Here is a 57,671-nt window from a genome sequence, read left to right on the forward strand (position 1 = left end):
TTTCTTTCTATTTCTAAATCGAAGTGCTTTTAATATGGTTTCTTTCACGATTTCATCTCGATCGCTCTTTTGTTTCCGTTGTTCTTGAGATGAAATTGAAAAGTAATTATAGTATCCCGAACGGGATACACCAGCTACTTTACACAAATGACTGACCATATTCCTTAAGTTGTATTTTATGATGACAGAACGAATCAAGATGAATTTCTGACTAGGTGATAACGTTATCCCCTCCTCATCCTCCCTTCCATAAGTTTGATTTTTTTTAACAATTCATTTTCCGCCTTTAGTAAGTTTCGTTCGGCTTCTAAACGGGCATACTTCTCTTCTAACGTAAGCTCTCTCTCAAGAGTTCTTCCAGCGTTTTCGATGCGTGTATCCCGCAAACCAAATACACCATTTTTTCTATAAGCAGCACGCCATCTACTTCCTGATGACATAACTCTTTTCATTCCAATCATATCTATATCAAAGCCACATTCTTCAAAAATATTTCGAGGTAGCTTTCCTTTTTCATTTTCCTCAATAAAAATATGCTTAAATTCCTCGGTATAAGTGATACCTTTCTGACTTACAGATTTTACGTATGGGTTACTCGATAAAATTTGAATTTCTCTTTCTGTAAATAGCTTTTTTGTCATTTTGAATATTCTCCGATCCCAATTTCCCTCTTATTATACAAGAAATACCCTATAGAATAGACTTTTTTCAAGTGTCTACTCTATAGGGTACATTTTAAAGTTCTATAACTTTTTTATTTAACCTATTTTCTTATCCGCTCTAGTTGCTGGTTGAACTTGGTTTTTCACTTTTAAAACACTAATACCATATCCAATAAATCCACCGATAATTGCTGGGAAGATCCAGCCTAATCCTACTTCCTGCATCGGAAGGAATTTAGTGAACACTTTGCTTACTACTTCAATGTTAACTCCAGCTGCACTTAATCCATCAAATAAGCTGATGATAAATGTTACGATTAAACTCACTTGATAAACTTCAGCTCTTCCTTTAAATAGTGAATGGAAGAATGTTAAGAAAATCAATACAATTGCTAGTGGATAAATTGCTGTTAATACTGGAACAGAAACTGCGATTAATTGTGTTAACCCTACGTTTGCAACAATTGCACTAAATACACATAGCGTGATTGCGATTGCTTTGTAAGGAACATTTGGGAATAACTTATGGAAGAATGAAGAACATGCTGATACAAGTCCCACACTTGTTGTTAAACAAGCAACTGTAATCATTAACCCTAATAATACTCCACCATATGATCCGAAATAGTAGTTAGAAACTTTCGCTAATACTTCTCCGCCGTTCTCTAAATGTCCAAGCTTTGCAACACTTGAAGCTCCCATATAAGAAAGAGCTGTATAAATAATTGCTAAAATAGAAGCCGCAATGATTGTCGCTTTTGCACAAACGGCCATAATTTGTGTTTTCGTTTTTGCACCTTTTTCTTTAATTGCATTAATGATGATGATTCCGAATACGAATGATGCAAGCGTGTCCATTGTTAAGTATCCTTCTTGGAATCCTTTAAAGAATGCATGTGATGTATACCCTTCAACTGGTGCTTGCATATCTCCAATCGGATGAATAAAAGCAACGATTACTAAAATACCGATGAATGTCAATTTAATTGGCGTTAATATTTTCCCAACAATATCGACAATTTTCGCAGGATTTAGCGAAAAAAAACAAGTAATGCTAAAGAATATAATTGTAAAAAGAATTAACGGTGTAGAACCTAATCCCTCTGGCATAAACGGCTTAAGACCAATTTCATAAGAAACATTCCCCGTTCTTGGTATTGCAAATAACGGACCGATCGCTAAGTATAAAACTGTTGTAAACACAATCCCGAATACTGGGTGAGCACGACTTGCTAATGACTGTAAATCGTCTTTACCTGAAAAACCAAATGCCAATACGCCTAGTAATGGTAAACCTACTCCTGTTACTAAAAATCCAGCGTTAGCAATCCATACATTCTCTCCTGCCGATTGACCAAGCATCGCTGGGAATATTAAATTTCCTGCTCCAAAAAATAGTGCAAATAACATTAAACCAATAACTACTATGAACGAAAACGGTACTTTATTCGTCATAATATAACCTCCATTCACAATTCCTTATCTCATTTCCATTTTTCACTAATTGAATTTTCTGAATATTTAATTTGAATATCAACTATTCTTGAACTCATTATAGTTTGATATATAATATTTTGCAATACTATTTTCAAACTTTTCTTTTATTTTATAAATATACATTTTTTAACATAGAAAATAGACTAAAAAACCAACATGGTCATCCATGTTGGTTTTTCTATTTACTATCAGTAATTAAAATTTCACAGCTACTTTTTTAACGTTTTCTAAACCTTCTTCTACAATTTGTTGTGAGCGATCTGGGTATTGATTGTGTCCTTCAATTACAACTGTCTCTGGATTTGTAATTCCCCAGAATCCAAGTACGTTTGTTACATAATTGACTGCCATTTCCATAGGAGCCATTTGTTCTGAAGAGTAATCTGAACCACGAGCACCTAATACAACTACTTTCTTATCACCAGCTAAACCTTCTGGACCGTTTGCTGTATATTTAAACGTTTTTCCCGCTTGAGAAAGGTATGAAATATACGTGATTAACGGTGCTGGCACTGTAAAGTTCCATAATGGGAATGCAAATACAACCTTATCTGCTTCTAAAAATTGATTTAAATATTGATCTACTGTTGCTACAGCCTTCTCTTCTTCAGCTGTTAACTCCATGCCTTGGCTACGTTTGTATCCACCTGAAATAGCAATATTTCCGTAATAAGGAAGATTTAATGCAAATAAATCTAATTCCGTCACTTCTGTATTTGGATTTGCTTCTTTATAAGTACTTACAAATGTTTCATACATTTTTGAACTAATTGCTTGCTCCGCTGGACGATCGTTCGCTTTTACAAATAATACTTTTGACATAGTTTTATTCTCCTCTACTTTTGTATTTTCTTCTTTTTTACCAAATAATGAGCTAAATAATCCCATTCTCTTCACCTAAACTTTCTTATCATATTCATTATTCATCATCATAAAAATTCTTATTCTAAGAAAAAGTTCCAATCGATACCTTATTAAGTTGAACCACCAAAACTTTTTGTTATTTAATTACCTTATGTAAGTGAGTATATTATAACCACTTACTTTAGTCAAGTAACTTTTTAAAAAGAAAAAAATCTCGAATTAAAAATAAACAAGAAATATATTCCCCCAGTCAAAATGATAAATTCGAAAACACATACGTGAAATACCTTGTATAATACAACTAGAGAGGGAAATTCACCAATAGAGAGGATTTATTAATGAGTACTTTAGAAAAGATTCAAACCTTTATCATTCTTGCAGCTGTTATATTCGGAGTTACATTAGGACAATTTAATATGGTACATATGTATTCAGAGAGATTTATTGTCCCCTTCTTATTTTTCATGCTATATGGACTATTTCTCAGCATCCCATTAAAGGATATAAAAAACGGATTTCGCAATTTAAAATTTGCTGGAACAAGCCTTACCATTAACTTTTTATGGACACCTTTCCTCGCTTGGGGATTAGGCGCACTATTTCTTTCAGATCATCCAGCACTTTGGGTTGGATTTATTATGCTAATGGTTACTCCATGTACAGATTGGTACTTAATATTTACTGAAATAGCGAAAGGAAATGTAGCACTTTCCACAGCGATTTTACCTGTGAATTTAATTTTACAAGTATTATTGCTACCCGTTTATTTATTTTTATTTGCAGGTGTAATGAAGACTGTAGCGGTTTCTGTTTTAGTAGAAAGTATTGTTATCATAATCGTCTTACCATTTTTACTAGCGCACGCTACAAAATTTATTATGCATAAAATGAAAAAAGCTGAAACACTTGAGAATAAACTCATTCCATTTTTCGGCTCTGCACAAATTGTATTTTTAAGTTTAGCCATTGTAGCGATGTTTGCATCACAAGGTAAATATTTACTTCAAAATATGAATGTTGTGTTATTATTACTGATTCCCGTTCTATTGTTTTTCGTAATTAATTTTTTACTAGGACAATTCATAGGACGCATTATGCGTTTATCATATAAAGATACAGTAAGTCTAAACTTAACAACATTAGCGAGAAACTCGCCTGTTGCACTTGCTATAGCTGTGACAGCTTTTCCAGACGAACCTCTTATTGCACTTGCACTCGTTATTGGGCCGTTAATTGAGCTGCCAGTTCTTGCTTGTGTTTCACAAGTTTTGTTGCTAATTAAGAAAAAACAGCAAATTGTACAAGAATAAAATTACAGCGATTCTATACAATAAGTTATTTACATAGAAAAGAGCATGACAATGAATTGTCATGCTCTTTTTCTTCATTATTGAAAGATATATTAAGGAACTGTTGAGTGATATCACAGTTGTTCCGTTAAAGAGCACTATTATTGAACAACATAAGTAACAAAGGATCAATCTTTTTTCAAAGTGGATGCTTTATATTTGTTGTGAAATGCTGGATTGTGGGGCGTTTTTGATTAACCTTTATTTCAAAGCTACAATAAAACAAACACGGAAAGAGAGTCCCTTTTCCCAAAAGGCACTCTCTTTTTCAATTAGATAGTTTCTCCATGCTCTAAATAAAGTAGATTAGCTTTAGCTGATTTTTCTATCTCGATTGAACCAGTTTTACTATCAAGACCTAATGATTTGGCAGACTTAATTGCATAAGCATCAATAGCTGCGTATACATCAGGTAAACCTTTTTTCACCAATGCTTAGATAGCAATGGGATATGGAGTTCTAACATGAAATAATCATTTAAAGATTTTTATACATCTATTTTGTCGCTTTTCGTCCTACTAATACCCAGTACATAGATAAACTAAACAGGGTAATTAGTGCGAGAATGAATAGGATGTTACTAAACATAGAAGCATCTGGATTGCTTATAAGCCCTAGTAAATTTGTTCTCATTGCAGAATGATCCATCATTGCGGCTGTATAGGCAATTCCGATTGACATAGCGACATTAAGTGTTAAATTATAAAATCCGATTGCTGTTCCTGTTTTTTCTTTTTCAATCGTACAAATGCAAGAATCAAGTAATGGTGCATACATGAATGCAAATGAACTAGAGAATAGAACCATAGATATTACGAATACAACAACAGAAGTTTTTATAAAGAATCCGCCTAATAGTAAGCTGACCATAATGCTAGACATAGCGATTGTAATACTTTGCTTGCTTCCCAAAACCTTCGCAAATTTTCCAGAAAGAGCCCCGACTATCGCAGCTGCTATATAGCCTGGAATCAATAATAGTGAAATGGTATCTAGCTTCAAACCATAAATTTTTTCAAGCAAAAATGGAAATAAGAAAATATATGCTAACTGTACAGAGTAAATTATAAAAGCAACTCCAAGCAATGAGATAAACTGTTTATTTTGGAAGAATGATATTCCGATAAAAGCTTTTGAGTTCTTGCTGATATAAGTAAGGAACAAGATAGCTGCAACAATAAACAAGAGAAGGTAAATCCAATTGAAATCGGTAATATATAGTAGTAAGGATGCTGAAATGGCTCCAACTAAAAATAGTCCTATTACATCTACATTACTGTTTTTCGCTTCATCCTTAGGAAGATGCTTTAAAATAAAAGGAAGAGTGAAAAGTGTTACAAAAGAAAGTAAAAACAGAGTTGTCCAATGGAAATATGTTGAAATATAACCTCCAGTTACTGCACCTATAAGCTGTGAAAGAGCAAAACTGCTTGTACTTAATCCTAAAAATTTCTTTTGTTCATTTGCAGGTAAATGTTTTGTTACAAATATCACGTATAAGGTTTCAGCTGATGCTAGACCGGCAGTTTGGATAATTCGTGAGATAACAACTAGTAAAAACGAGTGTTGAAAAATATATCCCATGGCTGAACCGGCACATATTAAAATAATACCAATGCTAAAAAGTTTTCTAATACTAACGGAGTCCGCTAAAGTTGCATAAACCACTGCCCCAATTCCAATTACAAGACCAGCTAGTGTTGCTTGCCAGCTAACTGTTGTCACTGAAATGTGAAAATCCTTTGCCATGTCAACAGAAATAATCTTAAACGAATTGTCAATTACCAAACATAATAGAAATAACAGTAAGATTACGGGTACTGCTTTCTTAGCACTATATTCCTGAGTTTTCTTCATGCTCACATCTTCATTAATGATAGACATAGCTATATTCCTCTTTTCTTGTTGTTCAGGAAATTGTCTCCCTGAATCATGATTGCCTGGCCTTTAACTACCAATTAATCCTTTTGTAAAAGAATCGTTTCAGTAATTTCTACACCTGTTGTTTCATTAGTGAGGCTTCCTTGTGCACAGCTATACCGATTTTTGTTCGTTTCTTCTTATGGTGTTCAAAAGGAAACGCTTTCACAAATAACAAAAAATCGCCACCCATTCTAAGGGTTCGCCATATCACTATTAAGCTAAGGTTTTCATATATCCCCTAAATGAAAATTTTCTTTCTCTACAGAAAGTTACTCTGAGAATTCAGCTCATTTTTGCATTTTTGGTGCATTTATTTTTCTTAAGTTGATGGATATGGAGACACTTCAAAATATTAGCTTGATAGGCATATGGCGGTACTCAAAAAAACTCCTATTTTCGAAAATAGAAATGTCAACACATGCTCTTACATGTATTTACATTTCATATTTCTACACTTTACAAACAAGCCTCTAATGCAATTTTCATCATTTTATCGAATGATGTTTGTCTTGCTTCAGCACTAATTTGCTCATGGGTTACTAAAGAATCTGAGATAGTTAGTATACATGCCGCTTGTTTTCCTAATATTCTTGCAGTATGGAATAATGCATAGCTTTCCATTTCTGTACAAATACAATTATGTTCATTATAAAAATCAACATGATTTGGAACATTAGTTTCATGATAAAATACATCACTTGAATGAATTCTACCTCTAACAATAGGAGAATGAATGCTATTTGCAGTATCTTCAATTTTCTGCGTTAATAACTCACTAGGAAGCTGAATATCACCATTTACTCCTGCTTGAGCCTTTGCAAATGTTGATTCACTCCATGCACTATCTACAAGCACAATATCATGTATGTTTAGTTCTTCTGTATAAGCTCCTGCACTACCAACACGGATAATATTTTCCACATCATAAAATTTATATAATTCGTATGAGTATATTCCAATACTTGCCATCCCCATACCTGATCCCATTACAGATATTTGTTTTCCTTTATAAGTTCCTGTATAACCAAACATATTACGTACACTATTAAACTGCACTGGATTTTCTAGATATGTTTCCGCAATATATTTCGCACGTAACGGATCTCCTGGCATTAATACTGTTTTTGCAATCTCTCCAACTTTCGCGGTATTATGAGCTGTTGTCATATTATAATCTCTCCATTTCTATTTTTTAATTTAGTTAACCATCAAGAACTAAAATTCTTACTCATTTCACATATCGAGTAATCTGTACAATTTATTTCTTCATTAAAATGTATTCGTTTTCACAATTAGGAAAAAAAACTGGTTTTCCCCAATTTCTTTCTAGCTTTTATTGATTAATAATTATCTGAAACGCCATTTTTGTCATCTAATACGATTGCAACACTTGCACTTGCGCCAATTCTAGAAGCTCCAGCTTCAATCATTTTTTCTGCATCTTCACGTGTACGAACACCACCTGATGCTTTTACACCAACGTTTGGTCCTACTGTTTTACGCATTAATACGATATCTTCAGCAGTTGCTCCGCCAGTTGAGAATCCAGTTGAAGTTTTTACGAAATCAGCGCCAGCTTTTACTGATAATTCACAAGCACGAACTTTTTCTTCATCTGTTAGAAGGCAAGTTTCAATGATTACTTTTACAAGAGCTTTTCCTTTTGCTGCTTGTACTACTTCATAAATGTCTTTTTCAACGAATTCGCTGTCGCCATCTTTTAAAGCACCCACATTGATTACCATATCAACTTCAGTTGCACCTTTTGCGATAGCATCTTTTGTTTCGAATGCTTTTGTTTCAGTCGTGCTTGCTCCTAATGGGAAACCGATTACAGTACAAACGTCTACATCATGTCCAGCTAATTCTTCAGCAGCTAGCTTTACCCATGTAGGATTAATACAAACTGAAGCAAATTTATATTCTTTTGCCTCTTCGATTACTTTCATAACATCTTCTTTTGTAGAATTTGCTTTTAAAATTGTATGATCAATTAACTTTGCAATGTTCATTTTCTTCACTCCCCATATCTTTTAACAACTTCATTCTAACCCTGGCTTGAACAATTGTAAATACACTTATGAAATTTTGTTCAAAATTATTTAAGAGAGTGAAATACGTTTTTAAAATTGACACAAAAAAAGGATACCCTTTTAACAGCTCCCTCATAAAACACAGTATTTATTCATTTATAAAATGAAACTTTAATTAGTAAAGGGGAGCCCTCCATCGCCATCAAGCTAAGAAAAAAAATACCCCAAAACAAAATTTTTTCTCTATGTTTATTTGTAAACGTCAAAGGTCAATGGATGTACCTGTATCGTGCCGTGGATTCTGAAGGAAATACCATCGATTTTTATCTGAGGAAGAATGAAAAAGAAGCAATTAACAAAAAGAAAAAAGTGCTATCATTTCTGCGAAAAATGATAACACTCGTTTACTAACTGATGAGTAAAAAATAACATATGTTATTTTTTGAAACGGCATAATATCAATCGAAATAACAGAACAAGATGCGCACTTTCTAATAAAACAACTTGCTCATTAAGTTGAAAATTAAAACTCACCTACATTTTTCAGACGATGTCTATATTACTTGATTGAAGGCTATCTTTGCTTTGTTCACATCCTCTAATCAACCATTCCCCAAAATTGAGATGCTACTTTGGGAATTCGTTGGTCTTTTAATTTTACTATTACAGGCTCTAGATGAAAATCAAATTGTTTCAATTCAAAAAGCGTTGTATGTTCTAAAAATGGTGATGTGTAATCCATACTTGGAATAACGGATAATCCTAGTCCTCTACTAACAAGTGCTACAACCATCCTTATATCTTTACACTCGATAATGATATTTGGCTTGACTTGATGTTCATCAAATACTTTGAAGAGGTCTTCATTGAAGGAGAGTCCGTCCATTGCTCCGAGCATAATGAATGGGAACTTGGCAATCTGTTCAATCGTCACATGCTGTGATGAAAACGATGTTGCCCAACTTGTTGGAATAATCACAGCGGTTGGTTGTTTTTTTAATATTTTCATCTCATATTGTTCACTATTGCCCAATCGTAAAAGTAAGGCAACATCAATTTCTCTTTGTTCTAGTCTTTTTAATAATTCTTCTGAATTTCCAGTTACTATATTTATTTTAACATTAGGGTATTGTGTTCTAAACGTACTAACATAGTCAATGAGCATATTCGAACATGTAGACGATACACCGATACTTACTGTTCCTCCTATACCTTGTTCAATTTCTTGAATTTGCTGCTTTACATCTTGAATTTGCATTAGCATTTGATTGGCATATTGGTATAGTATTTCACCTGTTTCTGTAAGCTCCCATTTTTGACGATATCGATGAATTAAAGTTGTGCCAAGATCAGTTTCAAGCTTTTTTAATAATTGACTAAGTGGTGGCTGCGCGATATGGAGCACTTCTGCTGCTTTAGAAATGCTTCCTTGTTTCACAATTTCTTTAAAGTAATATAATTGTCGAAAATCCATTGTATCTCTCCGTCATATGTTTTTTGATATGATTAGTTTATCATATATATATTTTTCATATGTCGAATTTGGCGTTATATTTAATTCTATAGCTATAGTCTTTATATTGATAATATTAACTAGAAAGTGAGAGATACTATGAATCATCGGAACAGAACCTTGAAGCGCATCATCTTATACGTTCTCGGGTTATTTTTTATGTCGATTGGCATTAGCATGTCGATTCAAGCAGGATTTGGTGTATCGCCTGTGTCATCATTAGCATATGCAAGTACGCTAACGATTGGTTTATCGGTTGGTGTGACAATGGCGCTTGCAAATGTTTTATACATTATTATTCAAGTTATATTAAGTAAACGAATGGAGTTCAATGAATTTGTGTGTCAATTCATTATTTCGTTTTTATTTGGGTTTTTCATGGATGCAACGCTCTTCCTTGTACAACTTTTCCCTACACCTGAAACTATCTTTGCTCGAAGTGTATATTTGATTATAAGTTTATTTGTTATAGCGGTCGGTTTAATGGGCTATACAACAGCGAAACTGCCATTAATGCCGTATGATGCGTTAACTTATGCAATTAGTGAAAAATTTAATTTGAAATTCGGTAAAGCAAAAATTTTGAGCGATTTAATAAACATTTGTGTGGCTGGTGCAATCTGTATAGTTTTCATTCAATCATTAGGCTCAATCGGAATCGGTACACTAATTGCCGCCTATTTTATCGGCAAAATTTTAGGGTGGATGATACCGTATTATCAACCAACTCTTCAACAATGGGTATTTAAAACAGAGAAGGCTGCCTAAGGAATCATAATAAAGTACAGGAAAAATAGATAAATCAAATTCCTCAGCCGAAATCAAATAATAAATTTTGCACCTTACAAAGTGCCAGTCCACATTAGGAATGGCACTTCTTTATTACTGCCTTTTCTTCGACCTCCTACCACTTTAGTTAAATGATAAAACAAACATCGTATTAAATCTAACCTGCCGTTTAGTTAAAGAAGGATTTTTAAACAACTTTTTTATTTTTTAAAGGACTTTATTGCTACTTAACACTATTCATACCATCTTTTCAAACAATTATTTTAAATAATTGTTAATATTAGTACACAAAAATCTGTAATTATAAAATAAAAAAGCATGACATAAAATTGTCATACTTCTTCTTTTCTATCAATATTTTTTCAAATCTAACCTGTTACAGAACCTTTTACTCGGGAAAGGACTTTTTTATTCAGTAAAGAACTTTTTTATTTGTTGACACAATTAATTCTCAAACACAAAATTAATTTTATTATCTTTCCACTCTAACTTCGCATCAAAGGTTTTCTCGCCTTTTTTAAACCCTTTAATTAAATCGGTCTTCTCACCTTTTAAGAGCTTTGTCATATTCTTTTGCGAAATTGTTTTACTTAATATCTTCTTCGAGATGGTAAAGTCACATTGTGTCGTATTATAGTTAGAACAACCGTAAAATGTGGACTTATCAATCACATCACCATCACATTTTTTACAGCTACCAACCTTTTTACCTGTCGTAAATTTCGATCCTTTTCGTTCAATCGATTCCACATGTAATCCAGTGAAATCCCATTTCTCAGACATTTCCACCGCGTCTTCAATAATTTTCGCTGATAGCTTTTTCGTTTGTTCCATAAATGTAGCTGGTGAAGCTGTACCTTCACCAATTTCCGCGAGGCGCTGCTCCCATTTTGCTGTCATTTCTGGTGAAGCTAAAATTTTGTCACCGATTGCGGTAATTAATACTTTCCCTTTATCTGTTGCGTACACTTGGTTTTTCTGCACATCTATATATTTACGATCCTTCAGCATCGTAATAATTCCAGCGCGAGTCGCTTCTGTACCTAGACCTTCTGTTTTCTTCAATACTTTCTCGAGCTCTTCATTCTCTAAATACTTACCGGCAGTTTTCATTAACGTAATAAGTTGTCCTTCAGTATAACGCTTTGGCGGCTGTGTTTTTCCTTCTTTCACTTTCACCTTTACAACTTTTCCTTGTTCGCCTTCAGCTACAATTGGAAGAATCGTTTCGTCATCTTTATCATCTTGGAAAATAACTTTACGCCAACCTTCTTGAATTTGCTGTTTTCCTTTCGAAATGAACTCAGCACGTTCGTCTACAAGAGTTGTAATCGTTGTATAGTCAAAGATTGCTACTTCATAGTGAGCTGCAATGAGTCTTCTTACGATCATATCGTAAATTTTCTTTTCATCACCTGATAACTTGCTTGGATTTATAACTTGCTCTGTCGGTATAATTGCGTAGTGATCTGTCACTTTCTTTTCATTCACATAACGCTTGTTATTCATAATCGATTCAATTGGTGCTGGCAATAAGCCTTTATATTCATCAAACTGACTTAACTTCTGTAAAATATCAGGGAATGTCGCTGCTTCTCCTTGTGTAACATAGTTAGAATCCGAACGAGGATAAGAGACTATCCCTTTTTGATATAGCGCTTGTGTTATATCAAGCGTCTTTTTCGGTGAAAATTTAAAAGCTTTATTCGCTGTCGCTTGCAGTGCTGATAAATTAAATAAAAACGGTGGTTGAAACTCTTTACGCTCGGTTTTCATTTCCTTCACTACTGCCGGTTTTCCTTGGCAAAATGCCGCAATTTTATTTGCCAGATCAGGGTCTTTCAAACGAGATTCACTATCTTTCTCCCATTTCCCCTCATACTTCTTTCCTTCTATATTAAAGGTTGCGAACACTTCCCAAAACGGCTCTGATTTAAAGTTCTCTATTTCTTTTTCACGCTTTACGATCAATGCTAATGTTGGTGTTTGTACACGACCAGCGGAAAATACATCGTTCATTCCTTTTTTCTTTAGCAAAATACTAAAAACACGCGATGCATTCATACCAACAACCCAGTCCGCACATGACCGAGTATACGCCTCATAGTACGTATTAATCGTATCTGATTCATCGAGTAAATTTTTAAAACCCTGATAAATAGCTTGCTTCGTTAAAGATGAAATCCAAAGACGTTTCATCGGTTTTTGTACGTTACAAAGATTAATAATATTTCGTACGATCAGTTCCCCTTCACGCCCAGCATCGCCTGCATGAATAATTTCTGTTACCTGCGGATTATGTAACAGCTGTTTCACTACATTAAATTGTTTATACTTCGATTTTGTTACTTCAAATTGAAAACGTTCAGGAATCATAGGTAACGTATTAAGTGACCATTTTTTCCACTCTGCGTGATAATGTTCTGGATTACATAACTGCGCTAAATGACCAATTGCCCATGTACAGTACGCTCCATTTGGAAATAACTCATTTGCTTCTACTTCTAAATATCCATCTTTCCGGCGATATTTAAACTGTGAAACAAGAGCCAAACCTTGATCTGGTTTCTCGGCAATAATTAATTTCATCTTCTAACTCCCTATCTGTATTCCAGTGTTACTTTCATTGTATATATGTTTAGAAGCGATGATAAAACAACAATCTTATTTATCATTCGCGGGTTACTCCGAGTAATGGGATAACTATAATATTATACGCTTATTCTTTATGGCTTCACAATAGAAACTCATTATATAACATTTTCTTTCACATGCTTACAAACAAAAAAAACGCCCCGAAACATTAAGCGCCTACTTGCTTACATTCATGAAATTGTGCAGATAATATGCAGATTTAAATAAGCATAAGTACTCTCCATCTGAACATATGATGAAGTGAATGATGGGACAGGGAGGTATCATGATGTTTGCTTATACGTTAACTGCCTTAACACTTTGTTGTATCTCGATTATTATTACATCATACACTTCTAAACGTAAGGGTACCCTAATGGAGTATATGGTATTTATTATGTCTTTTAGTATGAGTATCGGTTTAAGTATAGGGTTTTATTTTGGTATTCTCTTTAAGGGAGAATTACTATATTCTACTTTGCTTGCTACTTTAATTAGTGGCTTTATCTGTTTTTTAGTCGGTCTACGTTTTCACCTGTATACTGCATTAGAAGGATTGTTCTCTGCATTAATGGCAAGTATGATGGGAGCAATGATTACAGAAATGCTAAATGCTCAACAAGCTCATAGCATATTGTTCATCAGCCTTTTACTTACTATAACGATAACTATGTCATGTATGATTCAGCTTTTATCTGAAACCCTTTCTACTTTTATCCACCGGCGTTTTTTATTATTACTTTCAATTAGTGTTGTAATCATTGTTTCTGTATTCGTAACATTCCCAGATCATACTCCTCCTCCATCCGAGCATGATCAACATATGCATTAACAATTGCGACCAAAATTAATAACGCAGCTATCCAATAAGATAACTGCTTTATATCACAATAAACTCCATGAACAGTTGTCATCAAAATAAAAACAAAGTCGTTCCCGTTATACGAATAGGATGGGAATGACTTTGTTTTTTACTTAATTATTTAATCTTAGCAAGAGAAACCTCAGCATTCCCAGCCATCTTTTTAAATAATTTCAATACATATTCTTGCTCTTCAGCAGATAAATCTTCGACTAAAATATTTTTCCAGCCCAATAAAATTTCAGTTAGTTTTGCTTCAAATGTATATGCTTTATCCGTCAAATATAATTTTTTTATACGTTTATCAACGGTAAATACTTTTCTCTCTACATAGCCTTCTTTTTCTAATTTAGCTATTGCTCTTGCAGCTGTTCCTTTATCAACCTTTAGTATGGAAGCTATGTCATCTTGAGACGCACCTTCATTTTCGTATAAGACTGCCAAAAATTGATATTGTCCGGCTCCAATATTAAACTCTTTTAATTGTTCATTTATATACACATTTCCATATCTATGTAGTAATGAAATCCAACGTCCAACTGACTCTTTATCGTTTATATTCATTTGTAAGTCCCCTTCCTGAGATTACATTGCTGATACAGTTATTATACATATTTGAATTGTAACATTCATGTAAAGTATTGGAGCATTCCCTCTAAAAACATAATACTTGATTCATTTGTAATTTTACCGTAATATTAGTTGCATTAACAACTAATATACTTATTTTTTAAATTAACTTCTTTAATATAAAGGTACAATAGTTGCGTCGACAACTATTGTACCTTTATTCATTCTCGAATATTAGAAACTAAAACTATATTTCGGAGGGATCTTATATGTAAAAGATTACGGGGATTTTTATTTTACACACTAGAAATGGAGATGATTATCATAGAAACGACTCAACATAAGTTCAACTCATTAAACATGAGCAGTAAAGCAAGGTTATTAGTACTATCTATTTTTGTTCTCGGATCATTTATGACTCTTTTAAACCAAACACTATTAAATGTCGCAATTCCTGAATTAAGTAAAGTATTTCAATTAGATGTAAATACCGTTCAATGGTTGAGTACTGGATTTATTATGGTGAATGGAATCGTAATTCCCATTACCGCGTACCTTATCGGAAAATTTTCTACAAGACAGTTATTTATAAGTTCTGTTGCACTTTTTTCAATTGGTACAATTGTAAGTGCCATCGCACCTAACTTTTCAATTTTATTAGTAGGACGATTACTTCAAGCAACAGGTGCTGGTGTAATAATGCCACTTGTACAAACTGTTATTTTTAGTTTGTATCCACCTGAAAAACGAGGCAAAGCAATGGGGATGATTGGTATCGCTATGACATTTGCACCAGCTATCGGCCCAACATTATCAGGATGGATTCTACAGCACTATTCTTGGAGAGTTCTATTCTATATCATTATCCCTATTGGCATAATTGATTTAATTCTAGCTTTCTTCTTTTTACGTAACGTTACAGAAAAAAGCAATCCTAAATTTGATTTGTTAGGTGTAATTACATCAACAATTGGCTTAGGCTCGTTATTATATGGATTTTCTATGGCTGGAAGTCTTGGATGGAGTGCGAATGAAGTAATCGTTACTATCATCATTGGAGTCATCTTTATTAGTCTATTTATTTGGAAAGAATTAGTCGCTGAACAACCTATGCTTAACCTATCTGTGTTTAAAAACAATCAATTTTCACTAACAATTGGAATTGGCGCTTTTATTGCGCTTGCGATGTATAGTGTAGAACTTTTAACACCTGTTTATATTCAAAATATTTTAGGGCACTCCACACTTCAAACTGGGTTAATTCTATTGCCTGGTGCAATTGTGATGGGAATTATGTCTCCTATTACTGGTATTATTTTGGATCGTTACGGTATACGACCATTAACTTATGTCGGTATGCTTACGATTATAGTCACTTCATGGTTCTATACAAATTTAAGTTTAGATTCAAGTTTATTATACGTAACTGTCCTTTACTCTACTTTTATGTTTGGGATTTCATGTATTATGATGACAGTGATGACATTTGGACTAAATCAGCTTCCTCCTTCTATGAGTCGTCATGGTGCAGCATCGGCGAACACTGCTCGTATGGTTTCAGGAGCAATTGGCACAGCGCTATTAACGACTGTCATGTCTACACAAACAAAAAATTATTTACCTGACTTAATGGAAAAATTACCAAAAGTAGAGGCATTACAAGAGGCGAGTATTTTAGGTATGCAAGATGCTTTCCTTGTAACTACTGTATTAGCAGTTCTTGTATTTATTATGACGTTATTTCTTAAGAAAAAATAACTAAAATGCTCTTCACAAAAAAACGTAAATTTGTGTATAATGAGAACCAATGTTCTTAATAAAAAGACACTAGACCTGAATTACACAAATATATCAAAAAGAAGAGGATTGATATACTATGAAAATTGATAGACCAAAAATTCCACCAGAGTTATCTTCAAGGAATTTTCAAGATATTTTTTATGAAGAAGATCCAACACTAGAAATGTGTGAAATTATAGACTCCACTTTCGAAAATGAATCTGTAGATAGAGTACGATTATATGATGCAGTGATAAAGAATTGTAAGTTCACTAATACAGACTTTAGCAATATCGATATTACAGATGTTTGTTTTGAAAACTGCGATTTATCAAATGTTAATTTAAGAAATTCTTCTGTTCACAGAGTTGAATTTAAAAATAGTAAATTAATTGGAGTTAATTTTACAGAATCTAGCTTAGGAAATGTTAAATTTGAGAATTCAATTTTGAATTTAGCGGCATTTGGAAATTCCAAGTTAGAAAAAATTATATTTAATGAAACTTCATTAAATAATGCAGATTTTTTTGATTGTAAACTAAAAAAAGTCGAATTCCAATTATGTAGCCTTGACGAAGCTAATTTTGATCAAACATCACTGAAGGGGATAGATATTAGTTCTTCTAATTTTGATACACTTACAGTTTCAGTGAACGATTTAAGAGGATGTAAAGTATCAACATATCAAGCTGTTCAGTTTGCAACTTTATTGGGATTAATAATTAAAGATTAGTATTTCGAAGGTAAACAGAACCCTATCCCGAATCATGGACTTTTTAATGTCCACGATTCGAGGTAAAGTTCAAATAAATTAGTGGTTACCTTTTTTTATTATTTAACTACAGCTTGATTTCTTTTTATATCTTCATTATTTTCACTCATAAATTCTTCAATCTCTTCAACTTCTCTAATGATATCTTTTGATAAGTTTTCATACCCATCTTTCGTTACAAGAATATCATCTTCAATTCGAATACCGATTGATTCTTCTTCAATATATAAACCTGGTTCAATCGTAATAACCATACCTTCTTCTAACACTCTATCTTTGTATGTTCCTACATCATGCGTATCTAAACCAAGGAAATGGCTTACTCCATGATAATAGTATTTAGATAATTCTTCGTCTTCTTGAATTAAGCCAATTGCTTTACACTCTTCTGCCAGTACTTTTTTTGTATGCTCATTTAATGCAGCAAACTTTACTCCTGGCTTAATAAGTTCAGTTGTTTCTTTCAATGCTTTTAACACGATATTATATATTTGCTTTTGGCGACTAGAAAATGTTCCGCTTGCTGGGAATGTGTAACTAATATCAGCGTTATAGTAGTTTTTTTGAGCACCTAAATCAAGCAGTACTAAATCACCATTTTTAATTTGTGCATCATTATCTTCATAATGAAGGACTGTAGCATTTTTACCACTCGCCAAAATTGTATGAAATGCATGGTGTTTAATACCAGATGATTTCAACGTAAAATCAAAATAAGCTTCTAATTCATATTCCATCACGTCTGCTTTTGCATGCTTTAGCACATTATAAATACCATCTTTAGTTACAGCAATTGCTTCTTTAATGATTTCAATTTCTTCCTCTGTTTTAAACACTCGTAATTCACAAATGCTCGGATATACATTACCAATTGTAATGTGTGGATATTGTTCTCTTACATGTTTAGCATACGCTAACGTTTTTGTCTCCGTACCATTCCACTCACGACGCTCTAGATCTAAATACACATGTTTCACATTTTCTGCGAAAAGTATATTTGCAATTGTCTTTTCAAAGCTTTCTATATATACAACTTTTTTTATACCTGAAATTTCTTCTGAATCTTCTTTAGAAACTGTTTTTCCTACCCATTTTTCCATTACTGGATCTGACTTTTCAATGAAAAGTGTTTCTTCCACACTATTTCCAAACTTCTTCAACATGAAAATAACATTTGGCTCATCGATTCCTGTTACATAGTAAAAATTTCGGTTCGGCACAAATTTATAGTGGGCATCAGCTGACATATGAGGTGCCTGTCCCGCAAATAAAATAGTAATAGATTCATCTGGTAATGTCTTCGTTAGTCGCTCTCTATTTTGAGCAAAAAATGTTGATTTCATAATAATCCCCCTAGTGTTCTATATATGCTTGTGAAACTAATTATCCAATATAATTCATTCTATTATTGTTATAATTTTCCGTCAATTATTAACCTTTTTAGATGGTGTTGACATAATAAAAATTACGCGTTAAAATAACTATAAATTAGTAAGTAACTAATTTAATTAAATCTAACTAGAGGTGAAAACACATGCAAAACATTTTATTCCGTATTAACGAATTAGCAAAAAAAGAAAGAACATCTGGATTAACAATTGATGAAAAACAAGAGCAACAAATGTTGCGTCAAAATTATACAAAAACATTTCGCGGAAGCCTAGATTCCATTTTATTAAACACAAAAATTGTTGATCCAAATGATATCAATGTTACACCAGTTGCATTACAAGATGCTAAAGATCGTTTGAAATTTAGTAAATGAGTTCCGCGCATAAGACCACATTTCAAAAAACATAAAAAGAGCTGGATTTCCTATATAGAAATTCCAGCTCTTTTTATTGTCTTTTCTAATTTAGCATACGAGCGATACATCGCAATTCTCCACGATACAATCATCGCAAATGCGAGTAAGAAAAACATTCCACTTAACTGCGCTAAATCAATCGATTGACTTAAATATGATTTTAATGCTACTCGTACAGCTAATAACCCAACTAAAATAAATATAAATGCTTTAGAAGGTTTCATATATATTTGTTCGTCTCTTATTTCGAACTTAGTTGTTTTAATAAGAAATATAGAGAAAATAAGCCCTATGATAATTGCCTCTCCTATTTCTAAAGATGTTAACCTGAATTCTGGTAAGAAGTACATCATTGCACCAGTACTCATAAAAATTGGCGGCAATATAATTTTCTTTTTCGTTACCGGTTTTTTTGCTGACTTAAAGCGAAGAAACATTACTCCAACAGCCATACAAATTGCTACGATACTTGATAAAAGTGCTACATTCATATTCATATTCCCCACTCCTATCTATTTAAAAGACTTTTTAAGCAAAATCATAAACCAAACGAGCCCGATACTTATAATAACATGAGCTAATCCAGTCATATGGCTTAAACCGTTAAAGTCAGTTCCGTTTACTTGTAGAAGACCTCTAAATACCATTGTAGCAATAGTAAAAATTAGTCCTATATTATAAACAACAAACCATGCACGAAAACTTTTTGTTTCTTGCATTTGAAATACTTTAAATAAAGCGAAAGCGACCAAAAAGAATATGAATCCTAATACTAATACGTGCGTATGCACTAATTGCAACATAGTAGATCCTTTAATTCCTTGTGCTTTCGTATACTCTCTTGCAAATATTCCTGATAATAAACCGATTATTAAGTAAATGAATGCTGCATTATATAATTTCTTCATTATACTCCTCCTGCTGTAAAACGACAATTAAAATCGTCACTTTCCTCATTCGCTGCAGTCATTCTACGAAAAGTTTATGAACGGAATATGAACAGAGTATTACATTACTCATTTTCTACTTTAATTTCGAAAATAAAAAAGTCATTCCACAATTATTAATTGCGAAATGACTTTTCATCTTATTTTAAATCTTCAATTGAGAAAGCTCCTGGAAGTAACTGTTCAACAGTCACTTCTTTTTCATCACCTTTTACATTCGTTAGTAATACAGGCATTTTCGGATCACAGAACTCAGCAATTACTTGTCTACAAGCACCACATGGTGAAATTGGTCCGTCAGTTTCGCCTGTAATGACTAAGTAACTAAAATCGCGCTCGCCTTCTGATACGGCTTTAAAGATTGCCGTTCTTTCTGCACAGTTACATAAACCGTAAGAAGCATTTTCTATATTACAACCAGTATAGATTTTACCTTCTTTCGTAACTAAAGCTGCACCAACAGGAAATTTTGAATACGGAATATACGCTTTTGATAACATCTTATTTGCTTCTTCAATATATTTTTTCTTATCCATATTATTTCCCCCTCAAAGTAAATGTAATTATGATTAGTCAGTAATAACTGTATGAACTAATTTAGGAGCAACTGCTGTCTCAGCGATAGAAATATTTTCGTAAATTTTAGCTTTTACATCTTCTACATTTTCACGATTTGCATAAATTGTTACGAACGGCTCGCCTTCTTTTACTTCATCGCCAACTTTTTTACGTAACATTAAACCTACAGCTAAATCGATTTCATCTTCTTTTGTCGCACGGCCAGCACCAAGTAGCATAGCTGCGATACCGATTTCATCTGCAACAATGTTAGAAATAACACCCGAAGTTTTAGCAGGTACATCAATTACATATTTCGCTTGTGGCATTTTTTCTGGATGATCTACAATCGAGCTATCTCCGCCTTGATTGCTTAAGAACTCTTTAAACTTCTCAGTTGCTTTTCCGTTTTTCATAACTTCAATTAACATTTCACGTGCTTCTTCTAATGTATTTGCTTTTTTCGCCAGTACAACCATTTGGCTACCTAATACAAGCACTAATTCTGTTAAGTCTTCTGGCCCTTCGCCTTTTAATGTATCAATTGCTTCTTTCACTTCAAGAGCATTACCAATCGCAAAACCAAGAGGTTGTGACATATCTGAAATAACAGCCATCGTTTGACGTCCAACATTATTTCCGATACGTACCATTGCATGTGCTAATTCTTTTGCATCTTCTTCTGTCTTCATAAATGCGCCGGCACCTGTTTTTACATCAAGTACGATTGCATCAGCACCCGCTGCAATTTTTTTACTCATAATTGAACTTGCAATTAGAGGAATTGAGTTTACTGTTCCTGTTACATCACGTAATGCATAAATCTTTTTATCAGCTGGTGTTAAGTTTCCAGTTTGTCCGATAACAGCAACTTTATCACGGTTTACAATATCGATGAACTGCTCGTTCGTAATTTCAACGTGGAATCCTTCTACTGCTTCTAATTTGTCAATTGTTCCACCTGTATGTCCTAAACCACGTCCAGACATTTTCGCAACAGGTACATCTAAAGCAGCAACTAACGGTCCTAATACTAATGTTGTTGTATCACCAACACCGCCAGTTGAATGTTTGTCTACTTTAATTCCTTCAATTGCTGATAAATCGATTGTTTCTCCAGATTCAACCATTGCCATCGTTAAGTCTGCACGTTCACGATCTGTCATATCTTTAAAGAAAATTGTCATTGCAAGTGCACTTACTTGATAATCCGGAATACTTCCATCTGTATATCCATTAATAAAGAATTTAATTTCTTCAGTTGTTAATTCTTTTCCGTCACGTTTTTTCGCAATAATATCTACCATTCTCATTATAATCACCATTCCTTTTCATATTATATGAATCTATTAAAATAGTAAGCCAACAATCGTTGCTGATAAGAAACTAACTAATGTTGCACCGAAAAGTAATTTCAAACCAAATCTTGCGACTACATTTCCTTGTTTTTCATTTAAGCTTTTCACCGCTCCTGCAATAATTCCAATTGAAGAGAAGTTTGCAAATGAAACTAAGAATACTGATATAATCGCCGTCGTTCTATCTGAGAAGTTGAAGTTCCCTTGTGCTAAATCTGTCATAGCGACAAATTCATTCGATACAAGTTTTGTTGCCATAATATTACCGGCGTTAATTGCTTCATGCCATGGAACACCCATAATAAATGCAAATGGTGCAAATACGTAACCAAGAATTTCTTGGAATGAGACACCGATTACACCTTTAAATACTGCATTAATGAATGCGATAAGAGCAACGAAACCAACTAACATAGCTGCTACTGTAATCGCAACTTTAAATCCATCTATAATGTATTCCCCTAATACTTCAAAGAAGGTCTTTTTCTCTTCTTCTTGTACTTCTAACATATCTTCTTCTTCAGTAACTTCGTACGGGTTAATGATAGAAGCAATAATGAAACCACCAAATAAGTTAAGCACTAAAGCGGTTACAACATATTGCGGTTTTAATAACACCATGTACGATCCAACGATAGACATAGATACTGTTGACATCGCAGATGCGCATAAAGTGTACATTCTTTTCTCTGGCAATAATCCTAGTTGTTTCTTAACGGAAATAAACACTTCCGATTGTCCTAAAATCGCAGAAGCTACCGCATTATACGATTCTAGTTTCCCCATCCCATTTACTTTACTTAATGCTACACCGATAAATTTCACAATAATAGGTAACACTTTAATATGTTGCAAAATACCGATTAAAGCTGATATAAACACGATTGGCATTAATACACTTAAAAAGAATGAAAACTCTTTTTGATTTACTAATCCACCAAATACGAAATTCACACCATCAGCGGCATATTTTAATAATTCTCCAAAACCATCTGCTATTCCGCTAATTAATATATTCCCAGCGCTTGTATTTAATAATAAAAACCCAAGAATGAATTGTAATATAACCATCGTTATAATTGGACGATATTTGACTTTCTTTCTATCATTACTAGCAAGCCAAGCGATACCTAAAATCAATACGAGGCCTAAAATACCGATTAAGTATTTCATACGTCGTTCCCTCCTTTTTGTACTCGCTTACATTTTTTTCAATTATTAAAGCACTAGATACACTTTACTTGAAACGTGTATCTAGTGCTCTTTAATTCATTAGTAATTAGTAGTTATCTGTAGCACCTTTTGTATCATTTAATACGATTGCAACACTAGCGCTAGCTCCAACGCGAGAAGCTCCAGCAGCTACCATTTTATCTGCATCTTCACGTGTACGAACGCCGCCAGATGCTTTTACACCAACGTTTGGTCCCACTGTTTTACGCATTAGTGCGATATCTTCAGCAGTTGCTCCGCCAGTTGAGAATCCAGTTGAAGTTTTTACGAAATCAGCACCAGCTTTTACTGATAATTCACAAGCGCGTACTTTTTCTTCATCTGTTAATAGACAAGTTTCAATGATTACTTTTACAAGAGCTTTTCCTTTTGCTGCTTGTACTACTTCATAAATGTCTTTTTCAACAAGTTCGTTGTCGCCATCTTTTAAAGCGCCTACGTTGATTACCATATCAACTTCAGTTGCACCTTTTGCGATAGCATCTTTTGTTTCAAATGCTTTTGTTTCAGTAGTGCTTGCTCCTAATGGGAAACCGATTACAGTACAAACGTCTACATCATGTCCAGCTAATTCGTCAGCCGCTAATTTTACCCATGTAGGATTAATACAAACAGAAGCGAATTTATATTCCTTTGCTTCTTCGATTACTTTCATAACGTCTTCTTTAGTTGAATTTGGTTTTAAAATTGTATGGTCAATTAACTTTGCAATGTTCATTATCTTCACTCCTCGTATCTTTTAACAACTTCATTCTAACCCTTAGTTGAACAAATGTAAATACACTTTTGAAATTTTGTTCATTCTTTTCCAAAAGGGAATTTCTCGCAGTATATTAAACGTAGTCTAACTGGGAAACAACCGATATAAATCACAAGGCGAAAGCGCAACTTTTATGTTAACAATGGTAGTATGTATCTCAATATCCATAATTATTTTTAAAAAGAAAATTTGTGTTCCAAGAAGGACTCCTATCATTCATACATAACAAAATAAAAGGCTTTCTCAAAATTAATATTTTGAGAAAGCCTTTTATTTCTAATCTTTTTGATAATGTAACAATTCTTTTGCTGTATGCTGATCGATAATTAATACATTTGCATACCCACCACGTAACGCACCATCAATTGCTTTTATTTTTCTATTACCACCAGCAACTAAAATAGAACGTTTTTTCAATTTAAGTTCTTCTAACTCAATTCCAATTGTACGCTTATTGATTTCTTCACTACTAATATTTCCATCTCCATCAAAGAAACGTGAACAAATGTCACCAACCGCTTGTTTTTTTAGTAAGCTCGTTTCATCCTTATCTAAATATCCTAATCGGAATAGTAACGCTTCATCACGCACTGTTCCAACAGTGAAAATTGCAATATTTGCTTGTTTCCCCATTTCAATAATATGATGAATATGTCGATCCTGCTCCACTAATTCTTTTGTCACCGCATTATCAAATATAACTGGGAGCGGTAAATTTCGTGGCGTCGTTTGAAAAGCCTCTGCAAATAAAGCAATCGTCTCATTTGCATATGTATTTACACTCGAATGACTAATACCACCTTTTAACTGGACAACTTCTACACCTTTTACATGTTGCGGTACGATTTTTCTAGCGATTTCATACATCGTCATTCCCCAGCTTACACCAACGATATCACCGTTGTTAACCGTCTTTTCCATGTACTCAGCTGCATATTTACTAATATACTCTGTAATCGTTGCATATTCTGGCACTGGAGAAAACACAACATGTGCTTCTAACAAGTTATACTTTTCCTTAAGTAAATTTCCGACATTATCTAAATCAGCAAATGGATCAGCTATACTAATTTGAACAAATCCTTTTTCTTTCGCGTACTTTAATAATCTAGAGATCGTCGGCCTTGAAATATTTAATTTATTAGCAATTTCTTGCTGACTATAATCTGATTGATAATATAACCTTGCAACTTCAACGCTTAATTGTTGTTTATCTTTATCCATAGTAACTCAATACATATCCTTTCCTGTATTTCCTTTTCGTTACAAGCATTATACAGCTTTATGCAAAAAAATTCGACTACCGAATTTTATCTAACTGAACTTCTACTTCACTTAATATATACAATGAAACCTTATTATGTAGATTTACAAACTCAATATAGATACGCGTGAAACATGTAAATCAATTAATATTTAATTCACGATTTTTCTGCAGTAACGATAACAAGCCCGTTCAAAATGTACGGTAGAATCAAGTTATTTAACATAGAAAAGTTGTATATGAGGCCTAGGATATCAAAGACTGTTTTTTCTCATACCTATGGGATTTCCGTCCGTTTTTCTGTAAGAGATTGAACTGATGAAGCAATAATTTTATTATCTAAAATACAAAAGCTTTACTGAACAAAGAATATAGATTATGTATCCATGGAGATGCAATCCCAATCTTCATTTTTATAATTGATTAGCCAAAACAAACCTCTTCGTCTTTCAATAACAATACTTTCCTGCATACCTGCAGTTGCTTCTCTCGCATTAATTCTATCATGTACACAAGCCCAATGAAGTCGATAAACGAGGTCGGCCTCGTCCAAAATCTCTTCTGCACTTCGCAATTTTGTTTTTTGATAAAATTCATTAAAAGAACTACAATCAGAAACAAGTTTAATTGCATAATGACAGTCACAGATTTCTTTTGGAAATTTCAGTGTATTCACGAGACCTATTGACCAAAGTAAAACCCATTGGGCTTCATACTGCCATGCAATCTGTATCGCTTCTTTCTCGTCAGGTTGCTCTGAATTTAGGAAATTTCTTTCCTGCTTCGTTAATGATTCAACCACATCGAATTTGTTCAGCAGCTCCATGACGAACTCTTTAGAAGTTTTCAAATCTTCTTCTTGGGCAACATCACAAGCATATTGTATGACAATCAGCAAAGCCACTGCTCTCTTCGTAATTTCTTCTCGACTTCTTAACTGAATACTTGTCAAAGGAGGCAATTGAGGCAATCCTTCGATATATGGAATCCCTTTATCTTGCAGGTAACTTATCGATTTTTGTCTTCTTTTCTCCCCATCGGTAGAAGTACTATTCTGTCCCATTATTTTGTTCGTACATGCTTGAGGAGTAAATTCTGAAGGACCAGAGGATCCATCCGGAAATACGATTACTTTTCCATCCTTCCCGATGAGAGTTCGATCAGGGATAAAACCAATACCGTTTACCTGATTAAGTAATTTAAGAAACAGCTCCACGTATTCATCACTATAATCCTTCTTCGTCTCTATAGCGATTATGGTATCAATTACAGAAATCTGTGCCAAAACCATCCTCTTAAGATGTTCTTCTTGAAATTCAATTTGATCGTACATGTGCATCATTCCAGGAATATTATTGGAAAAATAATCAGGAGATGATTCTTCAGAATCCACCCGAATAATAATTTTATTTTTGCCAAATAGTCTCTTCGATTGAATAGTATATTCGTTTTTATTGCGTTCAACCTTGAATCCATTTTGGAAAACTTGATTAATGAAACTTTCTATATCATTTGTATCGTTCCTTGATGCGAATATTGTGAAAAATCTCATTTTTTCCCCTCCTCTAATTCCTATTTTCTTCTTAGCTAGTAAATTCATAAAAACAAAAGAACATAAATTGTTTAATATATTATACATGATTAATATATTAAACAGCCTTTTTATTATGGCTTGTTCTTCAACTAAAGTCCGTTTGATTGTCTTAGTTGTTAATATAAATAATTATACTATCCAGTTAGGAGCGCCGCCATATGCCCATCAATTTAACGGTTTTATAACACCCAAAAACGAAAAAATGTTTTTTATTACAACTATTATGATTATGAAGAAGCGCACTTAAAGTTACGAGGGCGTCAATGAAATAACAGATAACAAAACAATCAAACTTTTTTATAAAATCTTTACACCACTTTTCAAAATGGAGTCTTTGTGTTTGTCATAAAATCAAGGCACATACAATATTTCGAATCAAAATTTAAATCAAACAGATAACTTTTTTCCTCCATAACATTATCTCTATTCACTATTTTCAAGTAGAAATGCGATACTGTTGTAATGTAGTATGGATAGATCCAAAGAAACGGGATACCAAATGTGAAAAATCCGATGATAACCCCTAAAATAAACCATCCGATAAAACTTAACGATAGTAGGAATAAATCTAATTTATGTCCTTTCATCAGTTCTTGACTCTTTTTAATTGCTTCACTCGCCGTATATTCTGGATGATCTAACAAAATATAGTAAACCATAGAATAAGAGATAAATTTTATAATACCTGGTACAATTAATAATACACTCCATAAAAGTGTGTATACAGTCATTAAAGTAGTCACCTTTATAGATTTAAACACATTACTTTTTCGAAATCCTTCAAATAACTCACCAATTGTAGTAGATTCTTTTTTCGCTAAACGCAATGTAACCTTAAGATACCCATAATTCATAATGCCTTGTGCACCTACTAAACAAATAAATAGAACAACGAAAACAAGTAAATAAGAAAAAGCACCTGCTGCATTTAACTTTTCGTCTCCTGTAATGGAATAAATAGAATTCATTATTTCACTTAATAAGATACCCAGAAACAACAGTGGAAATCCTATAATCAGCATACAAATCCTAGAAATAATATGATAAAGAAACGATGACAATACCGCCAATCCCCATTTGTCTTTTAATGAAGATAAGGCCGCTTTTTTTAAGCCACTAATCATTTTGATCCTACCTTTCAATTTTTTCCTCTTATATGAATTACTTTTACACAAGGAATAATAACGTATTTTAACAATATTTACATTATATATAATTCCGTTAATATCTAAATGAATGGTGAAACTGTTCCAAAAGTGTTATTTTTAAGTAAATATCAAATTCAGTATTTCTAATGATTTTTTATAAAACTACTTGACTAATCTCAGTATGTTTATTTTAAATCTATTAATCATGTAATTTATTTAAAAACTCAGTGAATATACTTACTGCATAAAATCCATTACCAAACTGAAATCATTCTATAATAGCTTTAATTAAGTTCGATACGATCCAAAACACTCTGAATTAGCCATTTCAGTTTTTCTTCATGCATCTTTCTCTTACCATATTTTTTAATGAGTCCGTGAACCATACCACAATCTTCTATGTGCAAAATTAGCTTTAAGTCTGCAAGAAGTTTTTTACGATATTCCATATTTTACAATGAGTTAAAATCGTGAATAATTTTATCCAATTCATCATAATCCGCACTTACGTTAATAATGTGTTAAACTAGCTAACATATATATAATTTTATACAGAAAACCCCAACAAAAATGTATCCATTCTTACATAAAAAGTTTTTTAGTTTTTATTCTTGTTCAATATGGTATAGAAAAAGATTGATTATTTATAAGACAAGAAGCTAGGAGATGTTACATATGAAATATTTTGTAATAGAAGATGATGAATTATCAAGCTGTGGTGAAGAGACAATATATGTTTTTGAACATAGCAAAGGAAAAAGCAGTTACGACACGATTAAAACCTTGGAAGATTTTGCAGCAACATGCCAATTCATTGAACGAAGAAATACGCATTGGTTTTGGTATAAAGGAAAACACGTTGAAGATATGCCTATTTGGGAATTCGAAAAAAAATTTAGAGCTGAACAAGAAGAACTGAAAACAATATCCCAAGAAGAATTCACAGAATTGAGAAACAGATATGCCCCACTTATTAAACCTATCGAGTTCCCTATTGAAGGAATCCGAATTGCTTATGCTTATGAACCAGAATGGAATGATGAATTTTTTGTTATGGAAACGGAAGAAAGTTATTTTTCTGTTTATTGGTTTACAACGGCTTAATAATCGTTTTTATAACAAATCAACAGATTTCTTATCCGAAAGGACTTTCGATAAATACTGATTAGGCGTTTAGAAAGTTTCTTCAAAGTTAGGGTGTCTAGGCTTGGGTATTCCGATTACTTGTTCTCCACTGCTAATATGATGAATAAAGCGAAACTGTAATGAGTGGGGGATTCTTCATTCCCCACTCATTATTAGTTGAAACATTCGGGCTTTTACGGACAGTTCCTCTCCTACCTATCTTCCTTGCGCTTCTCTAAATCTTGAGGTGGGAATTTTATTGCCCGTTAATACGGGATAAATTAAATTCCTATTCAATCACATCTTTATAAATGTAGCATTTCAGCCTTTACAACTTGAATATATTCCTGCAACTTGCAAAACGCTTCCGTCAATTTCCCTGTTTCTTCTTTATGAAGAAAGCGGGCCTTGTTTCGTTCTTCCTCTATGACAAGTAGTTGCGCGGCTGCATAAGAAAGACCATACTTTTCGCATTTTCGTTTTATATCTTGAAAAAAAGAAGGAGGTACCGTCCCTGCTCCTGAGACAAGCATCTCATCTAGAGCTTGTTCCAATTCATCGATTATGTGCACTAACTCTATCATAAAATGTTTCCCCTTCATTAAGTGTAATATTTATAATTTCTCCTACTTCTGTATATAAAATAACAGGTGTAACTACGAGCTTTGTTCCTTCCTGATAAGGATGAACTAGCATTCTCTTTACATGTAATGAGTCCAAATATATTTTTACAAGTCGAATCGTCCGCTCATTGTCTGGTTGTTTCATCATTTGCATTTGTAATACTTTCCCCTTTTTATCAATAAGAGGTATAATCCATTTTTGCTCTTGCTTCTGAAACTCCCATTCTTCCATCTCAGCAAATTCGATACAAAAGACTCCTTGTTTACTTGCCTCTAACCTGTTCGCTTTTACTTTTTTTAGTAGTTCTTCCCATGAGGTTATAAAGAGCGATTGCCACTCTGTTACATTTGTTTTTCCGTCTACTTCCCCTACTGTCTGTGAGCTAGATGACAATTGGAAATCGGCGTTAAGCTTTGCATGTTTCAACCCTAAAGATGAACGAGACAGTTCGTATCCCTTCCCTGCAATTCCCCATGGAACTTGCTTTTCATGGAGGTCTTCAGAAGTTGTGTTGCTCCCTTCATAAAACATGGGACGTGACTGTGTGTATGTGATCCACTTTTCCTGTTCTCGATTATAGAAATAATATGTCACACCAACATAACCGGACTTCGTTTGCCAGCCGAATGCGCCAAAGGCATGCAAAGTAAGCGGTGGAACTTCATAATATTCCGAACGATACGGACTCTCTTGCAGACGGTGCTTTTCTAACAACACAATGTATTCATAAATCGCGGACAGCGTTTGCCGATAGGATGCCATTTGAAAAGATGCATGTTTCATTCGGTATAGCCTAATATCAGTCCCTAGCTTACGAAATAAATTTTCTAACTTTGCTAGTTTCAAAGAACGCGCTTTTACAGAAAGTTGTTCTATTTCATAGATTGTTTTTTCTGTAAGACGTGTTAATCCAAAGTGAACAATTTGCTCAATCATCTCTTTGAAAATAGATAGCTTATCCGACTCAATAATAAGAAACTGCACCTGTTTCGTTTCATGCGAAATTCCTCTCTCTTTTTGATACCAATATATTGCTTCCGCCTTATGCCGGCATATTCCCTCTGCTTTACATGTACAAATCGCATCAGCTACCGATTCAGCTGTCAGAAAGCGAACCGTTATATCCTCTTCTGGAAAGGAGGCAATTAAAGCACCCTCCTCTTCCAAAACAAACTTTTGCTGAAATGTTTCGCGGAACATCATTTCAGCCCACATTTTTTCGGAGACAATATTGCTAACGTTCACATTCAAAAGGGCAGAGAAATCAACTTTTATGTTTTCTTCACCTTCGTACATCTTCTTTGCTTCTAATAAAGCCATAATGACATGCTTACAAATCGAGCGCGCTTCACAAGTGCAGGAGTAACTGCGTATATCTCCCGTAAACGTTACAGTAGTTTCATAATCAAGATGCATTTGCGCTGCATCCTCTTCTAAATCTATTTTGATATTTGTTGCAGCAGCCAAATCCTTCATTGCTCTCTTATATGTTCCTTTGTTGGACATGGCGATTAAATATGTTTCATCAATAGCGGAAAGAACATTTAAGAAATGATTGTTGCGATCCATTGCGCCAACCTCCCTGGTGTTAATGCTGCTACATGAGCACCGAGTACTGCCATTTTTTTTGCTGCCTGTTTATCATAAAAAGGCTGTGCAGTCGGATCAAGAGAAGTAAGTACAATCAGCTTTGCCCCCGATTCTACAATCTTCATCGCTTCTCGGTACATTTCATTGTAACTACCGCCTTCATATAAATCCGTTACAAGTACGACAATTGTTTTATGAGGTATCTCGATTTTATTCGTTGCGTAACGCAGCGCCTGAGCAATATATGTTCCTCCACCAAGCTGTACACTCATAAGCGTTTCCACCGGATCATCAATACGATCCGTTAAATCAACAACAGCTGTATCAAAGATGAACAAATCTGTCTTAATCGTCGGTAAGCTTGCGAAAATACCCGCCATAACTGCGCTATGGATAACAGAATCAATCATACTTCCACTCTCGTCTACTGCGAGGATTACACGCCATGTGCTAACATGTTTAGTGGCAGCGTAAAAGTACGGTTTTTCAATATGAATGGCGTTTGTTTCCTTGTCAAAATGCTTTAAGTTCTTTCGAATCGTTTTCTTAAAATCAAAGTTACGCATCGTGCGCACGCGGCTAGAACGATTTCGATCCGGTCTACCGCTTAATGCGTGCTTCACTTCTTGCTCTAAATTACGACGCAACTCCTCAGTGACTTTCGCTACAATACGTTTAGCTGTGTCCAATACATCCGGTTTTACATAATCTTTAAATTGTAAAATGCATTTTAATAAATTCATATTCGGTTCCATTTTTTCAAGCGTTTGCTTATCCTGTAATAGAGCTGTTAATTCATATTTCTCTAACGCATGATTTTCCATAATTTCAATGGTTTCTTTCGGAAATAACTCCCGCACCTTCGAAATCCAAGTCGGCACTGTTAGCTGAGAGGGATCTAAGGATCCACCGCGCTCTTCTCCGCGTTCTCTCTCGTACAAAAAGTCCAGCATCTCATCCATTTCTCTGTATACAGGTTCTTCTTCCTGAAATGTAATTTGATCATCCGCATGTTTCCCAAGAACAAGACGCCAGCGATTTAAAGAAATGTTATTCTCCATCTTCTAGCCCCCGTCTCATTAAAATCCCCTTCGCTTTCCGATCTAACTGCATTACATACATCAGCATCTCTTCGGAAATTGGTTCTTCTTTTATCGCTTCTTCTGTAGCGCCATATAACTTGGAAATCTGTCTAGCAATCGTATCCACTTCAAGCGGCGTGAATTGACTGAATAAGAGGCGTAAATGTGGCAACACTTGTAGAAATATCTCTTCATCAAGTTCTTCTAGAACATGAGACATTCCGTTAAGCAACGATTCGTTATATAAAAAGATATCTTTGGCGCCAGCAAACAAACCATTCAAAAATATCGGAGCTTGCTTTTGCATATCACCACTTCCATAAAAATACCCTTCTGCCACTTGCATTACCTCATCGATTTCCCGCTTTCCTAAAGAAGTTAACAGCCCAAATACTGCTCCCTCTACTTGGCTTTCTCTTTTTTCCTTTTGTAAATAAAGCTCCAATGCGTCAATAAATTGCTGATCTGTAGGCTTCATTGTATACAAATCGATAAGCTTTTCTGCAATAATTGCTGGTTCGCCCCCATCTAAAACAGAAAATAACGAAAGTGCTTTATTCCTAGCGTAATCCGCTTGCTGATTTGCTTTTTCTATTTGTGATAAATAATAAGCACAATTTGCCATAGAAGCAAAATCCCCATCCTTTTGCACAGCTTCATCTATAAATTGGATGTACATGGAAAGGTCGGAAAACAAACCACTTAAATAGGCTTCTAGCAATAAAAGGGCCACCTCTCCAGCCCGTCCCTTTGCCTTGTGCAGCTTTGCTCTTAGCATTTCCTGCGCCGCTTCTTTCACCGTTCCGCCATACACAGATATATCAATCAGAGCACTTTCTACTTGTGCTGAAAAACGATATTTCCAAGTTTCACGCATAAGATTAATATTCTGTTTTCTAGCTAAGTTTGGACCGCGTAGCTTCTCGCAAAATGGAACTCCTAAAAAAGCGAGGCAATGAAAAAATTGACTTAAGCGCAAGTGCCTTTCTTTCTTGTATATGTCAAGAATCGTCTCCTGCGGTACAGTTGAACGTGCTGGTAGACGAAACGACCGAACAGAAGCACGAAAATCATGCACGAGCGGCGGCACATCTGCTTCTTTTGACAATTCCCCGCGCTTTGCCCCTTGCAAACTCTTCTGAAGCAATGCTAAAGGCTTATTGGCCGAGAATATCTCACCTTTCACAAATGTACTGCGCACTGCATCCATTAATTCATACAATCCGGGTTGCATCTTTCCACGAAGCAGTGCCAGTTCACGTATCATTCGTGCAGCCTCAATCTCATCTGCCATTGATATCCCTTCTACCTTTAGCTGTCTAGCAATTCGTATCATAAATTGCTCAGCTACCGATTCATCGCTGTTCTCCCAAATATGTTGGTAAAAAGCAGGTGCAGGCATTCCGCTCTCATAGCCACGCATCTGATCACTTTCCAAAAAGGAATACGGCATAAGATAGTTTTTAGCATACAATTTAGGTAACGGGCTTTTCGGCAACTTTTTCTTTTTTCCTTCCAATTCAAGAAGCCCTTTAACATGAAAGCCTCCAGTAATAACGAGCACCTTGTCATACACTTTACGCGCTTTTTCAATTTCTTTTGCCATATGTATCTCCCTGGCTTCACAACCGTCTTCTGTCAACATCCCTTGCGTATAGTCCGCGCGTGTATAATAACAATAATGAAATAACTGACGGACAAACTCCTCGCTTGTCATATGAAAGCCTTGCAACTCAAAGTATTTCTCCCAAAACTCATGGAAATTTCGGCACCCGGTTTTTTCCGAAAGCATACGGACATATTGACTATGCCAGAAATATTGCTCATCATGTTTCCCATTCTCTTCCTCATTTTTCGCTAAAAACAAATATTCTTTATAAGGAAGATCAATAAATGAAACTGGAATGTTCTGTGCAACGCCTTTTCGTAGCGCGACAAGTTCTGGTGAATAGTCGAGAAAGGGATAGTACGCACGGTACTTTCCACTTTCTCCTCTTTCAAGCACATTCGTTTTATCATCATAACTGCAATATATACAAATCGGAGCTTTACTATCTGCACTCACAATATGCGGAATAAGTGGGTTGCAGTCTATCGGGCCTTCTATAAGAATTGCATCTGGTTTATAGCATTTAACAATCTTTTGTATATGAAAAGAGCACGCAGGACTATGATGGCGAATCGGCACGTATACGACGTTTCGATCTAAATTGTAAGCTCTTTGAAACAATGCATTTACTTCAGCTGATTGCGAGCTTCGAAAAACGACTTCCATACCTCTCCTCCTATTTGACCTCGCGCCTTAACGATGCTTGTAAAATAACTGCGTAATTTTTCTAAATCATCCTTGTTTTCTTTCGCAATCGTCCCTGACAAATATCGAACAAGCGCATCCATTTTCACTTCTCCACTTCCATAATAGTACGCATCCATTGCACTTTGATAATATACAGATACCGCTTCTGCAGTACTCATAACAGAAGATGGCTGATCAATTCGTTTTCCTTCAGCAGTTACCCCTTCCCGAAGTTCATGAAAAACAGTCGCTAACAGCTGAACAACCGTTTTATCCACTTTTGGTGTGATGCCTGATGCCCTTAATAACCGCGTTACTTGTGACTCTATTATTTTTGCTTCAAGCTTTACATCTTGAATTGGATGTACCGTTTCAAAATTAAAACGACGTTTCAATGCACTACTCATCTCATTCACACCGCGATCGCGTGTGTTAGCCGTCGCAATAATATTGAAGCCAGGCTTTGCTGTAAGAATTCCTTGTTCTCCAAATTCCGGAATATTGAGCACTTTATCGCTCAGAACGCTGATCAATGAATCTTGCACTTCCTGTGGGCAGCGCGTTAACTCTTCAAATCTAGTTAATATCCCTTGTTCCATTCCAACGAAGAGAGGCCCTGGCACAAGTGCCTCCCTTACAGGTCCTTTCGCAAGAAGAAGTGCATAGTTCCATGAATACTTAATTGTATCTTCCATCGTAGCAGCGGTTCCTTGCACCGTGTTACGGCTATTTCTGCATATTGCGGCAGAAAGTAGCTCACTCAGCATCGTCTTTGCAGTCCCAGGCTCTCCAATTAACATAAGTCCGCGATTCCCTGCCAATGTAACAATCGCTCGTTCCACAAGCGCATCATTCCCATAAAATTTACGGCTAATTTCCACTTCTTTTCCTTCCAAAAGAAGCGGTTCTTCTTTTCCGATAATAAACGTACGAACAGCACGCGGTGACAATCGCCAGTTAGGTGGTTTTGGAAACGAATCATTCGCTTCTAACGCATTCAATTCTATTTCATACAATTCTTCCATTAATGGTTTAATAGACTGCATATGTCATTTCCTTTCTTATCGCTTACTGCGCCAGTTTTCATCATGGTCAAGATTCGATTCTGTCGTCCGTTTTATATCATATAAAATTTCGCTGAAAAATCGTTTAGGTACTTGCTTTGGCACAATGCGTCTCGCATCATCAACTTCGTCATAGGAGTATGAACCGCGGCTCACTGTGCCTGCTTTATAAAATTGAATTTCAAATAAGCATACATCGTCCTCTTCTTCATATCCAACAGGTGCACCTTCAAATGCAAGCTCCGCCCCTAATCCTGTGCGAGCGTCTTCTTTATAGAAAGAATAATACACACCCGCGTCTTCAACTGATCCGCGATTCCAACCGTACTTCGTTAACTTACCAAACAGCGACCGACCATTGATTTGAATGCCCCCAAACCTTTCCACAGTTACTTTCTCATCTTCCGCCGCCAGAAATACTTCGCGAACAATCTGCGGGAATGGCTGGATAACTTCATAATCTTCTAGTTGTTCCTTCCATAATTCCCGTTCCTCTTCGGACAATTCTAGTGGATGGATCAGACCGATAACAGTGTCTGGCGTAAGTTCATGCTCTTCTTCGTCAACCGTATTGAACGTGCCGTCTTCCATATAACGGAACATCGCAAGCAACTTTCCTTCCTTATACTCGCCCCAAATAAGTGAGATAGCAAATTGCTGCATAATTGGATTTTCCACAAACAGAGACTTCCATGTATGTTGCGACCAATAACGATTAAGAGAAAGTGCCATTTCAAGACGTTGTGTTTGCATACTAATGATACTTCGAAGCTGTTTCTTTATAGATGATAACTCCACCTTAGCCTCTTCTGCTTTTTCCACATGATCTTTTGCATTTGGTTTCGGAAGCGACTTTATTCGTTTTCCTTCTTCTGTTTTTAACTCGATTTTCAGGTTGGGCGTTAAATAGGCAGTAAACATCCTACTTCCGTAATCAATTGTCTTTTCACCGCGTTTATTAAAACCAAGGTCCGGAACAAGCTGATCCTCTAGTTCTTCTTCTGTTATACCACGTGTTTTAGCAGCGAGACTCAACGCTTCTTTCGCAGCATTACGCACCTGTTTATGTTTATATTTGAATGCTATAGTATTAATCGTCATAGGTGCAAGATGTGACGAAGACAACGCCAACGCCTGAACAGCTGCTGCAGCGATAGCTCCGCGCATGCCAACAGCCCACTCATCAATCTGCTTTTTGAGCAGCAGCGCCATTTCATCATCACTATGAATGCTGTACATCGAAAGAATACCGCGCTTTTTCGCCTCCGCTCCTTGAGAAATCCACAGCTGATAGATCGCTTGTATATTTTCTTTCAAATCTTGTTCATTTAAAGCTGCACCTATCACTTCCACCGCTTCCTTTTTCTCAATTACAGACTCTGATACATACTGCTGAAAATAAGCAAGCGGAAGCGTTGCATCTGCAATTACATCGGAATCACGAAGACGAATTTGTGGTTCAAATCCGAGCCACTGCACGAGTGCGTTTCTTTTTTGTGGTGTTAAGATACGTGTACAAAAAGCTTCGATACTCCCTGATACTCCTTCTAGGTCTTCATCGCCAAGCAGCGGAGCAAACTTCTCCATCAAGGAAGCATTTTTCTTTTCTTGCAAAGCTTCTTGTACAAGTTGTGTATATTTTTCAGATTTAAAGTATAAAAGTGTTTGCATTACATTTTCGCGTACGACTTTCTTTCTACTATTCAATTCCTTCGCTACATCCTCTGCAGCTTCCACATCTTTTGTAAGAAACTCGACTGCGGCAGCACGTACTTTTTTAGAGGAATCTCCAAGACTTTGAATAAGAAGAGCACGCGTTTTAACTGTATCATTCTTTGCCAGCTCATCCAAAATGAAAATTCGTTCATCTGCAGAATACTCAGTAAATTTCTCTGTCACATATGCCTGTTCTTTTACAAATAAACGAACGAGTGCTTCTTTTGCCTTATTTTCCTCCTCACTGTGCCGAGCAGCTTGTTTAACTGAATAATAAACAAGTTTCTCCTTCGATAAACCGTAGGATAGAAGATCTTCCAACATTTGTTCCAGCGAACCTTCCTTATGAGAACACCGGTGCAGAAGTTCATATAATTTATAATTATAGTCATTTCCAAATTGAAGTTTGAGCGCTGCTTCCCTCTTTACTGCTTCCTCTATATCCCAAAGGAGTGCAATTGCTAAAACAGACATTCCCCGGTAATTATTTTGCTGCTTCGAACTCTCGAGCACTGGCTTCATATCTTCAAATGATAATTTCCCAACTAAATAGTCACGATATGTATCACGTATGTCAGATGATTCCGACTCAAGGGCAATCGCTAAAAATTCTTCACGTATTCTGTTTCGATTGAATTCGTATCCTTTTTCCGCCAAAAGCATCGCCACGAAAAGATAATGACTTTGACTTAAATATTGCAGCGTACGCTGAACAAATTCTGGCTGCTCTTCCACCATACGAAGCAACAATTGATATTCATATACTTTGTCGGAGTTAAAGACGCCTAAATGACGCCATGTAAGACGATATGCGAAAAACCTTTCCTCTGAAACACCGAATTGTTCGCACAAGTTTAGAATAGTTTCATACGCTTGTTTATCAAAACTCCTTGTTCTTACATGATTTCCAAACTGATCAAGAACATGACACACATGATCCGTTGCATAATCCATAAAATTTTTAACAGAATATTTCGCTAGCAAATCAATATATCGTCTTGCCACATTTGAATGCTGATAAACACGAAATAATAGCTGCCAGGTCACATCAGGTAAAGATGAGCCAACAGAAACTTCACTAACAGATTCACCTTGAACGTATCTTTTCGCCAATTCTATCTTCTCTTGTGCCCCGTCCAGCTTCAATATAAACTCCGCATGCTCTTGCAGTTCTTCCTCCAATAAAGAACTGTACGTAAGAAATCTCTCATAATCTGCATCTAGCATATGCAGAAGCAAAACCAGCTTTGGTCGACCTGTTATAACTTGCAACTGCTCTTCTATGTACTTTGGATTCTCCCTTATTAATTCTCTAAGAAAAACATCCGCTTCATTTACAGAACGGGAAAGATTCGTTAAATACTTACACGCCAATTCTACAAGTCTATCAAATGAAAGACCGCTTTTTTCAAAATAAACTTTTATATCTGGAAAACTCATATATGAAAAGCGCACGAGAAGAACGTTCAACAGTTGATCTTCAAGCAAGTAATAAAATAACCGAAAAAACCCTGCGTCTTGCTTATACGTTTTCCTAAAATCACTCATAAACTGCCAAGCAAAATCACTACGCTTATTGTCACGAATCGTCGTTTGTTCTATATGTTTTAAAACTTCTTCATCTCTCGTCTGCAAGTAACGTAACGCTAATTCTTCTTGTTCCCCTGTTATATTAAGATGTTGAAACAACTGATATGTACTGACTGCCATCTTCTCTGCCTCCCTAGTTCTTTTATAAATTCATCGTTATATCATTTATATATGATAATAACCATCCTCTCATATGTCTGAAATTTCAGATACATAAATACAGAATATATTTACATTATTAGTATATCATATCAACCTAAATAAGAACGTACGTTTCTTTTAAAAACTTCATATTTATTTAAAACAATCATTGAAAATTTGGTTTAGAGATAAACAAAGTAAGTAATGAATTTTTTTATGATATGTATTAGACTTAGGATTTTGGCAAAAAATTCGAGCACTGCATTCAAACGTAATTTAATGAATAAAAAAGACGCCAATTATAGCGTCTTGAACTGTACCCCAGGGATATGCAAAGCTATCTTAAAATGATTTAAATTCTTTTCCGACTAATTTGTCTCTAACTTCTTGCGGAATAATACCAATATCACCATCATTATAAATTAACTTCTATGATGTATAACCTTCTAATGAATTAAGCTAATTCTCCTGTTTCGGAGGTTTGGGTAAAAATATCCTCCTTGAACATAGGCATTTTTTTATTCATGAAAAAATATTACCGCAAAGCTACATTGATAAAACACACGGCAAATTTATTTATCAAATTACAAATCCAACTCTCACAAAAAACAGGATAAAAAAATAAACAGTGGAACTAGCCCACTGTTTACTTCGCCACACCTTCATGTAATTTTTCTGTATAATCTTTTACATCTTTCCAGCTATCTTTCGCTGTATGTAAATCCTCTTTTATAAACGTAAACTCTTCAGGACTCATTCCTTTTACGTTTTGTAGTAAATTATTATATTTTGCCCCTACCGTATACCATTGATTTGATATGTTTTGCAATGCTGTAATTGCTGCGTCAATTGTATCAGTCATGTTTGTTGTTTTATTTTTCACATCTGTCAAAATTGCGACTTCTGCTTGTGCTCCAGAAATTCTATCTTTTAAATTGGCTATTTCTCTTTCTGCATTTGCGATATCGTTTTTCGCAATCGCAATCATCGGTCCGCCCGCAATACATGTTATTAGTGCTACGCAAAGTACACCACCAGCAATAACCATATCATTGCTCTTTTTAATTGAATCGTTATATGTATTTATTTGTTGCTCTAAAGCTGGAATACCAGCATTCGTACTCACTAAAATCGCTGTTAATTGATTCGTATCCTCTTTAAAACTATTTGTGTCTTTCGCCATTCTATCGCGAAAAACTTTTAAATTCCCTAATAATACATCTACCTCATTTTGATTTTTTAAAATATCCGCATACAACTTTTCTAAATCCGCTTTTAGTTTACCACTATCCTTTTGATTAATCGCTACTAGCATGCTATTATAGTACGCTTGAAATGTATTGTTGTAATCAATAATATTTTGATCCGTTTTCATAATTTGAGGCTTCATATTATTTAACCAATATGCCGCGTTAATTTTTGCATCTCTTTGATGTTGAATCATATTACCTTTAAACTCACCGTTAATCGAACTTATTTTACTCAAATCAGTCTCTTGTTGATTTTGAATTAATTTTGCATATGAATCCATTGCAAATATGCTCGATGTCGTTTGCGCCATTACATCTTGAAATCCTGCTGGCCCTAGAGAATAATTTTTTGCATTTTCTTGTAATGCTTTTACGTTTTGTTCTGCTGCAAAAGGATGTAAAGGAAACGCATTACTCGTTGCTACTCCAGCAATCATTATCGTTAAAAGACATTTTTTATAGAAATTATTACGCATACTTATCACCTATTCTTTTTATGAGGATATGAAACGTTAGAGGTAAAAAAAGCTCCTGCTCACTACTGAACAGGAGCTCTCTATTATTTAAAAATCTTTTATCTATACGTAACGCTATAACAGTTTAATTGTTATTATGCTTTTTTCGTATCTACTACTTTAATATCTTCAGCATAAATTTTTTCTGCATAGTCTTTAATGTTTTTCCAGCTATCTTTCGCTATGTTTAAATCTTCTTTAATGAAAACAAGATCGTTTGGACTAATAGAATCTACATTTTGAAGTAAAGAATTGTATTTTGATCCCATTGTATACCATTGATTTGAAATGTTTTGCAACGCTGTAATTGCTGTATCAATTGTATTTGTTAAATACTCAGTTTGTGTTTTAATGTTTGTTAACCCTGCTACTTCTAATTGGGCAGTTGTAACTTGTCCAGTTATCTTTTGAATTTCAGCTTGTGCATTATCAAGCTCTTTTTTAGCTAATACAATTCCAGCTGTACCACCGCCTATAGCTCCCGCTCCACCTGCAATTAATGCGATTCCCAGCGGAGTTCCTGCGCCAGTAGCAATTACAACTGCACCACCGATAATTGCAATTGGACCTAATGCTGTCGCAACAGATGAACCAATAATAATTGCATTATATTTACTAATCGCTTCATTATACGTTGTGATTTGATTTTGCAATAGCGGAATTCCAGCATCTTGACTAGCTAAGATAGATGTAATTTGATTTGCATCTCCCTTGAAATTTTGAGTATCCGACGTCATTTTATTTCGGAATTTCTTCAAGTCTTCTACTAATTGATCTACTTGCGTTTTATTTTCATTAATACTACTTGATAATCTAGTTAAACCTTTCGTAAGAGTTGCTTTATCCTTTGCATCTACCGCTGCAACTAAAGTATCATAATAGTTTTGGAATTTCGTATTGTAATTAATAATATTTTGATTCGTTGAAATAAGCTGTGGCTTTAATACATCTAACCATTGCTTCGCATTTCCTCTAGCTGTGTCCTGGTGCTGAATCACTTTTCCTTTTAAAGCTGCATCAACAGATGATACATTACCAAAGTTAACATTACCTTGTTTAATAATTGTTAAAGCGTATAGATCCATTACTAAAGCGTTTGAACCTGTTCTTTCCATTGCATCTTTCAGGCCTTCAGGTCCTAATGAATATTCTTCATAGTCATTATAAGCTTTTGCTACCGCATGAACTGGAGCTTGCTTTACTGCAGTTTCTGCTGCATACGTATGGGCCGGCATAATATTCCCTGCTGCAAATACTGCCATAAGTGCTGATAGAGCCATTACTTTATAAGGTTTTTTTGTCATTTTTCTTCTCTCCCTATATCGTTACTTATTTTTTAATGTACTTCAACGTTTGTAACGTAATCTTCAAATTGATTTGTTTGCTTATTCATTTCATCACTTACTTTTTTAAGTTGATTGAAATGTTTTTGAAGTAAACTACTGTCTGTATACGTGCCTTCTCCAATATTAGTTTGAATTTGGATCATATTATTATTTAAAACTTTCCAATCCGTTAATAACGTTTCTAAAGTTGTAATTTGGCGATTAATTAGTTCTGTAAAGCTACTTACTTGATCTTCAATAAATGTAATTTGAGTCGCCTCCGCTTCAGTTTGTGATAACTTTTGAATTAGTGGCAATAACTCTTTTTGCTTTTGTTGAATACGAAGAGCAGATTCCCTCGTTTGACTATCTGCAGCATTTACAATTTCATTACTTAAAGTACCGATAGAAACAAAATCGATTGTTTTCGTTTGGGCAGTTTGATTTGTAATTGTAAATACTTGTTTACCGATATTAATAGAACCTTTAATAATTTCTTGTGGTCTATTCAAAATATTAGTAAGTTCAGCTTGAATTTCCCCTTGAATTCTTTTAATATCTTCTCTTAATTTCACAATATCTCCACTTGATCCTTGCAGTGTTTTTATTGCTTCATCAGCTTTAGTTGATAAATTGCTACTATCTTTTTCTAATACCGTTTTAAATCGATGTAACTCTAATAAATCTTGCTCCATGCTCTCTTGGATGCTTTGTACTTGCAATTGTAATTTTCCATATGCGCTTGTAAAATCTGCTTTTGCCTGTTCATCTTCATTTACGTTTCCTGCTAGTTCATAGAGCTTACTATAATAGCTATTAAATCTAGTGCTATATCTCATCATCTCTTGATTTAAGTCGATTAGCTTCGGATTATATTCATCAATCCACTCTCGTACGTTCGCCTTTGCAAACTTTTGATGATTCGTCAAACTACTCATAGCATTTACCTTAATGTCTGGCTGTTGTAAAATAACTAATCCGTATGCTTGTATAAGCGGTGACTGTGATCCTAACATTCTAATTGAATTAGATAATGTATTTGGAGCAATTACATTTTGCACATATACTGTTTTCACTTCTGTTTGCCCCTCCTTAGCGTAAACGCTTACAGGAACGAAGCAACTCGTAGATACTGCTGTAACCAATAACCCTGTAATTAAAGTCTTTTTCACTTTAACTCCTCCTATGTATTAGCAACTATTACTATCGCATTTTATTATTCTATTTTTTTGCACATGATTTGAGATGGTAAAAATAGAGAACATTATCACCGTGATTCATGTACGAATCACCTATCTCAAATTTTATTGCTACAGTACTAACTTATTGTTATAAAACATTTCATAACTTTTCATATGTGCTTAGTATGAATAATATTGTATAAAATTTCTATATTACCGCAAGTCCAGCATCCACACAGTGAATATATCACCTGAAAATATTATTCATTTTAAACTAATTAACGTACGAAAGTATGAAATTTTGTTTTGTTTTCATGTAAGTTTTGTACTGTAAGGTCATTTAAACACAGCTATTTATCTACCGTAAAGAAGTATTTTCATTCCCTTTATTTTCAAGCTCTCATGTCCTTATTTCAAAATAAAATCCGATTCACTTCCTCTATTGAAATATCCATATATCACAACAGAAAACACTACTTACTCACAATCGATAAAATTATATTAATATATCTTTTGAACCCATATGCAATTATGCATAGCATATACAAAAAAGGATAACTTCACTATCGTGAAATTATCCTTAAAAATCTTCTTACTTTTTCAAATGATACGGTACTGTCGTAATAACAACATTTCTTCGATACAGTAAATACGCACGAATGAGTAAACTAGACTGATTATGAAGAATGTTATGCCAACCTTTTTTCGGAATAAACTGTGGTATAACGACCGTAACTCGGTAATTTGATTCACTCGCTTTATATTGCACTGTATCAATAAACTTGGTTAACGGCTGAATAATACTTCTATAATGAGAATGTAATGTAACAAGCCTTACTTCAGGTTGCCACTTCTTCCATTTCTCTTCAAATTGCTTTTCCTCTTCTCTGTCAAAAGCAACATATACAGCGATAACTTGATCTGCAGAAAGAGCCTTCGCATAGTTCAATGAATTTTCTACTACATGAGTCATGCCTGCTACAGGAACGACAATTACATTTCCCTCAATCGGAACAATCCGTTCACAAGTTTTTAAACTTAATTGATCGCCCACTGCATCATAATGCTTCTTAATTCGATGGAACAAGAAGATAATGACAGGTAAGAAAATAAGGATCGACCAAACTTGTGCGAATTTAGTTAAAAAGAACATACTCATTACGATAAAACTAATAACTGCACCCGTTAAATTAATCGATAATCGTAAAATCCATCCTTCAGGCTTTTCACGAAGCCACTTTAGTACCATTCCAGTTTGAGAAAGCGTAAATGGAATAAATACCCCTACCGCATATAGCGGAATCAAATGTTCTGTTTGCCCTTGGAAAGCTACAATTAAAATAATCGAAGAAATCCCTAGTATAATAATACCATTTGAATATCCCAGACGGTCTCCTCTAATTGTAAACATTCTCGGTATGAACTTATCTTTGGCAAGATTAACTGCTAATAATGGAAATGCAGAATATCCTGTATTAGCTGCAAGAATTAATATTAAAGCTGTTGTACCTTGTATGAAAAAGTACATAAAATTACGTCCAAATGTTTGTTCAGCGATTTGCGAAACAACTGTTACTTCTTTATTTGGAGTAATTCCGTAATAGTAAGCTAAAAAGACAATTCCTGAAAATAAAACGGCAAGTAATGCCCCCATCGCAAGCAATGTTTTTGCTGCATTGTTTGGTGCAGGATCTTTAAAGTTTGGAATTGCATTTGAAATTGCTTCAACACCTGTTAAAGCAGAGCTTCCTGAAGCAAATGCTCTTAACAGTAAAAACAAACTAATTCCCGCAACTGGCGTTCCAAGTGGCGCATGTAAAGTAGGTGAAACATGACCAGTTAAAATATTGTATATCCCTACACCAATTAATATAAATAACGCTAAAACGAATAAATAAACAGGATATGCTAAAATGGAAGCTGATTCAGTTACCCCTCTTAAATTTAAAATGGTAATTAGTATTACAAATATAATTGCAATAATTACATTATGTGCATGTAGGCTAGGAAAGGCAGATGTGAGCGCATCTGTACCTGCAGATACACTTACTGCGACCGTTAAAATATAATCTACTAATAAAGATCCACCAGCTATTAAGCCTGAATTCATCCCTAAATTTTCTTTTGATACAACATATGCTCCCCCGCCATGAGGGTAAGCAAAAATAATTTGTCGATAAGATAAAATAAGAGCTGTTAATAATACTAATACCCCAACAGCTATCGGAATAGAATACCAATAAGCTACCGCTCCAAGACCTGCTAGCGCAATTAAAATTTGCTCTGGACCGTAAGCAACTGATGATAAAGCGTCAGAAGATAAAATAGCTAGCGCTTTCGTTTTATTAAGCTTTTGTTCTCCTAACTCAGTTGATTTTAATGGTCTTCCAATTAAAAACCTTTTGATAGTTGAAACCACTGTTGTCCACTCTCCAATAATTTTGTACGAACTTTTCTGCTAGTTAGAGCAAGTAAAGTATTTCTTCAGAAAACAAAAAATGTCTACAAGCCATAACGAAATAAACTTGTAGACATTATTTTTTTTGTCGCACAAGCTCCACCTTCCTTCTCAATATAACGCTTACGAGGTTAGCTGTCGGATTCGGGCCTATGAGTAGCCCTACCTTTTTCAAGGATTCACCCCATTGGATTATGTATTAATCCATAAAAACGGGTCCCCCGTACCATGCGGTTTCAGCGATTTAGAAAATTGAAACTGTGGATTATAATACTCCTTTATTTTCAAAAAGTAAACAAAAATTTTCAAAAAGAAAATAATTAAAATGATTGCGTATAATCCACCGATAAATATACATAATGAATACTAAAAAATCCGCAAAGGAGACCCATATGTCTAAAGAAAAGAAGCCTATTTTTTCCGATTCATATTTAGATGCAGTAGCAAATGAAATTAATCAGTTATACGGTAAACGTGAACAGGAAATAAATTTGACAGATAGAACTAAAAGAAACAAATAATTTGTCATACAAAAACAAAAAAGATAGCAATACACTTATATATTGCTATCTTTTTTGTTTTTTCATACATCTAATTCAATTAAAGCCTTACCAAAGCTTATCTCTTCATACACCTTTAAATTTTGATATACAGCGCCTAATAATGGTGCTTCTATAGAAAATTGCTCTGCTACATCCAGTAAGTATCCTTGTAAGTGCTTCCCTTCAATAAACGAACCTTTTTCCATATCACGCTGCATCGATGACTTCATATCATACGAAATTTTATCGATCGTTTTCATATGTTCCTCAACAATATTTTCCTTTACTGGAGCTCCTAATGCCCTTATGATTTGTACAGATTCTTCAAATAAGTTTCGGATAAAACCACGACCACCTTCGCTTTCACGAATCGGACCAATTGGTGCACGCATTAATGTTGTCACACCCGACATTACAGTAATAAACAAATATTTATGCCACATATCCTGCGTAATATTTTCGCTAAAGACAAAACTAGATTTCGTACCTGTAAATGCTTTAGAAATGCGCTTTATTTTTTCTGAATCTTGAGACTTAATTTCTCCGAATACAAGTCTGTTGGCAGCACTAGTTTGTACAATTTCTCCTTGATCGTTTAACGTCGTCTCAATAAAGCATAAACCGCCAATTACTTTTTCCCCACCGAATTCCTTTTGTAATAGTGATACATGAGCGATGCCATTCAATAACGGGATTATAACTGTATTCTCACCTACAAATGGTTTCAAATCTGTTATTGCCTCGTTTAGGTGATACGCTTTTGTTGAGAATAAAATTACATCAAATGGAGAAGTAGTATCTTCTTTCGTTATCAATTTCGGTTGAAATGAAAAATCCCCGTTAACACTACGAATAATAAGTCCTTTTTCCTCTAATTGCTGTTTTCTTCTACTGCGGACGAGAAACGTAACATCCTCTCCTTTTTCTACTAATCGGCCACCAAAAAAGCCTCCCACGCCTCCAGCTCCTAATACTAAAATACGCATACTAATCCCCCTTCTCATAACATAATTATACTAGCTTTAGTATACATAATATTATACATGTCCCCTGTCAAATAAGTTGAATTTTCATTCTTAATCTAGTGAAAAAGAGAGGTTATTTTCAAGCTAATTTGGGCATGTTGTTTTTATAGCTTATATGGAAAGGAAACAATGTAAATGGAGGCAATACAAACAATCGAAGAAAAAGATGTAACAACAGCTATATTTCAATTTATATTCCCGTTCTCGTTTAAAACTGGATATGAACAAAATATGTTCCCTTTCTTACAAAAAAATGATTTTCATCCTTTCCGTCTCGACCATCTTGAAGATGAAAATACATATTACGGGAAGTTTAAAGTTTCACATCAAAATATGGAAGCATACTATCTTTCATTTACAAATAAAATTCTTTTTCCTCATTCAGAACATCAAAAAGGACTACAGCGCCATTCTAAAGATCTTAATTTAAATGGACACTTAACAACAAATCTTATCTCCGTCCCGTTCACAGTGCATTCAATCGATGTAACACTATGCCCTTATGAACTTGGATTCCTAACAATTCGAACTGAAGTTAATATTACTCCAAATATGACATTATCAGAAGCAATAGAATTCGCTGCACGATTCCGTGTACTTGAAACAAGAAATGAAAAGGATGAGAACATTTGCATAGAATGTAATGGAAAAAGATATTCACAAGTTGAAAAGTTCATTTTTGGTTATTTATTTAACGGTTTAACAGACTTCTTTGAGAAGAAAAGATTAAGAAGTTCATACTTTCAAACCTTCCCCTTCTTTGAAGATCAACGAATGTATGTACAAACGTTATTATCCGTAAACAAAGAGTCTGACCTTCATGTAGTTGATGTATACCGAGCTTCCAGTCTTTCCGGATTAACAGACGATGGTAAGCCATATATTAGTGCAAATAATGTTCCTTATATTCACGATTATTTAAGCAAACATTCTTATCAAAGATGGGCTCCTAACCGCTACTTTGTTATGGAAGAACATATTTTCACATGTGTAACTAATGAAGGTGAACAAGAAATCGCGAAACTTGCTAGTCAAATGTACGGGGAATTTTATTACGCTCTATTATTAAACTTATTTCATAAAGTTGTTTTATTAAAGATGGCAAACGCTTATGCTGAGCTAAATATTGAACAAGATACAAACGAGATAGAGAAGTTAATCTACTCTATTAATTCATTTACAGCAAATTACTTTTCTTTAGAATTAGTATCTCAATCACAAAGTGAGGATATTTTCTTCCGCTTAAGAAAACTTTTTAATATTGAAGTCTTATATGCGAACGCAAAACAAAATCTTGATAGTTTATTTAAATATCAAGAAAACGTTGCTTCCAAAAAAGATAGCCTTCTATTATTAATTTTAACGCTCTATTCTGTAGTAGGCCAAATGTTAGGTTTTACTATGATTGACCTTTTAAAGAATACCGATTCAAACAAAATATCATCACCTCTTGAATTTTTCGCTCTCTTAATAGCGCTTAGCGGTATAATTATTTCACTTATTTTAGGTGCGCAAGGTTTATATCAATGGGGTATACAGCATAGAAGAAGAAAAGCATGGGTAAAACAAACTGTGCTGTCTGCTGTGAAAGAGAAAGGGGACACTGAATAATAAAAAACAGATGGTAGCACGGTGCTACCATCTGTTTTTTATTATTCTTATTTTCCTGCTTCGATCTGCTCTAATGCAGCTGCTACTTGCTCTTCAGTTAATTCATGTTGTGCTACGTAGCGGTTACGTGGGCTTACACGACACTCATGAGAACATGCACGTAAATGTTTTGCTTCACTTTCTTCAGAACATAAAATTTTCTTGTTACATTCAGGGTTTGCACAGTTTACATAGCGCTCACATGGTTCACCTGTAAAGTGGTCTTTACCAACGATTACGTGCTCTTTTTGATTTACTGGTACAGCGATACGCTCATCAAATACGTAACATTGACCATCCCAAAGTTCACCCTGTACTTCTGGGTCTTTTCCGTATGTTACAATTCCGCCGTGAAGCTGACTTACATCTTCGTACCCTTCACGAACTAACCACCCAGAGAACTTCTCACAACGAATTCCGCCTGTACAGTACGTTAAAATCTTTTTACCTTCAAGTGTTTCTTTGTTTTCTCTAATCCAATCTGGTAATTCACGGAATGATTCAATATCTGGTTTAATTGCACCTTTGAAGTGACCTAAATCAAATTCATAATCATTTCGCGCATCAATGATAACTGTATCTTCTTGTTTCATTGCCTCATAAAAATCTTTTGGTTCTAAATACTTCCCAGTAATTTCTTTTGGGTTAATGTCGTCTTCTAGACGAAGTGTAACTAACTCTGGACGAGGACGTACGTGCATTTTCTTGAATGCATGCCCTTCTTCTTCATCTATTTTAAACACGATTCCATCAAAGCGTGGATCATTGTTCATTGCTTCCATGTATTTCTCAGTTTGTTCAACAGTTCCAGAACAAGTTCCGTTAATTCCTTCTGTTGCTACAAGAATTCTTCCTTTTAACTCAAGTGAATTACAAAATTCTAAATGCTCTGCAGCGAATTCTTCTGGGTTTTCAATTGTTGTGTACATGTAATATAGTAATACTCTATATGGTTTTGAAGTTGCCAATGTATTTCTACCACCTATCTAAATTTTAAAATCATGTATAAGTTAACGTTCATATCAAAACATATATAATAAGAAAATATATACAAAATTGTACTTAGCCTATTTTCTTCTATTTACAATTTTTTCTATAAGTTAACAGAAATAAAAACAAGATTACAGAACAAAACACTACGGTTGAGTTGTAATCCCAATATATTATATATCATACAATTTCATTTCCATCAATTAATATGCTGTAATACAGGCTGTATGTTCACATAAATTTCAAAAACAACCCTCTAATTTATTATCTTTTCCTTTATTCAGCGACCATAAACTCCCAAAATATTTTTGCATCATCACACCATTCATTGCACACAGTCATATAATTTGCATTAAGGAAACTTTTATGTTCAAATGAAATTACCACATAATATATCTAAATGTATTGAAATAATGAGTAAGAATAAATACAATAATTTCATCAAGTTAAGATTTCAAAGGGGAAAACTACTATGAATAAAGATATCACAAAAGATGAACAAGTCCCTTCTCAAAGTACAACAGTTCAATCCGCCCATTTAGCGTTAAGCGGACAAACAAAAGGGTTAAAAAGACTGTTACCATTCTTAGGACCTGCTTTTATCGCATCAGTTGCTTATATTGATCCCGGGAACTTCGCTACCAATATCGCGGCTGGGTCACAATATGGGTATTTATTACTTTGGGTAATACTCGCTTCTAATCTAATGGCCGTATTAATCCAAACTTTATCAGCTAAATTAGGAATCGCTACCGGGAGAAACCTTCCTGAAATAGCTCGCGAAAATTTCCCCAAACCAGTTTCCATCGGTTTATGGATACAAGGGGAACTCGTTATTATGGCTACAGATTTAGCTGAATTTATCGGAGCAGCACTCGGCTTATACTTACTGTTTGGAATTCCGATGTTACCAGCTGCTTTAATTACAGCGGTTGGATCATTTATTATTCTTGAATTTCAGCGCAGAGGGTTTCGTCCGTTAGAAGCTATCATTACAGGGATGATTTTTATCGTTGTTATCGCTTTTGGTGTCCAAGTTTTTTACGCAAAACCGGAATTAAGCCCTCTTCTTTCAGGACTATTTACTCCAAAATTCCAAGGTGTGGATAGCATCTTATTAGCAGCTGGAATTTTAGGGGCGACAGTAATGCCACACGCAATCTATTTACATTCCGCCTTAACGCAGCGCCGCGTAGTCGGAACAAATGATGAACAAAAGAAAAAGATTTTCCGTTTCGAATTCATTGATATTATTATTGCAATGGTTATCGCTGGAGCTATTAACGCAAGCATGTTAATTGTTGCGGCTGCACTATTCTTTAAAAACGGTCTACACGTTGAAGATTTAGATGTTGCGTTTAATCAATTTAGTAACTTAGTCGGTCCTGTATCCGCTGCTTTATTTGGAATCGGACTCTTATCAGCGGGATTATCTAGCTCTTCTGTCGGTACAATGTCAGGTGATATTATTATGCAAGGATTCATTCGCATGCATATCCCGTTATATTTACGACGATTTATAACAATGATTCCGCCTCTTGTTATTATCGCTTTAGGCGTAAACCCAACTTACGCTCTCGTAATGAGTCAAGTTGTTTTATCATTCGGTATTGCTTTTGCATTAGTACCGCTTATCATGTTCACAAGTAATAAAAAGATTATGGGGGCGCTTGTCAACCATCGCATTACAACATTTATCGCGTGGTTAATCGCTACACTCATTATCGTTTTAAATATTTTCTTACTGTATCAAACATTTGTAGGGTAATGAAGAAAGGTATTCCAACTTGAACTTGGAATACCTTTCTTCATTATTTGTATTAATTCTATAAATTCTTTTTAACAAATCTTTCTGCTCCTTCACATCCCAACATCTTTTCAAAATAAATTCTATAATCTATTTCAAGACAATAACTTCCTTACGACTTGAATAATCTTTATTTTCAGATTAAATTATAATATAAACAACACATTCGAGTTTCAAAAGAAATGGAGTGAAGGCATGTTTCCTATATTAAAAACCGACCGACTCATTTTGCGAGAACTTACTGAAGAAGATGCACCAGGTATACTACAATGTTTTTCTAATACTGATGTACTGCGCTATTATGGCCAAAAACCATTACAGAATGTAGATCAAGTAAAGCAAATTATTAATAATTTTAAGCTGAGTTACAATGCAAGAAACGGTATAAAATGGGGCATCGAATTAAAAGATAAGAAAGAACTCATTGGGACAATTGGTTTTCACGATTGGGCTTCTGAGCACAAACGAGCAAATATAAGTTATGCCTTTCTCCCTGAACACTGGGGAAATGGGTATGCTACTGAAGCGGTTTCTGAAGTTTTATCATATGGTTTCCACACGCTACATTTAAAACGGATCGGTGCAATTGTCTTTCTTGAAAACGAGGCTTCAAATAAAGTGCTATTAAAATTAGGTTTTGAAAAAGAAGGTGTTCTAAAAAATTATATGTATCAAGATGATATTCCATATGATACGAATTTTTATTCTTTATTAAAATCTGTTTAATAGAATTTATGTGTAAAAAAACCTTACTCTTAAAAGTAAGGTTTTTTTCAGGTATAACGGTAGCTGTTTTATCTTTTAAAACCAGCTTTCTATCTTGCTTTGTAAAAGTAAGGTCAATACGTGAGATGTGCGTTCCATATTTATCTGATTCTGTAATAATAACACCATTTACAACTTCTTTTTTAACAAGTTTATGCATATGAGCCGCAAAAATAGCGCTGGTAGAATCCTTATTAACGGACAGGAAATCGGCTTTTCTCTTGTCGAAATCCACTTAGCATACAGTGGTCATATATTTTTAAGAATAACGGAAGAATATATAGAAAATGCTACATAAATGTGCAGTTTAATCAACTTAGGGGGGACAACCTTGTTCAATCATATGGTAAAAGCTATACCGAATTTATTTACGATCGGAAATTTATTGTGCGGTGTTTTTTCAATTACTATGAATATGAATGACTATTTGGAAGTAGCCTCCATTTTCATTTTCTTTTCAGCTGTTTTTGATTTTCTTGATGGAAGGATTGCGAGAAAATTAAAAGTGAACAGTGAGTTTGGTGTAGAATTAGATTCCTTAGCTGATATTGTTAGTTTCGGAGTTGCTCCTGCACTTTTATTTCATTCGATAGCAACACCATCTGTTTTAACTTCTTTGGCATTTATCCTTTTCCCAACGATGGGTGCTTTAAGATTGGCTAAATTTAGTGTTAAACCAACCATTGGATATTTTAAGGGATTACCTATTCCAGCTGCTGGATTACCATTGGCTGGCATGGGATTGTTTTCATATAGCAATGCATGGATTACATTAATCCTCGCTCTCTTAATGGTAAGTCCAATTAGGTTTAAAAAATTTTAATTTGGGTCCCGTCCATCACCATCAAGACTTTACGGAATATCGTTTATTTGAGTAAGACTATAGAAATAGTAAAGGGTAGGTTCTGTTGCAAAGTTTGAAAAAAGCATAAACTAGTTGGTAAATAAGGATCAAGGTTTAAGAATTAGCTAGTAATTGTTGAATTTCATTGTACGTTGAAAAGGCGGAGTCTCTTTGAAGACTTCGCCTTTGTTTATATAGGGCATGAATGCTCTCGATACCTTTTATCGTACGTGAAGCATGACGAAGATTTTGAAATCCTGCGAATTTGGCAAACCGTCTCTTTACATGCCTATGATCCTGTTCAATAAGATTGTTTAAATGTTTGATTGTACAATGGGTTGTAATTTGATAAACCGAGAGACCCTTTAGAATAGAAATCACTTTTGACACAAAACAAATAAAATTGTATTTTTTAAAATTTTCAACATCATTACCCCTTTTCTAAAACCATAAAGAACGTACTATCCGGTAGCGCAACCGCATTCCCAGACTCATCTTTAAACTCGATTTTCTCGCTAAGATGGTTTGTATAACCATCCTGCAAATAGTTCATAGCTTGAACGATGTTTACTTTATCTCCAAAGATGCCCTTTACGAAATCCTTATAGTCGTTTGGCGTAAAGATTCCAAACTGCTCCTGCACCTCATGAACGAAGGAATCCTCACCCCAGGTATACGTATATAAGAACTCCATTGCATCGTTAACAGGCATTTTGACTGTATTGTCTGCAAGTACCTCATACTGGATTATACGACCCTTAAATTCATGGACATACTGCTCTAAAAACTTCATTCCGCCCGCATCTTTAAAACGAATCACACGCATTAACGTTTTATCTTCGGTCATGATGCCATCACGAACGATAATACGACCTCCCGGCTTTAACACCTCTTAGGCACTTTGCAGCCCCTTTTCAATTACTTCATGATTGAATTTCTTACCTTCATACTCGATATAAGAGAACAACTCATGAAGGATAGAAGAATATACAATCGTATCAACCGATTCTTTATCAAACGAGCTGCTTAAGTTGATCGCATCCCCTTTAATGACGTCCCAAGAACGGCCCTCGTTCTGCTTCTTCTTTTTCAACGTATCAATTACGTTTTCGGAAATATCGATACCGTAGATTCGTTTATCCTCGTTCGCTTCTTCAATCATGTCTAGCATGACACCACCACCGGCTCCAACATCTACAATCGTATCTCCCTTTATATAATCAAGAATAATTCGTTTATCATCAGCCGAACTATTCATATGCTCCAGATATACTTCTTCGTTATGGAATCTATCATACGCATCCTTACGTAACCCGAAGAAATCAAACAGCAGCACATTTGCCCGAGCATGCATCATATCTACCTTTTCTGCCTCTACACAGAAGGTAATTAACGCCTCACCTACAGCAGAAAACTGAAACGACACATACGCAGTCTTCATATCTTCATCGACTTTAACCTCAAAGGAAACATGCGTTGTATCCGGCTTCTCGTTCTCACGGTACTCCCGTAGATACTTCTCAATAACCCGCTTACGATACACGTTGTCCTTCTTCTCGCCTTTGAAATCATAGTGCAACTGCTGCATCAATTTCTCGAAATGGATATGCTGAACCTTTCCAGTGCCTATCTCGTTCTTTAACATAACAAAAACTGTCCAGATATCCTCGAAGCTAAGAGCATGCATAGACGGTTCTACATACCACAAATCCTTATCAGATAAGAAGGTTTGAACGCCACTCTTCTCGCTCCCCATAATTATATCTTTTTCAAATGCTGACTCCTTATATTTTGGCGTGAGTCTATGTATGCGAGAAGTAAATGGCTCCACATAGCCATCAAACAGACCATCAATTGTAATCTTCACATTGTCCTTTACTTCACTCCACAAAGATTTTGATACGCCCTCAATAATACATTGGTTAAGATAGTATAGAATCTCCTTTAACCTACCGTCTCCGTACTCTTCTTTATACGTGTTAATCAAATCAACATGAGAGTCCAAACGAGCCTCCCCGCGGATATACTGCCCAATTAATCCATGTGTTCTAATTAAATCTCGAACAAACAAATACTCAGTAGAGTTTAAGTTTGTCTCTATACGTTCGATAAACTGAATATCACTAAAGATATCAGCAGAACCCTCGTTATGTACCAATAGGTTAATCCCGTTTTTCTTCCATTGCTCCCGCTGTTTTAAAGAGCCTACCTTTGCAAGCTCACTATACGTTAGTACCTTTTCAATAATGCGATACGCTTCTTCATCTAAAGACAACCCATCTAACACTTGCAGCGTACAGTGTACATAGTACAACACCGCATCTGTCTTTAATGCACCAAGTACCTGTACATTCTCATAGTTTTGATGTATCTCCTCTGCCTCGATTAGATGCTTTAACCACGTAGGGAGAGCATCAGAAAACCCTTCAATGTATTTATTTAGAACTTCAATGTTTTTCAACGTATTTACCCCCATATATAATCAATATCCTCGCATTACCCTAACGCCCGTAACCACATTTCCCCCTCGATGATACGGGCTATATATTCATGAATAACCATTTTAATTATATCTATTTCTCCCCTGTCTGTTTGTCATTTTAAATACTTTTTTTAAATCTTATTCTTTATTTACTCTTACATTTGTTCCAATAACAAATACTAACATCCATAGATTTTATTTTCGAAAATTATGTGAGTTAAGAAAAAAAGTAGCTTTTTTCTTAACTATTATTAATTTTGTTTACTACTAACTTCTTTTTACTTAAATAAACTGCTCAATCTGATTTTTTTGCAACTTCTTGTGAATGCGTAACAACAATTACGCATTTATCTTCTTGATGTGCGAGTTCCTGGAACAACTCAATAATTTCATTTGCTGTTGGTTCATCAGCAATAAGTAAATCAACATGCCCTAGCAATTGCTACACGTTGTTGTTCGCCACTTAGCTGAATTAAATAAAATGACAGTTGCTGAATATAAAGAATATGTTTACTTTTGTTTTGAAAATCCTCTTCTTTAACGAGTTTTATATAAAATACCGAGGTAATAAATAAAAGAATAGTCAATGACTATTCTTTTATCAGAGTGCTGGGAACCCTAAAGGGTTTCCCAACACTCTGTAAAAAATCTTACTTTTAAAAGTAAGATTTTTTTATTTACTTCTTATCAATATAAGCATTCTTATACGTATACACGCCACCAAATTGATGCTTTTCAATTCCTTTTACATAGTCCTTTTGTACAAAAGCTGAGCCAATGTGATAAAGCGGTGCTATCGCAGCGTCCTCTAATAGAATACGTTCAGCCTCTTGCAGAGCTTCCCAGCGTTTCTCTTGATCTAGTACGAGCTCATTTTTCGCTTTCTTTATTAATTCATCATAACGAGAATTGGAGTAACTCATTTTATTATTTGGATTACTCGTCGTAAATAGCTCTAAATAACTAATTGGGTCTTTATAATCGGGTCCCCAATTTACCATAGATATATCGTAATCGCCTGTTTGTTCTAATTGTAACTTTTGCTTAAACGGCTGTTGTTTAATTTGTATCGTTAATCCTTGCAAATTCTTTTCTAAATCACCTTTTATATATTCTGCCATACGTTTTGCGTTATCTTGTTCAAACGTTAAAAACTCGAGGTTTACTTGTTCTACTCCAAGTTCTTTTTTCGCTTCTTCCCAAACCTTTTTCGCATTTTGTAAATCATATGAAGAAATATCTCCGTTCTCTTTTCTAAAATCTTTTCCAGTCTCTTCATTCACATGACCAACTGGTACAAGTCCACTTGCAGGTTTTGCACCATTATTAATAAAGTGAGCAACAAAATCTTCTTTATTTAACGCTAATGAGATAGACTGACGCACTTTTTTATTTGCTAACGCCTTATTTTTTTCATTAAAACGTAGCATAGCAATTCCAGGATCACTCGACATGTGTAATTCCTTATTCCCTTTATACTTATCTACAATTTGCGAATTAATAGGCACTCGATCCAAATCGCCAGCTTCATATAAATTTACAGCCGTCATTGTATCCTTTACGATATGAAAGTTTATTTCGTCTAACTTCACTTTCTTTTGATCCCAATATGTATCATTTTTCTTCAATTGAAATTCTTGTTCATGCTTCCATGTCTCTAACACGAATGGACCATTATATATGAGATTACTAG

The 57,671-nt window shown here is 34.7% G+C and carries 43 protein-coding genes, 7 pseudogenes and 1 riboswitch (1 of these 51 running past the window's edge); of the genes and pseudogenes, 13 read left to right on the top strand and 37 right to left on the bottom strand.

Annotated features, from left to right (window positions below; translation table 11 throughout):
- The 3 genes and pseudogenes from MR065_RS12690 to MR065_RS12700 all read right to left on the bottom strand — a co-directional run.
- Positions 1-650: pseudogene (locus tag MR065_RS12690) on the bottom strand (HTH domain-containing protein); the annotation flags it as partial.
- 108 nt (positions 651-758) lie between these two features.
- Positions 759-2,117 carry a branched-chain amino acid transport system II carrier protein gene (gene brnQ, locus MR065_RS12695; RefSeq protein WP_242213898.1) on the bottom strand — a complete coding sequence of 453 codons (1,359 nt, stop codon included), beginning with the start codon at positions 2,115-2,117 and terminating at the stop codon, positions 759-761.
- Between the two features lie 237 nt (positions 2,118-2,354).
- Entirely contained in the window at positions 2,355-3,047 is a 693-nt protein-coding gene (locus MR065_RS12700; RefSeq protein ID WP_097902097.1) for an FMN-dependent NADH-azoreductase, read from the bottom strand.
- Positions 3,048-3,361: 314 nt separating this feature from the next.
- Between MR065_RS12700 and MR065_RS12705 the strand changes: the two genes are divergently transcribed.
- Positions 3,362-4,333: an arsenic resistance protein gene (locus tag MR065_RS12705; protein WP_242213899.1), complete on the top strand. Its 972-nt coding sequence runs from the start codon at positions 3,362-3,364 to the stop codon at positions 4,331-4,333.
- A gap of 534 nt (positions 4,334-4,867) precedes the next feature.
- On the opposite strand, the gene MR065_RS12710 is transcribed toward MR065_RS12705, so the two are convergent.
- The 3 genes from MR065_RS12710 to deoC (MR065_RS12720) form a co-directional block, all read right to left on the bottom strand.
- Complete coding sequence (locus MR065_RS12710; protein WP_242213900.1) at positions 4,868-6,256, bottom strand: MFS transporter; 1,389 nt, start codon at positions 6,254-6,256, stop codon at positions 4,868-4,870.
- A gap of 495 nt (positions 6,257-6,751) precedes the next feature.
- The gene (gene deoD, locus MR065_RS12715; protein ID WP_242213901.1) at positions 6,752-7,462 is read right to left on the bottom strand and encodes a purine-nucleoside phosphorylase; all 711 of its coding nucleotides are present in this window, start codon (positions 7,460-7,462) and stop codon (positions 6,752-6,754) included.
- Between the two features lie 173 nt (positions 7,463-7,635).
- On the bottom strand, positions 7,636-8,307 hold the full coding sequence (gene deoC, locus MR065_RS12720; RefSeq protein WP_242213902.1) for a deoxyribose-phosphate aldolase: 672 nt from the start codon (positions 8,305-8,307) through the stop codon (positions 7,636-7,638).
- A gap of 273 nt (positions 8,308-8,580) precedes the next feature.
- On the opposite strand from deoC (MR065_RS12720), the pseudogene MR065_RS27455 reads away from it, so the two are divergent.
- Positions 8,581-8,739: pseudogene (locus MR065_RS27455) on the top strand (DDE-type integrase/transposase/recombinase); the annotation flags it as partial.
- Between the two features lie 187 nt (positions 8,740-8,926).
- On the opposite strand, the gene MR065_RS12730 reads toward MR065_RS27455, so the two are convergent.
- The gene (locus MR065_RS12730; RefSeq protein WP_242213903.1) at positions 8,927-9,802 is read right to left on the bottom strand and encodes a LysR family transcriptional regulator; all 876 of its coding nucleotides are present in this window, start codon (positions 9,800-9,802) and stop codon (positions 8,927-8,929) included.
- A 138-nt stretch (positions 9,803-9,940) separates the two neighbouring features.
- Between MR065_RS12730 and MR065_RS12735 the strand changes: the two genes are divergently transcribed.
- Positions 9,941-10,609, top strand: a complete 669-nt coding sequence (locus tag MR065_RS12735) for a YczE/YyaS/YitT family protein (RefSeq protein ID WP_242213904.1) — start codon at positions 9,941-9,943, stop codon at positions 10,607-10,609.
- Between the two features lie 465 nt (positions 10,610-11,074).
- Here the strand turns inward: MR065_RS12735 and topB are convergent, their stop codons facing one another.
- A complete protein-coding gene (gene topB / locus MR065_RS12740) occupies positions 11,075-13,219 on the bottom strand; it encodes a DNA topoisomerase III (RefSeq protein ID WP_242213905.1) in 2,145 nt (714 codons plus the stop codon).
- Between the two features lie 334 nt (positions 13,220-13,553).
- On the opposite strand from topB, the gene MR065_RS12745 reads away from it, so the two are divergent.
- The gene (locus tag MR065_RS12745) at positions 13,554-14,096 is read left to right on the top strand and encodes a hypothetical protein (RefSeq protein ID WP_242213906.1); all 543 of its coding nucleotides are present in this window, start codon (positions 13,554-13,556) and stop codon (positions 14,094-14,096) included.
- A gap of 147 nt (positions 14,097-14,243) precedes the next feature.
- Here MR065_RS12745 and MR065_RS12750 read toward each other — a convergent pair whose 3' ends face one another.
- Positions 14,244-14,690 (bottom strand): MarR family winged helix-turn-helix transcriptional regulator, encoded by a 447-nt coding sequence (locus MR065_RS12750; protein ID WP_242213907.1) that lies wholly within the window; start codon positions 14,688-14,690, stop codon positions 14,244-14,246.
- Positions 14,691-15,011: 321 nt separating this feature from the next.
- On the opposite strand from MR065_RS12750, the gene MR065_RS12755 reads away from it, so the two are divergent.
- Positions 15,012-16,454, top strand: coding sequence for a DHA2 family efflux MFS transporter permease subunit (locus MR065_RS12755; protein WP_242213908.1), 1,443 nt, complete (start codon positions 15,012-15,014; stop codon positions 16,452-16,454).
- Positions 16,455-16,572: 118 nt separating this feature from the next.
- Positions 16,573-17,208 (top strand): pentapeptide repeat-containing protein, encoded by a 636-nt coding sequence (locus MR065_RS12760; RefSeq protein WP_242213909.1) that lies wholly within the window; start codon positions 16,573-16,575, stop codon positions 17,206-17,208.
- Positions 17,209-17,306: 98 nt separating this feature from the next.
- Here MR065_RS12760 and MR065_RS12765 read toward each other — a convergent pair whose 3' ends face one another.
- On the bottom strand, positions 17,307-18,590 hold the full coding sequence (locus MR065_RS12765; protein ID WP_242213910.1) for an aminopeptidase P family protein: 1,284 nt from the start codon (positions 18,588-18,590) through the stop codon (positions 17,307-17,309).
- A gap of 191 nt (positions 18,591-18,781) precedes the next feature.
- On the opposite strand from MR065_RS12765, the gene MR065_RS12770 reads away from it, so the two are divergent.
- Positions 18,782-19,012 carry a DUF896 domain-containing protein gene (locus tag MR065_RS12770; protein WP_242213911.1) on the top strand — a complete coding sequence of 77 codons (231 nt, stop codon included), beginning with the start codon at positions 18,782-18,784 and terminating at the stop codon, positions 19,010-19,012.
- A 50-nt stretch (positions 19,013-19,062) separates the two neighbouring features.
- Here MR065_RS12770 and MR065_RS12775 read toward each other — a convergent pair whose 3' ends face one another.
- The 9 genes from MR065_RS12775 to MR065_RS12820 all read right to left on the bottom strand — a co-directional run bounded on the left by MR065_RS12775 (position 19,063) and on the right by MR065_RS12820 (position 27,892).
- Positions 19,063-19,545, bottom strand: a complete 483-nt coding sequence (locus MR065_RS12775) for a CcdC family protein (RefSeq protein WP_242213991.1) — start codon at positions 19,543-19,545, stop codon at positions 19,063-19,065.
- 21 nt (positions 19,546-19,566) lie between these two features.
- Positions 19,567-19,962: a DUF2871 domain-containing protein gene (locus MR065_RS12780; protein ID WP_097902104.1), complete on the bottom strand. Its 396-nt coding sequence runs from the start codon at positions 19,960-19,962 to the stop codon at positions 19,567-19,569.
- Between the two features lie 179 nt (positions 19,963-20,141).
- Complete coding sequence (locus MR065_RS12785) at positions 20,142-20,537, bottom strand: cytidine deaminase (protein ID WP_000358532.1); 396 nt, start codon at positions 20,535-20,537, stop codon at positions 20,142-20,144.
- Between the two features lie 33 nt (positions 20,538-20,570).
- Positions 20,571-21,872, bottom strand: coding sequence for a pyrimidine-nucleoside phosphorylase (locus tag MR065_RS12790; protein ID WP_242213912.1), 1,302 nt, complete (start codon positions 21,870-21,872; stop codon positions 20,571-20,573).
- A 36-nt stretch (positions 21,873-21,908) separates the two neighbouring features.
- The gene (locus tag MR065_RS12795; protein ID WP_098386577.1) at positions 21,909-23,090 is read right to left on the bottom strand and encodes a NupC/NupG family nucleoside CNT transporter; all 1,182 of its coding nucleotides are present in this window, start codon (positions 23,088-23,090) and stop codon (positions 21,909-21,911) included.
- Between the two features lie 106 nt (positions 23,091-23,196).
- The gene (gene deoC / locus MR065_RS12800; RefSeq protein ID WP_242213913.1) at positions 23,197-23,868 is read right to left on the bottom strand and encodes a deoxyribose-phosphate aldolase; all 672 of its coding nucleotides are present in this window, start codon (positions 23,866-23,868) and stop codon (positions 23,197-23,199) included.
- 318 nt (positions 23,869-24,186) lie between these two features.
- Positions 24,187-25,134, bottom strand: a complete 948-nt coding sequence (locus MR065_RS12805; RefSeq protein WP_242213914.1) for a sugar-binding transcriptional regulator — start codon at positions 25,132-25,134, stop codon at positions 24,187-24,189.
- Positions 25,135-25,550: 416 nt separating this feature from the next.
- A complete protein-coding gene (locus MR065_RS12815; RefSeq protein WP_242213915.1) occupies positions 25,551-26,726 on the bottom strand; it encodes a DUF4272 domain-containing protein in 1,176 nt (391 codons plus the stop codon).
- 362 nt (positions 26,727-27,088) lie between these two features.
- Positions 27,089-27,892, bottom strand: a complete 804-nt coding sequence (locus tag MR065_RS12820) for a DUF975 family protein (RefSeq protein WP_242213916.1) — start codon at positions 27,890-27,892, stop codon at positions 27,089-27,091.
- Between the two features lie 699 nt (positions 27,893-28,591).
- On the opposite strand from MR065_RS12820, the gene MR065_RS12825 reads away from it, so the two are divergent.
- Positions 28,592-29,020, top strand: coding sequence for a hypothetical protein (locus tag MR065_RS12825; protein ID WP_242213917.1), 429 nt, complete (start codon positions 28,592-28,594; stop codon positions 29,018-29,020).
- A gap of 326 nt (positions 29,021-29,346) precedes the next feature.
- Here MR065_RS12825 and MR065_RS12830 read toward each other — a convergent pair whose 3' ends face one another.
- The 11 genes and pseudogenes from MR065_RS12830 to MR065_RS12875 all read right to left on the bottom strand — a co-directional run bounded on the left by MR065_RS12830 (position 29,347) and on the right by MR065_RS12875 (position 45,834).
- Positions 29,347-29,625, bottom strand: a complete 279-nt coding sequence (locus MR065_RS12830) for a hypothetical protein (protein WP_242213918.1) — start codon at positions 29,623-29,625, stop codon at positions 29,347-29,349.
- A complete protein-coding gene (locus MR065_RS12835; RefSeq protein ID WP_242213919.1) occupies positions 29,597-31,234 on the bottom strand; it encodes an SWIM zinc finger family protein in 1,638 nt (545 codons plus the stop codon). Before MR065_RS12835 ends, MR065_RS12830 begins: the two co-directional genes overlap by 29 nt.
- Positions 31,210-32,316, bottom strand: a complete 1,107-nt coding sequence (locus MR065_RS12840) for a VWA domain-containing protein (protein ID WP_242213920.1) — start codon at positions 32,314-32,316, stop codon at positions 31,210-31,212. Before MR065_RS12840 ends, MR065_RS12835 begins: the two co-directional genes overlap by 25 nt.
- Positions 32,306-34,612, bottom strand: coding sequence for a DUF5682 family protein (locus MR065_RS12845; RefSeq protein WP_242213921.1), 2,307 nt, complete (start codon positions 34,610-34,612; stop codon positions 32,306-32,308). The genes MR065_RS12840 and MR065_RS12845 overlap by 11 nt, the downstream gene beginning before the upstream one ends.
- A complete protein-coding gene (locus MR065_RS12850; RefSeq protein ID WP_242213922.1) occupies positions 34,573-35,679 on the bottom strand; it encodes an ATP-binding protein in 1,107 nt (368 codons plus the stop codon). Before MR065_RS12850 ends, MR065_RS12845 begins: the two co-directional genes overlap by 40 nt.
- Positions 35,680-35,694: 15 nt before the next feature.
- Entirely contained in the window at positions 35,695-39,123 is a 3,429-nt protein-coding gene (locus MR065_RS12855; RefSeq protein ID WP_242213923.1) for a DUF4132 domain-containing protein, read from the bottom strand.
- 366 nt (positions 39,124-39,489) lie between these two features.
- A pseudogene (locus MR065_RS27460) lies at positions 39,490-39,573 on the bottom strand (colicin); the annotation flags it as partial.
- A 217-nt stretch (positions 39,574-39,790) separates the two neighbouring features.
- Positions 39,791-40,870, bottom strand: coding sequence for a non-hemolytic enterotoxin subunit C (gene nheC / locus MR065_RS12860; RefSeq protein WP_242213924.1), 1,080 nt, complete (start codon positions 40,868-40,870; stop codon positions 39,791-39,793).
- 134 nt (positions 40,871-41,004) lie between these two features.
- Positions 41,005-42,213, bottom strand: a complete 1,209-nt coding sequence (gene nheB / locus MR065_RS12865; protein WP_242213925.1) for a non-hemolytic enterotoxin NHE subunit B — start codon at positions 42,211-42,213, stop codon at positions 41,005-41,007.
- Between the two features lie 32 nt (positions 42,214-42,245).
- A complete protein-coding gene (gene nheA, locus MR065_RS12870) occupies positions 42,246-43,406 on the bottom strand; it encodes a non-hemolytic enterotoxin NHE subunit A (RefSeq protein ID WP_242213926.1) in 1,161 nt (386 codons plus the stop codon).
- A 601-nt stretch (positions 43,407-44,007) separates the two neighbouring features.
- A complete protein-coding gene (locus MR065_RS12875; protein WP_242213927.1) occupies positions 44,008-45,834 on the bottom strand; it encodes an APC family permease in 1,827 nt (608 codons plus the stop codon).
- 144 nt (positions 45,835-45,978) lie between these two features.
- Positions 45,979-46,125: riboswitch (cyclic di-AMP (ydaO/yuaA leader) on the bottom strand.
- A gap of 140 nt (positions 46,126-46,265) precedes the next feature.
- Between MR065_RS12875 and MR065_RS27465 the strand changes: the two genes are divergently transcribed.
- A complete protein-coding gene (locus MR065_RS27465; RefSeq protein WP_000031873.1) occupies positions 46,266-46,394 on the top strand; it encodes a hypothetical protein in 129 nt (42 codons plus the stop codon).
- 62 nt (positions 46,395-46,456) lie between these two features.
- Here MR065_RS27465 and panE read toward each other — a convergent pair whose 3' ends face one another.
- Positions 46,457-47,401 (bottom strand): 2-dehydropantoate 2-reductase, encoded by a 945-nt coding sequence (gene panE, locus MR065_RS12880; protein WP_242213928.1) that lies wholly within the window; start codon positions 47,399-47,401, stop codon positions 46,457-46,459.
- A 174-nt stretch (positions 47,402-47,575) separates the two neighbouring features.
- Here panE and MR065_RS12885 point away from each other — a divergent pair, with 174 nt between their 5' ends.
- A complete protein-coding gene (locus MR065_RS12885) occupies positions 47,576-49,051 on the top strand; it encodes a hypothetical protein (RefSeq protein ID WP_242213929.1) in 1,476 nt (491 codons plus the stop codon).
- Positions 49,052-49,098: 47 nt separating this feature from the next.
- On the opposite strand, the gene trhO is transcribed toward MR065_RS12885, so the two are convergent.
- Complete coding sequence (gene trhO, locus MR065_RS12890) at positions 49,099-50,058, bottom strand: oxygen-dependent tRNA uridine(34) hydroxylase TrhO (RefSeq protein WP_242213930.1); 960 nt, start codon at positions 50,056-50,058, stop codon at positions 49,099-49,101.
- Positions 50,059-50,552: 494 nt separating this feature from the next.
- Between trhO and MR065_RS12895 the strand changes: the two genes are divergently transcribed.
- Together MR065_RS12895 and MR065_RS12900 are read left to right on the top strand one after the other, a co-directional pair.
- Positions 50,553-51,848 (top strand): Nramp family divalent metal transporter, encoded by a 1,296-nt coding sequence (locus MR065_RS12895; RefSeq protein WP_242213931.1) that lies wholly within the window; start codon positions 50,553-50,555, stop codon positions 51,846-51,848.
- Positions 51,849-52,082: 234 nt separating this feature from the next.
- The gene (locus MR065_RS12900; protein WP_242213932.1) at positions 52,083-52,613 is read left to right on the top strand and encodes a GNAT family N-acetyltransferase; all 531 of its coding nucleotides are present in this window, start codon (positions 52,083-52,085) and stop codon (positions 52,611-52,613) included.
- A gap of 40 nt (positions 52,614-52,653) precedes the next feature.
- On the opposite strand, the pseudogene MR065_RS12905 reads toward MR065_RS12900, so the two are convergent.
- A pseudogene (locus tag MR065_RS12905) lies at positions 52,654-52,833 on the bottom strand (metallophosphoesterase); the annotation flags it as partial.
- Positions 52,834-52,983: 150 nt separating this feature from the next.
- Here MR065_RS12905 and pssA point away from each other — a divergent pair.
- Positions 52,984-53,475: a CDP-diacylglycerol--serine O-phosphatidyltransferase gene (pssA, locus tag MR065_RS12910; RefSeq protein WP_098267779.1), complete on the top strand. Its 492-nt coding sequence runs from the start codon at positions 52,984-52,986 to the stop codon at positions 53,473-53,475.
- Between the two features lie 135 nt (positions 53,476-53,610).
- Here the strand turns inward: pssA and MR065_RS12915 are convergent.
- The 4 genes and pseudogenes from MR065_RS12915 to MR065_RS12930 all read right to left on the bottom strand — a co-directional run.
- Positions 53,611-53,847, bottom strand: a pseudogene (locus tag MR065_RS12915) (DDE-type integrase/transposase/recombinase); the annotation flags it as partial.
- Between the two features lie 79 nt (positions 53,848-53,926).
- Positions 53,927-55,972: pseudogene (locus MR065_RS12920) on the bottom strand (class I SAM-dependent methyltransferase).
- 301 nt (positions 55,973-56,273) lie between these two features.
- Positions 56,274-56,454: pseudogene (locus tag MR065_RS12925) on the bottom strand (ABC transporter ATP-binding protein); the annotation flags it as partial.
- Between the two features lie 201 nt (positions 56,455-56,655).
- Positions 56,656-57,671, bottom strand: partial view of a peptide ABC transporter substrate-binding protein gene (locus MR065_RS12930; RefSeq protein ID WP_242213933.1) — the 3' portion only. The gene runs 613 nt beyond the window's last position; only the last 1,016 of its 1,629 coding nucleotides appear in the window; its start codon lies off the right edge, out of view — the gene reads right to left on this strand; it ends in the stop codon at positions 56,656-56,658.

The sequence above is a fragment of the Bacillus cereus group sp. BfR-BA-01383 genome (genome assembly GCF_022663495.1).
GTDB lineage: Bacteria > Bacillota > Bacilli > Bacillales > Bacillaceae_G > Bacillus_A > Bacillus_A cereus_AU.

What these genes read in the sequence shown, in the direction of transcription:
- brnQ (WP_242213898.1), bottom strand. Translation starts at nt 2,117, where the DNA reads ATGACGAATAAAGTACCGTTTTCGTTCATAGTAGTTATTGGTTTAATG.
- MR065_RS12700 (WP_097902097.1), bottom strand. Translation starts at nt 3,047, where the DNA reads ATGGGATTATTTAGCTCATTATTTGGTAAAAAAGAAGAAAATACAAAA.
- MR065_RS12705 (WP_242213899.1), top strand. Translation starts at nt 3,362, where the DNA reads ATGAGTACTTTAGAAAAGATTCAAACCTTTATCATTCTTGCAGCTGTT.
- MR065_RS12710 (WP_242213900.1), bottom strand. Translation starts at nt 6,256, where the DNA reads ATGTCTATCATTAATGAAGATGTGAGCATGAAGAAAACTCAGGAATAT.
- deoD (WP_242213901.1), bottom strand. Translation starts at nt 7,462, where the DNA reads ATGACAACAGCTCATAATACCGCGAAAGTTGGAGAGATTGCAAAAACA.
- deoC (WP_242213902.1), bottom strand. Translation starts at nt 8,307, where the DNA reads ATGAACATTGCAAAGTTAATTGATCATACAATTTTAAAAGCAAATTCT.
- MR065_RS12730 (WP_242213903.1), bottom strand. Translation starts at nt 9,802, where the DNA reads ATGGATTTTCGACAATTATATTACTTTAAAGAAATTGTGAAACAAGGA.
- MR065_RS12735 (WP_242213904.1), top strand. Translation starts at nt 9,941, where the DNA reads ATGAATCATCGGAACAGAACCTTGAAGCGCATCATCTTATACGTTCTC.
- topB (WP_242213905.1), bottom strand. Translation starts at nt 13,219, where the DNA reads ATGAAATTAATTATTGCCGAGAAACCAGATCAAGGTTTGGCTCTTGTT.
- MR065_RS12745 (WP_242213906.1), top strand. Translation starts at nt 13,554, where the DNA reads ATGTTTGCTTATACGTTAACTGCCTTAACACTTTGTTGTATCTCGATT.
- MR065_RS12750 (WP_242213907.1), bottom strand. Translation starts at nt 14,690, where the DNA reads ATGAATATAAACGATAAAGAGTCAGTTGGACGTTGGATTTCATTACTA.
- MR065_RS12755 (WP_242213908.1), top strand. Translation starts at nt 15,012, where the DNA reads ATGATTATCATAGAAACGACTCAACATAAGTTCAACTCATTAAACATG.
- MR065_RS12760 (WP_242213909.1), top strand. Translation starts at nt 16,573, where the DNA reads ATGAAAATTGATAGACCAAAAATTCCACCAGAGTTATCTTCAAGGAAT.
- MR065_RS12765 (WP_242213910.1), bottom strand. Translation starts at nt 18,590, where the DNA reads ATGAAATCAACATTTTTTGCTCAAAATAGAGAGCGACTAACGAAGACA.
- MR065_RS12770 (WP_242213911.1), top strand. Translation starts at nt 18,782, where the DNA reads ATGCAAAACATTTTATTCCGTATTAACGAATTAGCAAAAAAAGAAAGA.
- MR065_RS12775 (WP_242213991.1), bottom strand. Translation starts at nt 19,545, where the DNA reads ATGAATGTAGCACTTTTATCAAGTATCGTAGCAATTTGTATGGCTGTT.
- MR065_RS12780 (WP_097902104.1), bottom strand. Translation starts at nt 19,962, where the DNA reads ATGAAGAAATTATATAATGCAGCATTCATTTACTTAATAATCGGTTTA.
- MR065_RS12785 (WP_000358532.1), bottom strand. Translation starts at nt 20,537, where the DNA reads ATGGATAAGAAAAAATATATTGAAGAAGCAAATAAGATGTTATCAAAA.
- MR065_RS12790 (WP_242213912.1), bottom strand. Translation starts at nt 21,872, where the DNA reads ATGAGAATGGTAGATATTATTGCGAAAAAACGTGACGGAAAAGAATTA.
- MR065_RS12795 (WP_098386577.1), bottom strand. Translation starts at nt 23,090, where the DNA reads ATGAAATACTTAATCGGTATTTTAGGCCTCGTATTGATTTTAGGTATC.
- deoC (WP_242213913.1), bottom strand. Translation starts at nt 23,868, where the DNA reads ATGAACATTGCAAAGTTAATTGACCATACAATTTTAAAACCAAATTCA.
- MR065_RS12805 (WP_242213914.1), bottom strand. Translation starts at nt 25,134, where the DNA reads ATGGATAAAGATAAACAACAATTAAGCGTTGAAGTTGCAAGGTTATAT.
- MR065_RS12815 (WP_242213915.1), bottom strand. Translation starts at nt 26,726, where the DNA reads ATGAGATTTTTCACAATATTCGCATCAAGGAACGATACAAATGATATA.
- MR065_RS12820 (WP_242213916.1), bottom strand. Translation starts at nt 27,892, where the DNA reads ATGATTAGTGGCTTAAAAAAAGCGGCCTTATCTTCATTAAAAGACAAA.
- MR065_RS12825 (WP_242213917.1), top strand. Translation starts at nt 28,592, where the DNA reads ATGAAATATTTTGTAATAGAAGATGATGAATTATCAAGCTGTGGTGAA.
- MR065_RS12830 (WP_242213918.1), bottom strand. Translation starts at nt 29,625, where the DNA reads ATGATAGAGTTAGTGCACATAATCGATGAATTGGAACAAGCTCTAGAT.
- MR065_RS12835 (WP_242213919.1), bottom strand. Translation starts at nt 31,234, where the DNA reads ATGGATCGCAACAATCATTTCTTAAATGTTCTTTCCGCTATTGATGAA.
- MR065_RS12840 (WP_242213920.1), bottom strand. Translation starts at nt 32,316, where the DNA reads ATGGAGAATAACATTTCTTTAAATCGCTGGCGTCTTGTTCTTGGGAAA.
- MR065_RS12845 (WP_242213921.1), bottom strand. Translation starts at nt 34,612, where the DNA reads ATGGAAGTCGTTTTTCGAAGCTCGCAATCAGCTGAAGTAAATGCATTG.
- MR065_RS12850 (WP_242213922.1), bottom strand. Translation starts at nt 35,679, where the DNA reads ATGCAGTCTATTAAACCATTAATGGAAGAATTGTATGAAATAGAATTG.
- MR065_RS12855 (WP_242213923.1), bottom strand. Translation starts at nt 39,123, where the DNA reads ATGGCAGTCAGTACATATCAGTTGTTTCAACATCTTAATATAACAGGG.
- nheC (WP_242213924.1), bottom strand. Translation starts at nt 40,870, where the DNA reads ATGCGTAATAATTTCTATAAAAAATGTCTTTTAACGATAATGATTGCT.
- nheB (WP_242213925.1), bottom strand. Translation starts at nt 42,213, where the DNA reads ATGACAAAAAAACCTTATAAAGTAATGGCTCTATCAGCACTTATGGCA.
- MR065_RS27465 (WP_000031873.1), top strand. Translation starts at nt 46,266, where the DNA reads ATGTCTAAAGAAAAGAAGCCTATTTTTTCCGATTCATATTTAGATGCA.
- panE (WP_242213928.1), bottom strand. Translation starts at nt 47,401, where the DNA reads ATGCGTATTTTAGTATTAGGAGCTGGAGGCGTGGGAGGCTTTTTTGGT.
- MR065_RS12885 (WP_242213929.1), top strand. Translation starts at nt 47,576, where the DNA reads ATGGAGGCAATACAAACAATCGAAGAAAAAGATGTAACAACAGCTATA.
- MR065_RS12895 (WP_242213931.1), top strand. Translation starts at nt 50,553, where the DNA reads ATGAATAAAGATATCACAAAAGATGAACAAGTCCCTTCTCAAAGTACA.
- MR065_RS12900 (WP_242213932.1), top strand. Translation starts at nt 52,083, where the DNA reads ATGTTTCCTATATTAAAAACCGACCGACTCATTTTGCGAGAACTTACT.